48 protein-coding genes, 2 tRNA genes and 1 other RNA gene are annotated in these 57,671 nt (G+C 46.7%); 3 read left to right on the top strand and 48 right to left on the bottom strand.

Annotated features, from left to right (window positions below):
- Positions 1-87 precede the first annotated feature (87 nt).
- The 14 genes from ACE3K2_RS22690 to ACE3K2_RS22625 form a co-directional block, all read right to left on the bottom strand.
- Positions 88-1,875, bottom strand: a complete 1,788-nt coding sequence (locus tag ACE3K2_RS22690; RefSeq protein ID WP_421895334.1) for a response regulator — start codon at positions 1,873-1,875, stop codon at positions 88-90.
- Positions 1,872-4,019, bottom strand: a complete 2,148-nt coding sequence (locus ACE3K2_RS22685) for a cache domain-containing sensor histidine kinase (RefSeq protein ID WP_421895331.1) — start codon at positions 4,017-4,019, stop codon at positions 1,872-1,874. Before ACE3K2_RS22685 ends, ACE3K2_RS22690 begins: the two co-directional genes overlap by 4 nt.
- A 570-nt stretch (positions 4,020-4,589) precedes the next feature.
- Positions 4,590-4,952, bottom strand: a complete 363-nt coding sequence (locus ACE3K2_RS22680) for a hypothetical protein (RefSeq protein WP_421895328.1) — start codon at positions 4,950-4,952, stop codon at positions 4,590-4,592.
- Between the two features lie 107 nt (positions 4,953-5,059).
- Positions 5,060-5,767 carry a uracil-DNA glycosylase gene (locus tag ACE3K2_RS22675; RefSeq protein ID WP_421895325.1) on the bottom strand — a complete coding sequence of 236 codons (708 nt, stop codon included), beginning with the start codon at positions 5,765-5,767 and terminating at the stop codon, positions 5,060-5,062.
- 121 nt (positions 5,768-5,888) lie between these two features.
- Positions 5,889-6,253: a transfer-messenger RNA gene (gene ssrA / locus ACE3K2_RS22670) on the bottom strand.
- A gap of 586 nt (positions 6,254-6,839) precedes the next feature.
- Complete coding sequence (gene smpB / locus ACE3K2_RS22665) at positions 6,840-7,322, bottom strand: SsrA-binding protein SmpB (RefSeq protein ID WP_036674736.1); 483 nt, start codon at positions 7,320-7,322, stop codon at positions 6,840-6,842.
- A gap of 259 nt (positions 7,323-7,581) precedes the next feature.
- On the bottom strand, positions 7,582-10,380 hold the full coding sequence (gene rnr, locus ACE3K2_RS22660; RefSeq protein WP_421895321.1) for a ribonuclease R: 2,799 nt from the start codon (positions 10,378-10,380) through the stop codon (positions 7,582-7,584).
- A 565-nt stretch (positions 10,381-10,945) separates the two neighbouring features.
- Positions 10,946-11,179 (bottom strand): preprotein translocase subunit SecG, encoded by a 234-nt coding sequence (secG, locus tag ACE3K2_RS22655; protein WP_062837740.1) that lies wholly within the window; start codon positions 11,177-11,179, stop codon positions 10,946-10,948.
- Positions 11,180-11,391: 212 nt separating this feature from the next.
- Entirely contained in the window at positions 11,392-12,678 is a 1,287-nt protein-coding gene (gene eno / locus ACE3K2_RS22650; RefSeq protein ID WP_076291983.1) for a phosphopyruvate hydratase, read from the bottom strand.
- A 243-nt stretch (positions 12,679-12,921) separates the two neighbouring features.
- The gene (gpmI, locus tag ACE3K2_RS22645) at positions 12,922-14,466 is read right to left on the bottom strand and encodes a 2,3-bisphosphoglycerate-independent phosphoglycerate mutase (protein ID WP_339258246.1); all 1,545 of its coding nucleotides are present in this window, start codon (positions 14,464-14,466) and stop codon (positions 12,922-12,924) included.
- Between the two features lies 1 nt (position 14,467).
- Positions 14,468-15,220, bottom strand: coding sequence for a triose-phosphate isomerase (gene tpiA, locus ACE3K2_RS22640; RefSeq protein ID WP_076333467.1), 753 nt, complete (start codon positions 15,218-15,220; stop codon positions 14,468-14,470).
- A 36-nt stretch (positions 15,221-15,256) separates the two neighbouring features.
- Complete coding sequence (locus tag ACE3K2_RS22635) at positions 15,257-16,438, bottom strand: phosphoglycerate kinase (protein WP_310342101.1); 1,182 nt, start codon at positions 16,436-16,438, stop codon at positions 15,257-15,259.
- A gap of 151 nt (positions 16,439-16,589) precedes the next feature.
- Complete coding sequence (gap, locus tag ACE3K2_RS22630; protein WP_421895313.1) at positions 16,590-17,597, bottom strand: type I glyceraldehyde-3-phosphate dehydrogenase; 1,008 nt, start codon at positions 17,595-17,597, stop codon at positions 16,590-16,592.
- Positions 17,598-17,703: 106 nt separating this feature from the next.
- Positions 17,704-18,729, bottom strand: coding sequence for a sugar-binding transcriptional regulator (locus tag ACE3K2_RS22625; protein ID WP_421895311.1), 1,026 nt, complete (start codon positions 18,727-18,729; stop codon positions 17,704-17,706).
- Between the two features lie 427 nt (positions 18,730-19,156).
- Between ACE3K2_RS22625 and ACE3K2_RS22620 the strand changes: the two genes are divergently transcribed.
- Positions 19,157-19,231 (top strand) — tRNA-Arg (locus ACE3K2_RS22620).
- Positions 19,232-19,407: 176 nt separating this feature from the next.
- Positions 19,408-20,004 carry an ATP-dependent Clp endopeptidase proteolytic subunit ClpP gene (gene clpP / locus ACE3K2_RS22615; protein WP_017691245.1) on the top strand — a complete coding sequence of 199 codons (597 nt, stop codon included), beginning with the start codon at positions 19,408-19,410 and terminating at the stop codon, positions 20,002-20,004.
- 172 nt (positions 20,005-20,176) lie between these two features.
- Here the strand turns inward: clpP and ACE3K2_RS22610 are convergent, their stop codons facing one another.
- From ACE3K2_RS22610 to ACE3K2_RS22565, 10 genes are all read right to left on the bottom strand, one after another.
- Entirely contained in the window at positions 20,177-21,274 is a 1,098-nt protein-coding gene (locus ACE3K2_RS22610; RefSeq protein ID WP_421895308.1) for a stalk domain-containing protein, read from the bottom strand.
- Positions 21,275-21,660: 386 nt separating this feature from the next.
- Positions 21,661-22,413 carry an SIMPL domain-containing protein gene (locus tag ACE3K2_RS22605; protein WP_421895304.1) on the bottom strand — a complete coding sequence of 251 codons (753 nt, stop codon included), beginning with the start codon at positions 22,411-22,413 and terminating at the stop codon, positions 21,661-21,663.
- Positions 22,414-22,570: 157 nt separating this feature from the next.
- On the bottom strand, positions 22,571-22,840 hold the full coding sequence (locus tag ACE3K2_RS22600) for an HPr family phosphocarrier protein (protein ID WP_017691248.1): 270 nt from the start codon (positions 22,838-22,840) through the stop codon (positions 22,571-22,573).
- Between the two features lie 255 nt (positions 22,841-23,095).
- Complete coding sequence (gene whiA, locus ACE3K2_RS22595; RefSeq protein WP_421895300.1) at positions 23,096-24,034, bottom strand: DNA-binding protein WhiA; 939 nt, start codon at positions 24,032-24,034, stop codon at positions 23,096-23,098.
- Between the two features lie 6 nt (positions 24,035-24,040).
- Complete coding sequence (locus ACE3K2_RS22590) at positions 24,041-25,027, bottom strand: gluconeogenesis factor YvcK family protein (protein ID WP_017691250.1); 987 nt, start codon at positions 25,025-25,027, stop codon at positions 24,041-24,043.
- 13 nt (positions 25,028-25,040) lie between these two features.
- Entirely contained in the window at positions 25,041-25,940 is a 900-nt protein-coding gene (gene rapZ, locus ACE3K2_RS22585) for an RNase adapter RapZ (protein WP_047841457.1), read from the bottom strand.
- Positions 25,941-25,991: 51 nt separating this feature from the next.
- Positions 25,992-26,942, bottom strand: coding sequence for an ROK family glucokinase (locus ACE3K2_RS22580; RefSeq protein WP_062837749.1), 951 nt, complete (start codon positions 26,940-26,942; stop codon positions 25,992-25,994).
- Between the two features lie 459 nt (positions 26,943-27,401).
- Entirely contained in the window at positions 27,402-28,433 is a 1,032-nt protein-coding gene (locus ACE3K2_RS22575) for an AI-2E family transporter (RefSeq protein WP_421895556.1), read from the bottom strand.
- Positions 28,434-28,595: 162 nt separating this feature from the next.
- On the bottom strand, positions 28,596-29,555 hold the full coding sequence (gene trxB, locus ACE3K2_RS22570; RefSeq protein WP_091012024.1) for a thioredoxin-disulfide reductase: 960 nt from the start codon (positions 29,553-29,555) through the stop codon (positions 28,596-28,598).
- Between the two features lie 171 nt (positions 29,556-29,726).
- Positions 29,727-31,460 (bottom strand): tetratricopeptide repeat protein, encoded by a 1,734-nt coding sequence (locus tag ACE3K2_RS22565; protein ID WP_421895293.1) that lies wholly within the window; start codon positions 31,458-31,460, stop codon positions 29,727-29,729.
- Positions 31,461-31,824: 364 nt separating this feature from the next.
- Here ACE3K2_RS22565 and ACE3K2_RS22560 point away from each other — a divergent pair, with 364 nt between their 5' ends.
- The gene (locus tag ACE3K2_RS22560) at positions 31,825-32,274 is read left to right on the top strand and encodes a hypothetical protein (RefSeq protein WP_421895290.1); all 450 of its coding nucleotides are present in this window, start codon (positions 31,825-31,827) and stop codon (positions 32,272-32,274) included.
- 62 nt (positions 32,275-32,336) lie between these two features.
- On the opposite strand, the gene ACE3K2_RS22555 is transcribed toward ACE3K2_RS22560, so the two are convergent.
- From ACE3K2_RS22555 to ACE3K2_RS22440, 24 genes are all read right to left on the bottom strand, one after another.
- A complete protein-coding gene (locus ACE3K2_RS22555; RefSeq protein WP_421895287.1) occupies positions 32,337-34,088 on the bottom strand; it encodes a hypothetical protein in 1,752 nt (583 codons plus the stop codon).
- Positions 34,089-34,342: 254 nt separating this feature from the next.
- Complete coding sequence (locus ACE3K2_RS22550; protein WP_421895284.1) at positions 34,343-35,293, bottom strand: sugar phosphate isomerase/epimerase family protein; 951 nt, start codon at positions 35,291-35,293, stop codon at positions 34,343-34,345.
- Between the two features lie 49 nt (positions 35,294-35,342).
- Complete coding sequence (locus ACE3K2_RS22545; RefSeq protein WP_036616194.1) at positions 35,343-36,215, bottom strand: carbohydrate ABC transporter permease; 873 nt, start codon at positions 36,213-36,215, stop codon at positions 35,343-35,345.
- A gap of 70 nt (positions 36,216-36,285) precedes the next feature.
- A complete protein-coding gene (locus ACE3K2_RS22540) occupies positions 36,286-37,185 on the bottom strand; it encodes an ABC transporter permease (protein ID WP_215078265.1) in 900 nt (299 codons plus the stop codon).
- A 117-nt stretch (positions 37,186-37,302) separates the two neighbouring features.
- Positions 37,303-38,904 carry an extracellular solute-binding protein gene (locus ACE3K2_RS22535; protein ID WP_421895279.1) on the bottom strand — a complete coding sequence of 534 codons (1,602 nt, stop codon included), beginning with the start codon at positions 38,902-38,904 and terminating at the stop codon, positions 37,303-37,305.
- A 447-nt stretch (positions 38,905-39,351) separates the two neighbouring features.
- Positions 39,352-41,613 (bottom strand): helix-turn-helix domain-containing protein, encoded by a 2,262-nt coding sequence (locus tag ACE3K2_RS22530; protein ID WP_421895276.1) that lies wholly within the window; start codon positions 41,611-41,613, stop codon positions 39,352-39,354.
- 252 nt (positions 41,614-41,865) lie between these two features.
- A complete protein-coding gene (locus ACE3K2_RS22525) occupies positions 41,866-42,813 on the bottom strand; it encodes a ribose-phosphate pyrophosphokinase (RefSeq protein ID WP_338589873.1) in 948 nt (315 codons plus the stop codon).
- Positions 42,814-43,116: 303 nt separating this feature from the next.
- Complete coding sequence (hisJ, locus tag ACE3K2_RS22520) at positions 43,117-43,941, bottom strand: histidinol-phosphatase HisJ (protein ID WP_421895271.1); 825 nt, start codon at positions 43,939-43,941, stop codon at positions 43,117-43,119.
- A gap of 12 nt (positions 43,942-43,953) precedes the next feature.
- Positions 43,954-44,688, bottom strand: coding sequence for a bifunctional phosphoribosyl-AMP cyclohydrolase/phosphoribosyl-ATP diphosphatase HisIE (gene hisIE / locus ACE3K2_RS22515; RefSeq protein WP_421895268.1), 735 nt, complete (start codon positions 44,686-44,688; stop codon positions 43,954-43,956).
- A complete protein-coding gene (hisF, locus tag ACE3K2_RS22510) occupies positions 44,681-45,442 on the bottom strand; it encodes an imidazole glycerol phosphate synthase subunit HisF (protein WP_017691268.1) in 762 nt (253 codons plus the stop codon). The genes hisIE and hisF overlap by 8 nt, the downstream gene beginning before the upstream one ends.
- Before the next feature lie 30 nt (positions 45,443-45,472).
- Positions 45,473-46,207 carry a 1-(5-phosphoribosyl)-5-[(5-phosphoribosylamino)methylideneamino]imidazole-4-carboxamide isomerase gene (gene hisA, locus ACE3K2_RS22505; protein ID WP_047841450.1) on the bottom strand — a complete coding sequence of 245 codons (735 nt, stop codon included), beginning with the start codon at positions 46,205-46,207 and terminating at the stop codon, positions 45,473-45,475.
- A 61-nt stretch (positions 46,208-46,268) separates the two neighbouring features.
- Positions 46,269-46,895, bottom strand: coding sequence for an imidazole glycerol phosphate synthase subunit HisH (hisH, locus tag ACE3K2_RS22500; protein WP_421895263.1), 627 nt, complete (start codon positions 46,893-46,895; stop codon positions 46,269-46,271).
- Between the two features lie 3 nt (positions 46,896-46,898).
- Positions 46,899-47,528, bottom strand: coding sequence for an imidazoleglycerol-phosphate dehydratase HisB (gene hisB, locus ACE3K2_RS22495; protein ID WP_036674766.1), 630 nt, complete (start codon positions 47,526-47,528; stop codon positions 46,899-46,901).
- Entirely contained in the window at positions 47,521-48,825 is a 1,305-nt protein-coding gene (hisD, locus tag ACE3K2_RS22490; protein ID WP_421895259.1) for a histidinol dehydrogenase, read from the bottom strand. The genes hisB and hisD overlap by 8 nt, the downstream gene beginning before the upstream one ends.
- 168 nt (positions 48,826-48,993) lie before the next feature.
- Positions 48,994-49,653, bottom strand: a complete 660-nt coding sequence (hisG, locus tag ACE3K2_RS22485; protein ID WP_076333453.1) for an ATP phosphoribosyltransferase — start codon at positions 49,651-49,653, stop codon at positions 48,994-48,996.
- 1 nt (position 49,654) lies between these two features.
- Positions 49,655-50,854 (bottom strand): ATP phosphoribosyltransferase regulatory subunit, encoded by a 1,200-nt coding sequence (locus ACE3K2_RS22480; protein ID WP_421895255.1) that lies wholly within the window; start codon positions 50,852-50,854, stop codon positions 49,655-49,657.
- A gap of 108 nt (positions 50,855-50,962) precedes the next feature.
- Entirely contained in the window at positions 50,963-51,226 is a 264-nt protein-coding gene (locus ACE3K2_RS22475; protein WP_421895253.1) for a hypothetical protein, read from the bottom strand.
- 30 nt (positions 51,227-51,256) lie between these two features.
- Entirely contained in the window at positions 51,257-51,799 is a 543-nt protein-coding gene (locus ACE3K2_RS22470; RefSeq protein ID WP_421895250.1) for an acyltransferase, read from the bottom strand.
- A complete protein-coding gene (ppaX, locus tag ACE3K2_RS22465) occupies positions 51,796-52,452 on the bottom strand; it encodes a pyrophosphatase PpaX (protein ID WP_421895247.1) in 657 nt (218 codons plus the stop codon). The genes ACE3K2_RS22470 and ppaX overlap by 4 nt, the downstream gene beginning before the upstream one ends.
- 6 nt (positions 52,453-52,458) lie before the next feature.
- Positions 52,459-53,484: a prolipoprotein diacylglyceryl transferase gene (gene lgt / locus ACE3K2_RS22460; protein WP_421895244.1), complete on the bottom strand. Its 1,026-nt coding sequence runs from the start codon at positions 53,482-53,484 to the stop codon at positions 52,459-52,461.
- A 121-nt stretch (positions 53,485-53,605) separates the two neighbouring features.
- Entirely contained in the window at positions 53,606-54,544 is a 939-nt protein-coding gene (gene hprK / locus ACE3K2_RS22455) for an HPr(Ser) kinase/phosphatase (RefSeq protein ID WP_017691278.1), read from the bottom strand.
- Between the two features lie 421 nt (positions 54,545-54,965).
- Positions 54,966-56,090, bottom strand: a complete 1,125-nt coding sequence (locus tag ACE3K2_RS22450; RefSeq protein ID WP_124118337.1) for an ABC transporter ATP-binding protein — start codon at positions 56,088-56,090, stop codon at positions 54,966-54,968.
- A gap of 103 nt (positions 56,091-56,193) precedes the next feature.
- Positions 56,194-57,387: a PucR family transcriptional regulator gene (locus ACE3K2_RS22445; protein ID WP_421895239.1), complete on the bottom strand. Its 1,194-nt coding sequence runs from the start codon at positions 57,385-57,387 to the stop codon at positions 56,194-56,196.
- A 143-nt stretch (positions 57,388-57,530) separates the two neighbouring features.
- Positions 57,531-57,603 (bottom strand) — tRNA-Lys (locus ACE3K2_RS22440).
- Positions 57,604-57,671 lie beyond the last annotated feature (68 nt).

The raw sequence follows: 57,671 nt of genomic DNA, 5'->3' as shown, positions 1-57,671 counted from the left end.
ACATATGTGGAATTGGAAGTGGAAGTGCGTTTACGCTCAAACCCTCTCTGCACTCCCCCACACTCCCCATTTTTGCATTCTCGTTTTTCAGGTTTTTACATTCCGATACTCATTCATGGATCGGCCGATATGTTTTTTGAACAAAACGCTGAAATAGTGTGGGTCCGGGATGCCTACCTGCTCCCCAATCTCATATCCTTTCATATCCGTCTGTTTTAACAGCATTTCAGCCTTCTTCATGCGGAGTTGCGTCAGATATTCCACAAAAGTCTGTCCGATTTCTTTTTTCATCAGCCGCCCCAGATGGCCCGAACTTACGTAAAAAGCAGCCGCGGTGCTGGAAAGCCCTACTTCCGCATTGCCCATGTTCTCTTCAAGATAAGCCTTGACCCGGTCGATCAGATTATCTTCCTTGGCCTGTCGCTTGGCTTGTATGACATCCGATACGGTGCGGACATGTTGCTCCAGCATACTTTTTAGTTCGGGCAAATGATCTGCTGTGAAAATGGCCGCAACGGCCTCTTTGTTCAATGAGTGTTCTCCCTCAATCTGCTGCTCTATGGCAGCACGCTGGCACTCCGTAACCACATCCATGGCTGCCATCCGAAACTGTGAAACGTCCGAAAATGGTACAGACAGCATACGCTCCAACAACAATACGGCTTCTTCCCCCGCACCAATACTGACGTAAAACTGCAGTTGTTGGAGCAGCTGGGCATCCGAGTGGTAGGGCCTTTTCCCGCCTTCGATGATCAGATCCTCGAAGCAAATGACCTGATTTTTCCCCACAAACGCCTGATAATTGAGTGCACGACAAGCTTCCCGGTACCCCACACAGGCGTTTCCCCATCCTGATTGCCATTGCCCAATCCCTACGGTCACATCCACTTCGCACCCTTGGAGCTTAAGCGTATGTTGAAGTTCTTCCTGAAGCTGCTGTACCTGATTGGCAAATTCCGTATTCGCCCCAAGTGAGAGCACAACGATCCGATTATGCGGGTCCATGACGATAAGGGTGTGCGAATCCTCCGGATAAAAAGCCTGCACCTGCTTCATGCCTACCATTCGCAGCAGAATATATATTTCCTCAGCGGGTTGTGGATGGGCTTCTGTCTGATGCCAGCTTAAATCGGTTTGATCGTGTTGAGGCTCTCGTTGAACTTGGCTGAGTTGGTAGGGTTGACGGGCTTGATGAGCTCGTTGTGCTTGATGTGCTTGATGAGACGTCTCGGACAGCTGCTGATTTGCCTCTGGTACATCTATCTTCGCTTGTGGGACAGCAACCTGCACCTCCATTACTGCGATACGTAATCCTGGTTCACTAGACGAGATAGGAATGCCGAAGAATCTTGCCTTTTCTTGGAGTTCATCCTCAGGGATCACATCACTTAACCATTGATTCACAAATCGCTCCCTGAGATATGGCAAGCTCTGCTCCATTTCCTCCCGCAGCTTCATCAGTTCGTACTCGCGCCCAATCTCCTGCTCCATAGCCGCTCGCAGCTTCGCCGTAACCTGTAATAACTCCGAAGCACGAATGGGTTTCAAAATAAAATCGGATATGCCCAGCTTCACACTCTGACGAGCATATTCAAATTCATCATGTCCCGTCACAACGACGATTTTTATGTTCGGGTAACGCTCCATGAGAATGCCGCTCAGTTTAATGCCGTCCATCTTCGGCATGTATATGTCCGTGAACACGATGTCTGGACGCAACAGCTCCACTTGATCCAAAGCCTCTTCGGCATCGGAGGCCTCGCCAATAATGGTCATGCCTTGCTGCTCCCAATCAATACGCATGCGCAGCAGATTTCGGATGAGGTACTCGTCATCCACAATCAATACCTTTAATGGCTCCACAGTTAATTTCATGATTCATCGGCTCCCTTCGGGATCGTTATGATAATGGTTGTTCCTTTTCCAACCTCGCTCTGCATCTTGAGTCCATCTTCTCTTTCATAGAAAATGCGAAGCCGCTCCATCGTGCCCCATAAGCCAAAGCTTGGATTGTGTTTAGAATTATAGCTAGGATTAGAAGGTTTAGATGAACTAAAGGGGTTAGATGGGTTAGTTGAATTAGTTGAGTTAATTGAGTCAAAACAGTTAGAACGGTTTATTTCTTTGCGTTGAACCTGCTGCACTTCTTCCTCGGACATGCCGACTCCGTCGTCAGTGATCGTTAGAAGTACCCCCTCCTTGGATCGATGAGCTTGAATACTTATCATGCCTGGGCTACCTTTAGGTCGTATGCCATGATACAGCGAATTTTCTACCAACGGCTGGAGCACGAGCTTGGGAATCATTACTCGCTCACAGTCTGAATCGATATCGTATTGCACCTCAAACACACCGGGGTAGCGTACCTGCTGGATCGTCAGATAATTGCGTACAATCTCAACCTCCTCGTGCAGTGTAACCAGTTCACGGCCTTTGCTGACACTCAGGCGATAGTAACTTCCGAGCGCTTCTAACAGCTCACATACCTTATCGTTCATGCCCGACATCGCCAGGGAGGTGATGGAATCCAGTGTGTTGTATAGAAAATGGGGCTTGATCTGCGCCTGAAGTGTATTCAACTCTGCGCGGCGGATTATCTGTTGCTCCTGAATGATGCGTTTCAGCATCTGGTCAATCTGCTCAATCATCTGGTTGTATCCTCCATATAACTGTGCGAATTCGTAGCTGTTCAGCTCAACCGTCACTTTGCGAAAGTTGCCGCTGGGTGCCTTCTGCATGGAACGAAGCAGCTTGTGAATCGGTTTAATGACACTGCGTGAGATGATAAACGAACTGACGAAAAAGACAGTCCCGTTCACCGCCAGTAATATTAGCGCAAGCAGCACCATGGATTTATTACGGGTATCCGTAGCCTGGTATGGACTCACGCTGATGAATTTCCAACGATCATCACCAGCCGAACGATAGGTCACCGCATATTCCTGACCATGTGCATGTAAAGTAATAAATCCGGAGGGTTGCTCTTGAAATGCTTGTTTTAACTTGGCTTGATTGGCCTCTAACATCTCATACATGCCTCCCTGTCCAGAAGCCGCAGACATCAATGCGTCGGATACAGAAGGCACGGCCTTCTTTCCATTGGTTGCTGCGTTGGTTGCGATTACCCGCTGATGCTCATCCAGGATGGCCACCTGAAATGAATCTGGAGCAGACAGATTGGCATAGGCCTGAGCAATGGATTTGCCCTTGATGTTCATCACCAGGAACCCAAGCGGAGACGTATCATCCAGATCCCGAATAAGGCGAATAAACGAGACCACCTCTTGCCCATCCTTCTCCCCCGTCGCCGAGACTCCGCTGTCGTTGTTGCCACCATTCAGCCTGAGCAGATATCTTCCGTTGTGCTTTAGTGCCTGTTCGTACCACGGTGCTTCCTTCACATTTGCTTCCATAAACGTAGGCCACTCCTGTGTGCCAACCGAGAAGCGGTGCCCCGAATTATCGTAAATATAGACTGAATCAATAATTGGAACCGCTTGCATAAGATTGGTCAAATACGCGCTTAGCTTGGACTGTGTCTGTAAATTGGAGTACACGTTGCCCTGCCGCAGCAGGTTCTGCAAGTTGGGATCGGAGAAAATCATTTTGGAATAATTGTTCACGTTCCCGATCATCAGATTAACATTGGTCTCAATGGATGCGATTGTCTGCAGCGATGCTTCATTGATCTTTCGCTGCGCATCACTTTCCGAGATTCGATTCAAAACCAACGCACTAAACGCCACCGTTAGCAGAATAATGACAAAGTAGGCAAACGGAATTTTAAAAGCCAGCGTCTTGGGTTTGCGTCGAATAAACTCTTTGAAACGGGGAATCCAATTCTTCTTCATTGCACTAGAGGTTGCTCTCGTGTTTGCTTTCGTATTTTCGTTTGCTTCTGCATTGGTCTCGGCATCTGATCGGGCTGTTTCTTTTGCTGTTGCTTTCGCTTCAATCGTTGCCTCTTCTTCTGCTGCTTCTGCTGCCTCTGTTTTTGCATCCTTTGCTCTGTTTTGCACTGTAACCCTCCTTTGGTTCCGAGGTGTGATGGGTTTAACGCTTGGGATCGGATGACCTGTTGTGATACCCACCTCTATCTCGGATTTTATACAATTGTATATTATAGGACGGTGTGCGGAAGAGGCTCAATTCTTTTTTATCGCTTGAGGATGGCTAGATTGAGTGAAGTAGAATGAAATTTGAGGGCCTGATTGTTGTGAATGCAACGGGTAGAGGCCCCCGTAATTGGAGCCGCAAGAAACACTGTTTTATAAAATATTGGAGGTAGAGATAAAAAGTTGTGTCTTGTTCCGGGTGGGGAAGGAAGGGGGCGCGGATTATCTTGATACACAAAAGACGACGATAAGCATCTATTTTGATATGCGCTACTTTTGTGCAAAATTACGATATGTACGAGCATGCACAAATCTTACTATGGGGCGTGTGTTGATCGAGTGGTTAAGTTTGGAGAGTCCAATCATCATTTTCTCGTATAATGAAATTAAGTGGGGAAATTTTCGGAGGCAAAAACGCCCTCGGGCAGGACAAGTACAGAGTTCGTTATGGTAAACAGCCACAGCCACTCGTGATCAAAGCGAGAATTCGGTCACGCCTTTTTTGGAGGCATATTTCAGTGTATAGCTTCCTTCTATGCCATATGGCATCGTAGCGATTTGGATGCGGGTGTAATCGAGCCGACTCTCTCTCAGCACTTTTTTAATTAGCGCTATGCTCCGATCCTCGTCCCTTACCACACAGAAAATGTACATTACATATTCCTTCGGATCAGCCACGCGACTACCCAGATCACACCCATCCACCTCTCCCAACTCCGCCTGTGTCAGAGCCATTTCCAGATATTCCATCACCTTTTCCTTCAACCAATGATCTCGTTTGCTGCCCTGCGCACTCTTCAGTGGATATTGCACCACAAGCCAGTATTTTTCACTCATTCAGCTTCACCAACCAATCTTTATAGGATAGGGCATTACGTTATGCGTGAGCACTTGAACGATAAGAATGCATGTGTCAGCCTTACATTTCTCCTCTTCAAAATGGGCTAGATTATTGACCTTACTGCTTTTTGGAATTGTACTGCCCTTCCATTCGCGGGATGGGGAACATGATGATGTTTAATGAGATGGGAGCTTAACGTGTCAGCTGACTTTCTGCCAATAGCCACGATCCGAGCATCAGGATTCAGTTGCATCAGCTGTCTGGCGAATAACACACCATCCTCCAACTCTGCCAAAGTCGGTGTTCGATTCGTCATCCTGTTTTCAGAAGATTGATAAGGATGAAAAGGATAGATGTTCCAAAATATAAAGTCCGTCGGTTTCCACTTTGAACTGGATAACACTTCGCCCCATATAATAGATGCTGTCGGTTCTGCGAAACCATACAGCGCCTGACTCCGGTTAGGTTTGGCGATATTAGGCAGACTTGTTCGAACACCCGGCTCACCTGAAAAAATCATCTGGGTATTCACCAGCGGATGATTCCCCGTAACCATTCGCTCGGACGTCAAGGGTACGCCGGAGAACCTTGCCCCTTGATAACCCACAGCTTCCGCAATAAATATGTACCGAGCCTTGCACATTCTTGGTTCGAAATACCTGACCAAATGTTCCGACCGAATCTTCACCGCTTCGGGGCCGATATCATAACCCGCCACATAATCTCTCCAAGGATTAATCACATTTACTGGCGAGACATATGCTTGTATCCCTGCAACAAAATCGCGAATCTCTTGCTGCGTTTGGCTCATGCTTTTTTGCCTCCTTTGGGAGATTACTGAGTATATCGGGCTTGCATCAGCTTATTTTACAAAGATTATAGCATAAACAGAAAAACCACCAACCAGAACACTGGTTGATGGTTTTTGACTCTAATGGAGGCGAGGGGAGTCGAACCCCTGTCCGAAGATAACGGCACATAAGCTTCTACGGGTGTAGTCACAGTTTTGATGTCACCCGAGTATCGCCCCGTAACCGGCTATACGTTGGGTCAGCCTGATTGTCTTCTTCAGCACACCCCAGGCGGAGATGTGACGGCGTATCCCACTACTAGTTAGCCCCTATCCCTGTCACATGGGCGATGCAGGGTAGAAGCACGCACACAGTTTCTTAGGCTGCGAAAGCGTAGTTTGTTTGTTGTTTGCCGTTTAATAGGCTTTAGCGTTGATAAAGCGGACGCGTCCCCACTACCCGCTACCCATGCTCGAACTATCCCCGTCGAATCCATAAACGCCCCCTCAATGAAGAAGGGCTCCAGGATTAATCCGTGAATACGGAGCAAAGGTGCTGCACATCTTTTTCCTCCAAGGTAAAAAGATGCTTCTTTCAAACTCGGCATTCCTGTCTGCTACATAAGTAATCATAACACAGGACACATCACCGAAATAGTACAGATTGCTGGAAGACATTCCAGCAGGATGAGCACGTGTACAAAGTTATCCAATACAACAGGCTCAATCGTCTACATATTATACCGCGTCACCAATCGGAAGTAAAGTTAACCCAGATCGGATCACGAACAACGGCACCTAAGTATTTTACCCACGATTCGGGCAAACTACGCAAGAGCTAATCATTTTGATTCATCACTACGCCATATTCCATGCTCCTACTTACTTCTTTTACACATATCACAAAAATTCAGTTCATAGCACATTTCAACAACCTCATCTATTACCTTCGCTAATACAAATAAAAAGCCTCAATCTGCCCATTACAGGACAAACACTGAGACTCCTTAACTCGAACAGCAACCTTCCTAACTCCATCACGAAAAAACTAACTTATACACCTAAAATGGAGCTTCACACCCAGCGCTCCACTTTAACGTGCAACCTTCTGCTTCTCGCGCAGTACCCGTTGGATATCACGTTGTGCATCCCGCTTGGCTGCAGTCTCCCGTTTATCATACTGCTTCTTACCTTTACCCAGTCCAAGCAAGAGCTTTGCGTAACCGTTGCGGATATAGATTTTCAGCGGAACGATGCTGTACCCATCCTGTTTCGACAACCCGAGCAGCTTGTGAATCTGCACTTTATGCATCAACAACTTGCGTGTACGTGTCGGATCGAGCGGATTATTTCGGTTCCCTTGTTCAAAAGGACTAATATGCATATTGTGAATATGAATCTCACCGTTTCGAATCGTGGCAAATGCATCACCAATATTCGCACGGCCGTTACGAAGAGATTTGATCTCCGTTCCGGTAAGCACCATGCCCGCTTCATACGTATCTTCAATGAAGTAGTCATGGGAAGCCTTTTTATTCTGTGCGAGCACTTTACTCTGTCCATCATTCTTGCCCATGTCCTCACTCCTTCTCCGTAAAATAAGCCGGTACCATGCTTTATAGCAGCGCACCCAATGTTGCACCAAGGTACCACGTGCCAGACCTTAATTGTAGCAAGTACGGCTGTTAAAATCAAGAAAGAGGCGACCTCTGCCGCCCCTCCTCATTACACCACTTCCAGAGTGTGCGAAACAACGTACCGCGGAAAGTGACTATTCTCCCAACGCTTACCCTGAAGAAACGGATGGTAATCCATTTCTCCAAGTTACATTAGTTTTATTTTTTCTTTTTCCGTACAAAAGCTGCCGTGCCATTACCAGCTGCACCTTTGCTCTTCTTCCGCTTGCGTCGTGGTGCTCCGCCTTCCTGAGTGCCACCAGGTGTTGCAGCTTCTCCGATAAATACGCCGCTTGGCGAAGTGTTTTTACGTCCACTTCCGCCTTTGCCACCTTTACCAGAGCCCTTGCCGGACTTAAAGCTTCCTTCACCGCGACCGCTGCCGCTGTTCAGGCCACTTCCTTGTCCACCAGTTGAAACGCTATCCGAACCACCCGATGTAGAGCTATAACCACCTTTACCAGAGCCAAAACCAAAGCTCACCGCGCCTCTGCCACGGCCAGTTGATCCGCCAGCATCACCGGCACGACGCTCACCTTTTGGTTTGCCGCCGCCTTTACCTGTGTAGCCACCGGATGAGCCTGCGCCCGCCGCGCCTGCACTCGCTGCTCCACCGCGACCGCCACGTCCACCTTTGCTGCTCTCTTCCGCTGATCTGCCACCACGGTTGCCTCCTGCAGCGGATGATCCGCCTTTGCCACCACGTGAACCGCTGAATCCAGCTGGTCCACCCTTGGCTCCACCGCGTCCGCCGCCGCTACCAGGACGTCCACCTTTACCGCCACGTCCGCCACCGAAGCCGCCAGGACGTTCAGCGCGAGGTTTCATATCCACCATTTCAAAATCAATCGTATACTCTTCCATGCTTACACGTGCTACACGGATCTTCACTTCATCACCGATGCGGAAGACTTTTGAGGTGCGTTCACCAATCAGAGCCATATGTTGATCGTCAAAATGGTAATAGTCGTCCGTGAGCGCGCTCAGGCGAATCAGGCCTTCAACCGTGTTCTCCAGTTCAATGAACATACCGAAGCTGGTCACACTGCTAATCATGCCTTCGAACTCTTCGCCTACTTTATCGAGCATGTATTCGGCTTTTTTCATTTTCTCCGTATCCCGTTCAGCTTCAACCGCCACACGTTCACGTTCCGAAGACTGCTGCGCAATATCCGCCATGCGTGCTGCCAAATACTCTTGACGATTCTCCGGCAAAGCACCATTATTTTCAATGACTTCGCGAATCACCCGGTGAATGACGAGATCGGGATAACGACGAATTGGAGACGTAAAGTGACTATAGAATTCCGCCGCGAGGCCAAAGTGACCTGACATTTCAGAATCATACTTCGCCTGTTTCATGGAACGGAGCATCATCGTACTAATCACGGTTTGTTCTTTTGTTTCTTTGATATCCTCAAGCAGCGATTGAAGCGCCCGTGGATGAATCGCATTGCCACGTCCTTTGACCTGGTGTCCAAAATTCGCCGCAAAGGCGAGGAAATTTTGCAGTTTTTCCTGATCCGGGTCTTCGTGCACACGATAAATGAAAGGAACCTTTAACCAGTGGAAATGCTCTGCCACTGTTTCATTTGCTGCCAACATGAATTCCTCAATGATTTGCTCTGCAATGGAACGCTCGCGTTTTACGATATCGATCGGTTTGCATTCCGCATCCACAATGATTTTGGATTCTTCAAAATCAAAGTCAACCGCACCACGACGCATACGCATAGCACGCAGCTTCAGGGCAATCTCTTTCATCAGATGGAAATCATCTACCAGATCCTTATAACGCTCGAGCAATTCCGGCTCTTCACCTTCAAGGATTTTACGGACGTTGGAATACGTCATCCGCTCTTTGGTTTTGATTACACTTGTGAAAATGTCATGTTTTACAACCTTCATCTGGTCGTTGAACTCCATCTCACAAGACAGGGTTAGACGGTCTACCTGTGGGTTCAAACTGCAGATTCCGTTCGACAGACGCTGTGGCAACATCGGAATAACCCGGTCTACCAGATACACACTGCATCCACGGTTATAGGCTTCCTGATCGAGTTTGGAATTCTCCCGCACATAATAGCCGACATCGGCAATATGAACACCTAGACGGTAGTTCCCGTTAGGCAGTTTCTCTACATTTACAGCATCATCCAGATCCTTGGCATCTTCACCATCAATCGTGACAATGTTAAGTCCGCGCAGATCACGACGACCCTGTTGTACAATCTCTTCATCTGTGATGGAGTCCGGTGCTTTCTCCGCCTCTTCTACCACTTCATCCGGGAAAGTTTCAGGCAGCTGATGCTTGCGAATGACGGACAAAATATCAATACCCGGCTCATCCTTATGACCGAGAATCTCGATCACTTCACCCTCGGCTGCGGCACGGCCCTCCGGATAGCTGACGATTTTGGCAACAACCTTCTGTCCCTCAACCGCCCCAGCAAAGTTCGTACGCGGGATGAAAATATCGCGGTTAATCCGTTTGTCATCCGGAATAACGAAACCGTACACCTCATGGCTTTGGAACACACCGACAACTTGTGTCACCGCACGAGTAACAATACGGACGATCTCACCTTCCAGGCGACCGCCAGAAGGGCCTTGGGACGTAACTTTAACCAGTACCGTGTCACCATTCATCGCACTCTTCATATCATTGGCGTGAATGTACACATCCGGGTGCTCCCGATCCTCAGGAATGAGGAAAGCAAAACCTTTGGCGTGAGCCTGTAAACGTCCGCGAACCAAATCCATGCGCTCTGGCATGCCATAGCGATTGTTACGGGTCAGCAAAACTTTGCCGGATTCCTCCAGCGTATTCAGCATGATCAAAAAGGCTTTGAAATCAGCTGCGTCTTCGATAGCGAAGTGCTGTTCCAACTCCTGATAAGTCATCGGTTTATAAGCGGTTTCCCGCATGAAGTCGAGCAATTGTTGTTCTGTTATCATTAATATATTCACCTCGGGAAACATAAAAGTGTAATCGTATCTCATCTGTTTATGTATCGGAATTCTTACCTTTTTCATGCAATACATATCACTGTCTTAAAGAGTATAGTCGTGCATCCATACTATCTCATACCCTAGTATACACGAATTCAATCCAGCCCATCCGTACCTCGCAAAAAAACCACAGTTGCGGAGCGCTCCTCTAAAATCACGCTTTCACGTATCTCTACAGACATTTTATGCGATACACGTGCTGTACGCATCTGGAAAAGGACTACATCCGAAAATTTTCTGTACACATGACATTCATTATAGGGAGTGAGTTCGCGCGTAACGAATAAGCGAGGGACATTTCCATACATGATAGGGGTTGTGTTGCACGATTAAGGAAGGAAAACCGAACAGAAGTGAGAAGAAGACCGAAAATCATGGAGTCTATAGATTCGATTGTTGGAAAAGTTTGGACGCGTAAGAATTTATTAAAAAACCCCCGTTTCTCCACGAAACGAAGGTTCATCAATTAAGCCATTAGCTTAAGCTATTCATTGTAAAGAAGTTCCAATTCTTACTTGGAAACCACCGTAACAATAATAGACAAAATCATAAATCCTGCACCCAGTACCACCGTTGCACGTTGCAGGAAGAGATCCAATCCGCGCGCTTTCGTTTTACCGAAAAGATGTTCCGCACCACCGGAGATGGCACCCGCCAAACCAGCGCTTTTCCCGTGCTGCAGCAATACTACAGTGATTAGACCGATCGAGAAAACAACGAGCAGCAATTTCAAAGCAATATCCATTCTTTCCACCTCCTACCCATGTGGGCATAACATCTCACCATAAAAACAGTTACTTTAATTGTAACATAGCTATGGTTGTACTACAAGTAGTACAGTTCATACAATGCCCTAAATTTCACCATCTACGCGATCCTTACGTTATACCACTATTCCGTTTCAATAAAAAAGACAAGCCGGTTAACCGGCTTGCCCGTAAAAGCTGGATATCCAGCTTATTTTTTAAGGTTGTAGAATCCTTTAAGACCATTGTATTGAGCCAGTTCACCCAGTTGATCCTCAATGCGGAGCAATTGGTTGTACTTCGCGATACGGTCTGTACGGGAAGGAGCACCCGTTTTGATTTGACCAGCGTTTGTTGCAACAGCGATATCAGCGATTGTGCTGTCTTCGGACTCACCGGAACGGTGGGAGATTACAGCTGTGTATCCTGCACGTTTAGCCATTTCGATTGCATCAAATGTTTCAGTCAATGTACCGATTTGGTTAACTTTGATCAGGATGGAGTTACCGATACCTTCTTCGATACCTCTGCCCAGACGCTCAGTGTTTGTTACGAACAGGTCATCACCAACGAGTTGTACTTTGTCTCCCAATTTCTCAGTGAGCAATTTCCAACCATCCCAGTCATCTTCGGACATACCGTCTTCGATTGTGATGATTGGGTATTTCTCAACCCATGAAGCCAGAAGGTCAACATACTCAGCGGAAGTGTAAGATTTACCTTCGCCAGCAAGTGTGTACTTACCATCTTTGTAGAACTCAGTGGAAGCAACGTCCATACCCAGGAATACGTCAACGCCTGGTTTGTAACCCGCTTTTTCAATAGCTTCGATGATTGTAGTGATTGCTTCTTCGTTTGAACCAAGGTTCGGTGCGAAACCACCTTCGTCACCTACAGCTGTGTTCAGGCCTTTTGAGCTCAATACGGATTTCAGGTTGTGGAAGATCTCTGCACCTACGCGAAGAGCTTCTTTGAAGCTTGGTGCTCCAACTGGAAGAACCATGAACTCTTGAACGTCGATGTTGTTGTCAGCATGCTCACCACCGTTGATGATGTTCATCATTGGAACTGGCAATGCTTTAGCGTTGAATCCGCCCAGGTATACGTACAATGGCAGGTCCAGAGCGTCAGCAGCTGCGCGAGCTACTGCCATGGATACAGCCAAGATTGCGTTAGCACCCAGTTTACCTTTGTTTGGCGTACCATCCAAAGTGATCATCAATTTGTCGATACCCAGTTGATCCAATGCATCCATACCGATAACTTCTGGAGCGATTGTTTCGTTTACGTTTTTAACAGCTTGCAGAACGCCTTTACCGAGGTAACGGGATTTGTCGCCATCGCGAAGCTCAACTGCTTCATGGGCACCAGTGGATGCACCGGATGGAACGATTGCGCGTCCGATTGCGCCGGACTCCAGATATACTTCAACTTCTACTGTAGGGTTACCGCGGGAGTCGAGGACTTCGCGAGCGTACACGTCAGAAATAATAGTCATTTGTGATAATCTCCTTTAAATTTGAATTTATTAAAAATTAGGACCACTTGTGTTTCCCCTTATCCACTACGTCAGCAGAATCGTCTTCCGATCGCTGTTATCCCCGGATTCCTTTGAACTTATTTTTATAAGTTGGAATCCTCTGATAAAGGCGAACGCTAACGCTTCTTCGGACGATTTCTGCTGCCTCCGTTCAGGGGCAAACGCCAAACTTCCCAATTTCATATATGGTGGCTGTGCAACTTATTTACGGGTAGCGATGACGGATGTACCTGTCATTTCTTCCGGTTTAGGCAATTGCATCAGGTCAAGAATTGTTGGTGCGATATCGGCCAAAATTCCGCCTTCACGCAATGTTACATTGGCATCCGTAACGATGAATGGAACCGGGTTTGTTGTATGAGCTGTGAACGGACGTCCTTGCTCATCAAACACCATATCCGCGTTACCATGATCCGCCGTGATCAGTACAACGCCGCCTTTGGCAAGTACTGCATCCACAACACGGCCCATGCACTCATCTGTTACTTCAACCGCTTTGATGGTAGGCTCCAGCATACCGGAGTGTCCAACCATATCAGGGTTAGCAAAGTTCAGAATGATGGCGTCATGTTTGTCTGCTTCGATCTCGCGAACACATGCGTCAGCCACTTCATACGCGCTCATCTCTGGTTGCAAATCATACGTTGCAACTTTTGGTGAGTTGATCAGTACGCGAGTTTCGCCCGGAAGCTCCACATCACGACCGCCGCTGAAGAAGAAGGTAACGTGCGGGTATTTCTCAGTTTCTGCAATACGCAGTTGTTTTTTATTGTTTTGTACCAGAACTTCACCCAGGGTGTTGTCGAGGTTCTTCGGCGAATAAGCCACATAACCTTCCACCGTCTCACTGAACAAAGTCAAACATACAAAGTGCAAGCCCACAGGGAACTTCGGACCACGATCGAAACCGCGGAAATCCTGGTTCGTGAATACTTGCGACAACTGGATCGCACGGTCAGGACGGAAGTTGAGGAAGATAACGGAATCGCCGCTCTCTACCAAACCTACCGGCTCACCATCCGCTTTGACGATAACCGTTGGTTCAACGAATTCATCAAATACGGATTTCTCATACGATTCTTCAACCGCTTTGAGTGGGTCAGTGTATTTTGGTCCATCTCCATAAACGATGGCGCGGTATGATTTCTCAACCCGTTCCCAACGTTTGTCACGGTCCATCGCGTAATAGCGACCTTGAACCGTTGCGATTTGTCCTACACCAACTTCTTCAATCTTGGCGATCAGCTTCTGCATGAAGTCTTTACCACTGTCTGGCATAACATCACGGCCATCCATGAAGGCATGAATATATACATCATTCATTTCTTCTTTTTTGGCCAGATCCAACATAGCAAACAGGTGGTCGATGTGACTATGTACGCCGCCATCGGACAACAAACCGTAGAGATGAAGCTTTTTACCGCTTTGTTTCGCTTCGCGAACCGCTTTGACAAGTGTTTCATTGTCATAGAACTCGCCGTCACGAATGGATTTGGAGATACGGGTCAAATCCTGGTATACGATCCGGCCGGCACCAATGTTCAGGTGACCAACCTCGGAATTTCCCATTTGCCCTTCTGGCAAACCTACAGCTTCACCGCAAGCAGTCAGCGTTGTATGTGGGAATTGGCTCATAAAACGGTCGTAGTTCGGTTTCTTTGCTTGCGCTACCGCGTTGCCTTCTACCGTGTTACGCAGACCAAAGCCATCCATGATGATCAGTGCTACAGGTTTTGGAGCTGTCATCTTACTTCGCCCCCTCAACAAGCGCGATGAACGAAGCCGGCTGCAAGCTGGCACCGCCAACAAGCGCGCCGTCGATGTCGCTTTGTCCGAGGTATTCTGTTACGTTCTCCGGTTTAACACTGCCGCCGTATTGAATACGAACTGCATTCGCAACCGTCTCGTTATACAGATCCTTCACCAGTGTACGGATGTAAGCAATAACTTCATTCGCATCTTGGGAAGTGGAGGATTTGCCTGTACCAATCGCCCAGATTGGCTCATAAGCGATAACGACTTGTGCCGCTTGCTCTGCGGACAGACCTTCAAAAGCAGCGACCGTTTGCACTTTACATACGTCTTTTGTTTGGTTTGCTTCGCGCTCTTCAAGCGTCTCACCAAGACAGAAGATTGGAGTCAATCCGTGACGGAATGCTGCATGCAATTTTTTATTGACAGTCTCATCGGTTTCCGCAAAATATTGACGGCGCTCCGAGTGACCAATAATGACATAATCCACACCCAGGTCTTTCAGCATTACACCGCTGATTTCACCTGTGAATGCACCGTTGTCTTCAAAATGAAGATTTTGTGCACCAATTTTGATGTTTGTGCCTTTAACGGCTTCTACCAGGGATGGCAGATTCGTAAACGGTGCGCAGATTACAGTCTCCACGCCTTCAACTTCCGCTTTTCCTTTAACTTCCTGAATGAAGTCATTGGATTCGGAAACCGTTTTGAACATTTTCCAGTTACCTGCGATAATCGGTGTTCTCATGGGTTTCAACTCCTTCATGCTATAGACTACTAAAACTTACTTGTCGTTCAATGCCACTACGCCTGGAAGTACTTTACCTTCCATGAACTCGAGCGATGCACCGCCACCTGTAGAGATGTGGTTCATTTTGTCAGCCAATTTGAACTTCTCAGCTGCTGCTGCGGAGTCACCGCCACCAATTACAGTGTAAGCTTCTGTCTCAGCGCAAGCTTCCGCTACTGCACGAGTACCGTGGGAGAACGGCTCGATTTCAAATACGCCCATTGGTCCGTTCCAAACAACCAATTTGGAGTTTTTGATTACGTCAGCATAGATCTCACGTGTTTTAGGACCGATGTCGATACCTTCCCAATCTGCTGGGATGCCATCGATGTCAACGATTTGTGTGTTGGCTTTTGCACTGAAATCGTCAGAAACTACGATATCTACCGGCAGGTAGAAGTTTTTGCCCAGTTTTTTCGCTTTTTCGATGAAACCGAGAGCAACATCAAGTTTGGATTCATCCAACAAGGATTGTCCAATTTCATGTCCTTGTGCTTTGAAGAACGTGTAAGTCAGACCGCCACCGATGATCACGTTGTCTGCAATGTTCAGCAGGTTGTCGATTACATCGATTTTGTCCTTAACTTTGGATCCGCCGATGATTGCTGTGAAAGGACGCTCTGGGTTGGAGATGGCTTTACCCAAAACTTCAAGTTCTTTCTCCATCAACAAACCGGACACTGCTGGAAGCAAGTGAGCGATTCCTTCAGTCGAAGCGTGTGCTCTGTGAGCCGCGCCAAACGCATCGTTTACGAAAACGTCAGCCAGTTCAGCAAATTGTTTTGCCAGTTCCGGATCGTTTTTCTCTTCGCCTGCGTGGAAACGAACGTTTTCAAGCAACAACACGTCGCCATTGTTCAGTTCAGCGATTTGAGCTTTAACAGCGTCACCAACAGAATCGTCAGCTTTAACTACTGTTTTACCCAACAATTCAGACAAACGCTCAGCTGCTGGAGTCAAACGCAAGGATTCAACCACTTCGCCGTTAGGACGACCCATGTGGCTTGCCAAAATGACTTTAGCGCCTTTTTCAATCAAGAAGTTGATTGTAGGAAGCGTTGCACGAATACGTTTGTCATCTGTAATTTTACCATCTTCGAGCGGCACATTGAAATCTACACGGACAAAAGCCCGTTTTCCTGTCAATTCGATATCGCGTACACTTTTTTTGTTCATCTGTATTTCCTCCGCACCCATGTATTTGGTGGACCCATCAAGGGCTGAAATCCCTTGTCAATCCTGGTGTTTTTGAGAAATTTGCAAAATATTGATATATAAAGAGCGGAAACAATATAGCATCTGTTTCCGCTCTATGTTATTGCAGATATTACTTAATCATTTTTGCAAAGTGCTCCAAAGTGCGAACCAATTGTGCAGTGTAGGACATTTCATTGTCATACCAAGCTACAGTTTTAACCAATTGTTGGTCGCCAACAGTCAGAACTTTAGTTTGAGTTGCATCAAACAGGGAACCGAAAGTGATACCTTGGATGTCGGAAGATACGATTTCGTCTTCAGTGTATCCGAAAGTTTGTGGATCGGAAGCTTCTTTCATTACTGCGTTAACTTCTTCAGCAGTAACTTTTTTACCCAGAACTGTTACGAGCTCAGTCAGGGAACCAGTAGCTACTGGTACACGTTGAGCCGCACCATCCAATTTGCCTTGCAGTTCTGGAATTACCAGACCGATTGCTTTAGCAGCACCAGTTGTGTTAGGGATGATGTTTTCAGCTGCTGCGCGAGCACGACGGAAGTCACCTTTAGGGTGTGGAGCATCCAACGTGTTTTGGTCGCCAGTGTAAGCGTGAATTGTAGTCATCAAACCTTGAACGATTCCGAATTTGTCTTGCAGTGTTTTTGCCATAGGTGCCAGGCAGTTTGTTGTGCAAGATGCGCCGGAGATTACAGTTTCAGTACCGTCGAGGATTTCATGGTTTACGTTGTAAACGATGGTTTTCATGTCGCCAGTAGCTGGTGCGGAGATAACAACTTTCTTAGCTCCACCTTTCAAGTGTTTCTCAGCTGCTTCTTTTGTTGTGAAGAAACCAGTACATTCCAGAACGATATCTACGCCCAGGTCGCCCCAAGGAAGTTCTTCCGGGTTACGGTTAGCCAATACTTTAACTTCTTTGCCGTTCACTTTGAAGAAGCCATCGTGTACTTCAACTTCGCCATCAAAGCGACCTTGAGTTGTATCATATTTGAGCAAATGAGCCAGCATTTTAGCGTCAGTCAAGTCGTTGATTGCTACTACTTCAATGCCCTCTACATTTTGAATACGGCGGAATGCCAAGCGTCCAATACGTCCAAAACCGTTAATACCTACTTTAATCATGAGTAAGTTCCTCCCAAGTTTTGATTAATTTTTTTATGAAACTTATATATTCAAGACAGACGGTAAAGTCCGTCAAGACAACAATGGTTGTATTGCAAAGTAAACCCTATTCCATTTCAGCAACGATGACTTCGGCAGCAGCCTCATCAATAATCAGAATATCTTCCTGACCAAATCGCAACACGGAATGTATAGCAGCAGCTTTGCTTTTGCCACCTGCGATTCCAATCACGACATCGGTTCGTTCAATATCCTGAAGTCGCATACCCAGTGTAAGCATGGTATGTACCACCTTACCCTGATCATTAAAGTAATAACCGAAAGATTCAGACACGGCTCCTTGCTCCTGAAGCTCTTCAATAATCTCCGTCGCAAGTTTACGTCTTGTCGCCATCTCCACGGCATCACCAATGCCATGAATAACAATGCGCGATTGCCGAATCAGCTGCAGAATCTCCTGAACACTGGGGTCCTGGATTAATGATTCATAGGCATGATCACTTAGCAAATCCGGTACATGCAGGAGTTTGTATTGCGCTCCTACCCGTTTTGCCATTGTGGATGCAATCGTATTTGCCTGAATTTCAAGGCTTTCTCCAAGTCCACCACGTGCTGGTACGAACCAGACACCTTTAAGCGATGTTGGCGGAGTCAGTTGCTCTGCGACTTCGGCCGTTGTTGATCCGCCAGTTACGGCGACAACGTCGTTGTCACTCATGATATTGCCGAGAGCCTTCGCTCCGGCTCTGCCCAGTTCCCTTTTAGCAAACGGAGAAACGTCCGAATCACCAGGAACCACAACTACCTTTTGCAGACCGTAGGCTTGCTTGATGCGCTCTTCCAGCTCGGATAATCCAAACAACTCTTTGGCTACGGGCTCTAACTGCTGCAGCAAATCATACCCTGCCTCGCTGATCTTCATTCCTGCACTGTCAATTTCAATAAGTCCCTGAGCCTTTAACAGATCGGTCTCAGCCCTCAGAACCCGCTCGGTCATCTGCATGGAATTAGCTAACGTTCTCCGTCCGATCACATCCGATAACATGATCTGTTGCAGAATCGTATACCTCTTTTTCAAGATATCCATGAGATCAGGCAGAAGCTGCTTTTGTACTTCTAAAATCGTTCGCATGCTTTCCACTCCCGCAAGTTCTCGTTCCAAGCTCTCTTTCGTGGCCCTAAAACGTCCCGGGTTAACTTTTTAAGTCCCACGTCTATTCTACCTAAAACTGACGTGACATGCAAGTGTTTCAACGTGTTATTTCGACACGCATTCAGCGTTTGTACGCGCCTATTTTCACAATCCTGGACTTCCATGATCAAGGACTAGCTCACGCATACCATATATAGAAGAAACGAAAGAATTCAATCTACATATCGCTCAGAAACGCATTTCATACGGCATGTCCAAAACCTCTAATAGCATTTACTTAAATGCACTCTTTATCCACTCTTCTTCATCATGATCATTTTTAGGTTAATCCAAACCAATACACATAACGAACTGCTTGCAATTAAATATTTCATGAGCTATAATCATTATTGCTGTCACATAATGTGCGCCCGTGGTCCAATGGATATGACGTAGGCCTCCGAAGCCTGAGATCCAAGTTCGATTCTTGGCGGGCGCGCCATTTTATTTAACAGCTCATAACCCTTTTAACCAATGAAACCGGATAGGTTTCTTTTTTTTGAAAGTTAGTTTGACTTTCTTTGACTTTTTGTTTGGAATTGTTTATTATGTGGGTAATACGGTAACAGTTTAATTATAAACACCAATAAACATTTACATTCCAAGGAGGTTTTTCACGTGAGTTTTATTCCAATGGTCGTTGAACAGAGCAACCGGGGTGAGCGCGCCTATGATATCTACTCCAGATTGCTGAAGGATCGTATTATTTTCCTTGGTAGCGATGTTAATGACGTAGTGGCTAATGCCATTATGGCACAGATGTTGTTCCTGGCTGCGGAAGATCCGGAGAAAGACATTCACTTATACATCAACAGCCCAGGCGGATCCATTACAGCCGGTATGGCGATTTACGATACAATGCAATTCATCAAACCGGATGTATCTACCATCTGTGTAGGCATGGCCGCTTCCATGGGTGCATTCTTGTTGAATGCCGGTGCAAAAGGGAAACGTTTTGCGTTGCCTAACAGTGAGATCATGATTCACCAACCACTTGGTGGTGCTCAGGGTCAAGCTTCCGATATCGAAATTCGTGCTCGCCGCATCCTGAAAATGCGTGATACCTTGAACCGCATCATCTCTGAGCGTTCAGGTCAACCGCTGGAGCGGATTGAGAAAGATACAGATCGCGACTACTTCATGAGTGCTGCTGAAGCTGCCGATTACGGTATCATTGATAAAGTTATTGAAAACGTAGGTTCACAAGGTATCTAAGTGTGACGTAGACCACGCTCTACGCGTTGACATACGAACACCTAACGTAATCAGCAACACCTCATTGTGTTGTTTATACGAGAAGAAGCCCTCATCATGATTATGATGAGGGCTTCTTTTTCATTTTATAAGAAAAATTACTTAAGAGTGCATAATAGTGATTCGTGATTCGTTATTTGGTTCCAGTTACATCACTAAATGGTTCTGTGCCTTTAGGGAGAATCTCTTTATACGTAAATGGCATTTCCGGGAAGCCCTCTGCGTACGCCGTATACTCATACAGCTGGAAGAACACAACCACACCCGTTGGTGTCACATAGAAATCCTGATCTTTGTTTAGCCCTTTATATCCATCGAGGTATCCACCGCGGGCTTTCAGTTGCTCGCCCACTTTTTTACCCAACGTCTCACGCATGGTTTTATTATTTTGAAGCACATCATCTAACGTAAGCTCCTTGCCTGTATCCAATGCAAAGGTATGGCCCGTACGGGTTGTCATCCCATGTGCGCCAGCATAATCCTCATATCGTTGTGTAATGAGTCCCAGCACGCCTTTTTCGTTGTATGTCACTACATATGAGCTCTCAAATGCATATGGACGGTTGGCTGTTGCACCGCCGAATTCAGATGTCTGTTTTTTGAAAGCAGCAACCGCAGTATCCACTTCATCTTTCAGCACTTTGTTGATCGCCGCTTCTGCCTCTTTGCTAGCCAGACCGCTTACTTGCGGATATTTTACATCTACTTCAGCATTTTTCACAGTAACATTAACTGTTGCCGCTTTAATTTTCACGCTATTTTGTTTCACCTTGCTAAGTGTCAACGTTTTGGTTTTGCCATCCCAATTCCCTTGTACACCCAAATAATCTCTCATCGCAGAAAATGGGATATACAATCGACCCTGAATCAATTTTGCTTCGACCTGAGGGTAATAACCGTTAATATAAACGTTTGGCTGTCCATCCATCAGGCTAACGGTCATCGCATTGTTTGCTGCTGTTACCGTATATGATTTGGTTTTCGCATCATATTTCAGGGTTCCACCTGCCACATCTTTAACTGCCGTAAGAGAGACCCAAGTTGAGCCACCTTGAAGAAGTCCTTTTTGAGTCAGTGTTTTCCCACCCGATTTCAGCGTTACCTCCGCCGGGGTTGTCACTTTCGAGGATACAGAAGCCGCTTGTACTGAGCTATCCTGCCATACTGCACCGCTCCCCACAATAATTCCCGCTGCAAGCAACGCACTTGTCCATTTTTTCCATGATGTCATATATAAAACTCCTCTCTGAATTCACAATTAGGTATCATTGCGTATGTAACCCTGACCTGATCGCATATCTCATACGCTCACCTCTTTATTATAATTAACCCAATTTCGGAAAGGTTTACAGCTCGAGTTACAATGTTGATGAATATCAGGCAGAAAATATAACGGGATATGACCTTTTTGTCACGAACAACTATACAAAAAAGATACAATATACAGCATTATATTTAGCTTCAAAGGGGTATCCTCCTGTCCAACTTCATCAAAGTTTGCTTTTCCAACAAAAAAAGACTCTGTCCGCAGGACAAAGTCTTTGTCATCATTTCGTTGTACCCTCCAAGCGACCCTTAAAAAGGGTTACTTGAGCTTACAATCTGGTTCCATCTCGTTTATTTCATTTCATACGTGATATTCAGGATTGTGCTTACTTTAACTTGACCCGTTTCAATCTCAGTGCCACCTGCTGCATCTTGTGCTTTGGACATCAAAGACTCACTTGCATAGAACACAGGTACATTTGCATCGCCTTGGCTTACGGAAAGAACAGCACCCAGTTGACGTTTAACTGCTTTTGCGATGGCGCCAGCTTTTACATCTGCATTGGCAACAGCCTTCTCAATCACTTGAGATTCATAAGTTTCCGGATTTTCTACAGTAAAGCGCACGTTCTCAATATTGTTCGCACCCGCACCTGAAGCAGCATCAAGCAGTTCGCCGATCTTGTCCATCTGACGATACGTGACTGTCAGTGTATGATGCGCTGTGTATCCTTTAATTTGTTGTCCGTCTTTTTCGCTATACGTATAGTTGGGTTGTACAGAGAACTGACTGGTTTGAATGTCGTCTGCACTGATTTTCCACGTATTCTTCAGCAAGTTGGATACTTTTTGAACCTTGGCAGCATTCGCTTTTTGAGCAGATGCAGCTGTCTCTGCAGTACTGTTCACACCAATGGACAGATAAGCAATATCAGGCTTCACCTGAATCTCACCTTTACCCACGACATTAATCACATTCTGTTGTACGCCTTGAACCTCTGCAGCATAAGCATAGTTCCCTGGCGCAACCCAAGCGGTTCCTCCTACAAGCAACGTACTTGCCACCAGCACTGCACCAAACGGTTTCATCCATTGTTTACCCATCACGATAGCCTCCTTATGTGTTAACATCTCAAACTTTAATCGATTTGATACCTTAACAGACGGGACAAATTCCATAATGTTGCACTTGACGATAGCAAATACCTCAATAACGCAAAAAAGCCCCTTTCGGGACTTCTTCATTGGATTGAATCATATCTTATTGGTTTTCAAGCTCTTCCTTGCTTACCAGACTAACTAAAGCGTTTACAGCCTGTTCGGCATCCGCGCCTTCTGCACTAATCTGGATTTCCGTACCTGTGCTAATCGCAAGGCTCATGATCCCCATGATACTTTTTGCATTAACTTTCTTGTCGTCCTTCTCGACGAACACTTCAGACGAGTACTTATTCGCTTCTTGAACGAACAGTGCCGCAGGTCTGGCATGGAGACCCGTTTTCAAACGGACAACTACCGGGTGCTTTGTCATGGAAACTTACCCCCTATTATGAAATCTGGACATTAAATACACAATTATATTTATACAACATTATACCATTAACCCGTGCAGGACACTAGAAGAAAAAACTCAGGGTGCTTGGAAGGACATTATCTTGCCCTATTTCATCTTTTGCAGAGCGCATCCAATGAACTAAGTGAGTCTCCCAGGTCCTTAACGGCTGACTTTTCCGACTGTTTCTGTTCAGCAGAAACAGCCGATCTTGTTAATTTACCCTACTCCGTCTTAACCATAACGTTCTGTACGCACTTTCTCAGCCAATTCATCAATTTTGCGAAGCCGATGGTTCACTCCCGACTTGCTAACTGTACCTTTAAGGAGTTCGCCCACTTCCTTCAGATTGATATCCGGATGAGCCAGTCGAACCTCTGCCACTTCGCGGAGTTTCTCAGGCAGTGATTCCAGACCAACTTCCTTTTGCAACAAACGGATATTATCAATTTGTCTTACCGCGGCACCAATGGTTTTATTCAGGTTGGCAGTCTCACAATTGACAATCCGGTTAACGGAGTTACGCATGTCTCGCATAATCCGTACATCTTCGAACTTGAACAAGGCCTGATGAGCACCAATGATGCTGAGTAGCTCAATGATTTTCTCGCCTTCCTTAATGTATAGGATGAATCCTTTTTTCCGTTCTATACACCGGGCATTCAGATGAAATTCATTGGCCAGGTCAACCAGTGCCTGACAGTGCTCCTCATACATGGAGGCAATCTCCAGATGGTACGAAGAACCTTCCGGATTATTAACCGATCCACCGGCCAGAAACGCACCGCGAAGATAGGCCCGTTTACAACAGTTCTGTTGAAACAACTCCGGATTAATGCCTGGCGTAAACAGAAAACCTTCCGATACAATATGAAGACCATTGAGAATCTCCTGTACCATAGTTGGAATACGAACAATATACACATTGTTCTTTTTCAGCCGCATTTTTTTGCGGACCAATAATTCCGTATGCACTTGAAAATGCTTTTTAAGCAGAGAGTATGCCCGTCTAGCAATGGCGGCATTCTCCGTCGAAATATCCAAGATCACTTTTTTATTCGATAACTGCACTGCACCAAGCATACGGATGAGGGCTGAAAGTTCCGCCTTTTCGCAGCACGGTTCGCTCTCGATCATGGTTAACTCTTTTTTGGTCTGTGCTGCAAACGACATGGGACTTCACCTCTTCCGTAACATCCAATTTTGTACCAGTTGGTAGATGTGATGACTTAACTTGTCGGCATCATGACGCAGATAGGTCTTGAACAGAACAAGGGTATCTGCAACCACCTGATAACCGGCACTTTCGAGTACATTCATATCCAGTACAACTGGTTTTGCTCCTTTTTCCGCATACTTATTCTGCACTTGCAGCGGAATGTCACCATTATTGACGATAACATAGTCGAAGAGCTGATGACCTATATGCTCGTGTACCGCCTTAAGGTGGTCACTTACCGTATAGTTATCCGTTTCGCCCGGCTGTGTCATCACATTACAGATAAACATCTTCACTGCATCAGCCTCTACCACAGCTTCTGCAAGCTTAGGTACAAGCAGATTGGGAAGGATGCTTGTATAGAGGCTGCCTGGCCCGATCAGAATGGCGTCAGCTTGACGAATGGCCTCTACTGCCTCTGGCAACGGCTCCACGTGATCCGGTTCAAGGAAAACACGTTTGATGCGTCCGCCTGCCTCAGGAATCTTGGACTCACCTGTTATAATTGTCCCATCTTCCATCTCGGCATGCAACACAACGGCCTGGCCTGCGGCTGGCAATACCTCACCTCGAACGGCAAACACGCGGCTAAGCTCCCGCACTGCGGTCACAAAGTCGCCCGAAATATCCGTCATTGCAGCCAAAATCAAATTCCCCAAGCTGTGGCCTGCAAGCCCCGCGCCTGTATTGAAACGGTACTTCAACATATCTGAAAGCAATGGTTCTACATCAGCCAGTGCCGTAAGCACGTTGCGAATGTCGCCTGGAGGCGGCATTTGTAGCTCATTGCGCAGGATGCCTGAACTTCCACCGTCATCTGCAACCGTGACGATGGCCGTGATATCCAGCGGCTTCTCTTTCAAACCGCGCAACATCACGGATAATCCGGTTCCGCCGCCCATTACAACTATTCTCGGACGTTCTCTTCGTGGTCCGGCCTCTTTCATCCCTTCACCCTCTTCAATGACGGTCCCGGTCAGCGTCGCGATGGCTCACGGTGACAGCTTCTGTCTCGCTGCTTCCCAACATCTTGCCCAAATATTCCGATATTGCTACCGAACGATGCTTGCCTCCGGTACAGCCGATTCCAATAATAACCTGGCTTTTGCCTTCCTTCCGGTATTGCGGAATCAGGAAATGCAGCATATCCAGCAGCTTGGTCAGAAACGCCTGTGTCTCTGGCCACTTCATAACATATTCGTACACATCACTATTCTGTCCCGTATTCGGTCGCAAATGCTCAATATAATGCGGATTCGGTAAAAAACGTACATCAAACACCAGATCAGCATCAATCGGAATGCCATACTTAAATCCGAAAGACGTAATATTCACCGACAACATTTGGCTTTCCAGATGAGAAAAGCGGGATATGATGCGTTCTTTCAGTTGGGCAGGCTTCATTGTACTTGTATTCAGTACTTGAGTAGCGGAGTTTTTGAGTTCCTCCAACATCTTGCGTTCCAGTCGGATGCCGTCCAGCGGCATGCCCTCAGGAGCCAGCGGGTGTCTGCGCCTGCTTTCTTTGTACCGCTGAACAAGTACAGAATCTGTAGCATCCAGGAATAAAATTTCGCAATGAATGGTAAAATGATCTTTAATATAGTTCAAAGACTCGGACAGAGCCGTAAAGAATTCACGCCCGCGCAGATCGATAACCAATGCTACCTTACCAATCTTGCCGTTTGACTGTTCAATTAGTTCTGCAAATTTTGGAATCAATACCGGTGGCAGATTATCCACACAGAAGAAACCCAGATCCTCCAGGCTTTGTACTGCAATGGTTTTACCTGCCCCGGACATGCCCGTAATGATAATGAGCGTGGCGCCTGTGCCTGGTGAGCCTTCACCTTCAAGCATAAATGTCCCCTCCTTATCATATTGCTGTCTTCATATATTGTTACGAGGTTACTAGGAACGCAAGAGAAGACCTGCAGCACCCACAATACCTGCATTATTACCAAGTGTAGCTTCCAGAATCTGAACCCCTTCTTGCAGCGGTTCCGGTGTCAACTTAGCAAATACGGTACGTATTTCATCGAACAAGAAGTTACCCGCTTTGGATACGCCACCACCAATGATGAACATCTCCGGGTTAATGACAGCAGCTACAGTAGCCATGGACTTGCCCAGGTAGAAGGCCGCACGGTTTACAATGCGCTGTGCCACTTCATCGCCTGCCTTGGCAGCATCAAATACTTCTTTGGCTGCAATCTTGTCAACAAGTGCCAGCGACGTATGATCCCCGCGTTCTACCGCATCTTTCGCCATACGGATAATACCCGTTGCAGACGATACTGTTTCTACACATCCCATTTTACCACAGCCACACTTGATGGCCTCCAGATCAGGTACAACACTGATATGACCCAGCTCACCGGCCATACCAGAGAAGCCTTGATAGATGTTTCCATTCAAGATCAAGCCTCCGCCAACGCCTGTGCCGAGTGTATAACATACGCAATTGTCTACGCCTTTGCCGGCACCTGCCCATACTTCACCCAGTGCAGCCACGTTTGCATCGTTATCTATTTTGATTGGCTTGCCCAGACGTTCTTCCAGAATCGAACGAATGGCTACATTCCGAAATCCGATGTTAGGGGCATGAACGATAATTCCCTCGCGTACATTCGTGAAACCGGCCACTCCAGCACCTACACCCTCAAGCTGTTCCCAACTGTAAGGTGATTCGGCTACGATATGTCGGACATACTTCTCGATGTTGGCGATGACCGTGTCTACGCCCTTATCCACTTCAGTCGGTCCTTCATACGTATGCATTAGCTGACCTTGTTCATCGCATATACCGACTTTGATTGCTGTTCCGCCGAGATCGACCCCAACGTAGATTTTCTCAGACATGCTGCAAGCCACCTTTATCTATCTAAAATAGTTTAAGTCCTACGTACCAACTATAATTGAAGGATACGCCTGGGTCAAGACGATAAGACCTCGGATACACCATGCTCCGTTAGGGTTGTGAACCACATCACATAGCATTTTTGAATACGTATACAATCTTTTACCTTCATTTATAAACGCACGCTTCATTCCTTCCTCCATAACAGAGGAAGCCTCAACTCATGATATTGCATCATCACTCGTTCCATTCATAAAAGATGATCTTCGTCCCTTCATAAGGGTGACTCGTCTCACTCACACCGCCACCTGTCATTGTCGTACAGAAAGCTATCTAATGACGCTATCTAATGACGATATGGACAACAAAAAGCGCCTTCCATAGGTTGGAAGGCACCTTACTTTTCACAAATATCTGAAGTTGTTCAATTGGATTGAACTCAGTCATTCTTCAGCTAAACGTCACAACTTCGATTCCACACGTACCGGCTCTTCTGTCTTCTCCATCTTGTTCACATCCAGAATATCAAGCAGGAAGACAAAGATCGGAATACCAATGATCAGTCCCCAGATCCCCAGGAAGTGTTGCGACAGGATCAGTACGATAAAGGTGTAGAACATGGGCAATTTGGTCTTATGTGCCATCAGTTTTGGATTCAGGAAGTACGTCTCCAAGGCATGAATCACAATAATCATGATAATCACAATAATGCTTAATTTCAGTCCACCCATCTGATACCCAATCAGACAGAGCGGTACAAGTGAGATGATCACTCCCGCAACGGGAACCAGACTGAGCAGGAACACCAGAATGGTCAGCGCGAACAGATACGGGAAACCCAGAATCCATAAGCCCAGTATCGTCAGCACCGTATTGAACACCGCAATAAGAAGCTGTGCCTCAATGACTTTACCAAAAGAAGACACGAATTTGTCTCCCAGATAAGCTACTTCATTATAGAACCATCCAATTTTACTTGTTTTGAACTTGGATGTGAACTTAGATATCTCCTGCTTCTGCAACAAGAAGAACAGACTCAGAATGATAACGAGCAGAATAAACTCCAACCATTTGCTCAAAGCGAAAATATATTTCAATGCATCATTGGTGTAATTTTTAATATCGAAAGATTGAAGATAACCTGCAATTTTGGATGCAAAATTATCACCGTCTGCACTATCCAGAAATTTCATGATTTCGTTTGTCAACTGAACGACCTGATCCACGATCCGTGGTGAATATCTGGATATTCCAAGCACGATCACCGCAATAACGATCATATAGAGCAGGATGACCACAACTTTATAATTGATCGGGAACAATCGATTCAAACCACCTGTAATGAAATGCTGTAACCTGTTCATGACATACGTCACCAGGAACAACAGCAGAATCATGTGCAGCATACTCCCCATACTGAACAAAATTAAACAGAATAAGAGCAGGATCAAAAACCGTCTCACTGTCGCATTCTGTAACCAATCTTTTATCATTTCCCCCAAAATCTTCACCTCACAGCTAATATGCCCCATATGTATACGAACTCATGCCCACTGTAGTTTCAAAAAAAGAGAAGCCTTCCGGCTTCTCTCAATACATGAGACTTCCCGTTGTCTCTTATTCCTAACATATGCCTAACTACATGCGCGAAATGCTTATTTATCCAACGTTTCGCTCCAGTCATGCACAATGCTTCCTTCAAGGAACTTCTCACAATCCATCGCGGCCATACATCCAGATCCTGCAGCTGTAATGGCTTGACGATACTTCGTATCCTGCACATCACCACAGGCAAATACACCAGGTATATTGGTCTCCGTCGTTCCTGGTTTAACCACAACATAGCCATGTTCGTCCAGTGTGATCGCATTACCCAGAAATCCGGTATTTGGCGTGTGACCAATGGCAACGAATACACCATCTGCTTCAAGCAACTCTTCCTGCCCCGTCTCGTTGTTGCGCACCTTCAGTCCTTTGACACCCAAAGCTTCAGGTACGACCTCGAGAGGAGTACGGTTCAGCGCCCACTTCACCTTTTCATTGCTGCGAGCCCGATCCTGCATAATCTTGGATGCACGCAATTCATCGCGGCGGTGAACCAATGTCACGTCTGTTGCAAAACGAGTCAGGAAACTCGCTTCCTCCATCGCGGAGTCACCACCACCCACGACCACGATTTTTTTGCCTCGGAAGAAGAAACCGTCACATGTCGCACATGTACTTACACCACGTCCCACATTTTCCTGTTCACCCGGAATACCGAGATAACGAGCGGATGCACCTGTGGAGATAATGATCGATTCAGCTTCCAGCTCACCGATTCCTCCAACTTTGACCTTGAAGGGCGGTTTGCTGAAATCCACTTCTTCCACCCAGCCATTTTTGAATTCGGCTCCAAAACGTTCCGCTTGCTTACGCATGTTGTCCATCAATTCCGGACCCATGATACCTTGCGGGAAACCGGGGAAATTCTCAACTTCCGTTGTCGTCGTCAATTGACCACCCGGCTGAAGACCTTCGATAACCAGTGGTTTCAGATTAGCACGAGCCAGATATATCGCTGCTGTCAGACCCGCAGGTCCCGTTCCGATCACAATCGTTCTGTATTTAGACATATAGATACAGCCTCCTTAATTAAGGTGAGAAAGTGTTGTACTAGCGATGAACTTGCCAAGATGATATCCTACAGGCGTTTACGAGGCCCATTCGTTAAGTTTACCCGTTTTCCCGGTTATTGTATCCTTCACCTCATGATGTCTTTCTGAAAACAAGGGAGGGCCAATTTTTTATACAAGTGGCGGATTGCTGTTACACACCGAATGAATCTGTTTAGCATACTTGCTAACCGTTGATGCCGATATCCCATACCGCTCAGCAATGCTTTGATAGGTAACGGGCCGACTGTGATTCTTCGCTGCCAAATATTCAAGTCCTGCAGCCCAACCCTCAATCTGTTTCGTACCTGGAACCTCCGGATGTACCCGGGATACATAATCCGTCCAGAGCCGTTCCATCTCTTGCTGTAACTCAGCCTTCGCTTCAGACATCTGTAACGCACGATCAACAACAGCCTGCCAATGGGAGGTTGACCCAGTGTCCGATTGCTCTGATATGGATTGAACTTTCCCAATGGAATTCAAGGCTACAGGAGAAAAGGGACGAACCACCTGAGTATTCTGTTCACCGTGTTCAGCCGATTTTAATCCGTCCAGCACAACTTGTGCAGCATCAAGCAGATCCTGATCTTCCCCCGGCTCTTCAATAAAGGATTGCAGAGCCTGCTGCACCTCATAATCTCCAATCATTCCAAGCGCATGAATAACTTGCAGCTTCGTTGCCCGATCACCATGCCGCAAAGCCCAGAAGAACGATGAACGAATCAGTGGATCATTTTTCATTTCTTCAGGTATGCCGTTACCATAGTTCTCCCACTGTCTGAACTGCTCGTCGAATGGCAGATGATAGTGATAACTTAGCTTCTCCGGCTCTTGTTCGCCTTGTTTTACAGCCTCAAGACCTGACAGATAGTACCGGGATACTTCCGAACCCGGATCAAGCTTGGACACATGATGCCACAGACGTTCAGCAGCATCATAACGTTCTGTATTATAAGCCGCCACTGCTGCATAATGAGCAAGTGCCGGATCAGCAGCTGTCTCTTCGTCCTTGAGCAAACGCCGGAAGTGAATATAAGCCGTATCATGCTGGCCCAGAATTCCCATCGTTGTCGCCAGTTTGTAGACTTGTTCGTGCTGGAACGGCACGATGACCCGCAATTTTTTGATCAGAAGCAGCACTTGATCAGCCCGGTTCTCATTTTGATGGAAAATGGCCAGATTACAGAGTGCATGCAGATTACCTGGTTCCTGCTCAAGCACTTCGGCAATGGTCTCTTTTGCTTTGGCAAACAGACCCATATAATAGTAGGCGAGTGCCAGATTGTTACGGGCAGCCAAGTAATCAGGATAATCAGAAGACATGCCTTCGAGCAATTCAGCAGCCTGTGCAAATTTCCCTTCTTCCAGCAGTTCCCGTGCCTGATCGTGCTCCACTACACCTTTGCGTGATTTGATTCGATTCAGTTTGGTCGGACGATCCAGCTCATAATACAGAAGCTCCATCATCTCTTCGGCTTCCGTCATGAACTGACCCTGGGTGTCCTCCTCCAGATAGGTAACAAGTGCTTGCTCGGCTTCCTTAAACCGATCCATATTTGCATAATTGTTCGCCATATAGAAATAACATTCCGTCATCGACGGATCTACCACTTCCAGCACGTTAGCCAGAATGGCGTTGGAGGCTTCGTAATCCCCCTTCTCCGATAATATACCCGCCATATTACAATGATTTACCGGATTTTCCGGTTCGTATTCAACAGCTTTGCGAAAATATTTTAATGCCTTGTCAACATGATTACGGTCCAGCGAGCGGACAGCTCTTTCAAAAAAGAAAGAAGCATCCAAGTGAATCGGTATAATATTGGCAAGGTGTCCCTCAGCCCGCACTAGCTTGCCCTTCATCTTCCAAGGCACCTCCTCTTTGCATTTCATTCATACTCTTCAGTATACCACATCTTAAGGCCCACTTCTCAATATGTAGTTTCATGTCGTTTATGAAAAAAATGCAAAAGAAGATGATATTCCATTTTGCGGAAACCTATCATCTTTGGGCGTTGTTTATTCTATGGAAACCTGTCTTTATCTAGAGACTCCTACACACGCTTTCCGCAGGATCTCTTTGCAGTATTGCATTAGTCCATTCTTGTCGTTTACGGGACCGTCTTAACTGAATTGGGGTAGGTTATGATAAGATGAATGTATATTATGGAATTATTACCCTTATTATCCTAGGCACATCATTATTGTTTTAAGGAGATGTATATTGATGATCTCAAAAATAAAACCACTTGTATTCATCTTAATATGCTTGTTTGCTCTTATTGGATGTTCCAAAGATATAGAAAACAAAGAAAATAACTTCACATTAGATGAAGTGCTGAAAGTGCTCGAGTCTCAGGAACTGAATTTAGTGTCCTTTGGGATAACCGGATATCCTTTGAAATTAAATGATGTTGTACCTGAAGTGTACTCAATTGAGGCGCCAGGGAAAGAAGATCCGTATAACCCTGAATTTATACATTTTTATATTTTCAATTCTGAAAAGGATCGCATGATTGGGACAAAAGAATTCAATAAGCACATAGAACGTGCTCAATTCACAACGTTCCCTTTTCTATATGAGAAAGGTAATGTTCTTATCGTTTACTGGAGCAAAACCAAAGATAATCCTCTGTTCACTAAACCGATCGAAACTGCGCTAAGGCAGCTGGAATAAAAGAAGACCGAGCCCAAGGGTTCGGTCTTTTAGCAGTTATGGTTTAAAGGGATTGAATGGATTTAGATCTTCAGCGCCATCGAAGGCGAAAGTGTAATATGAATCGTTTTATCAAACGGTGTCATGAAATTGACCAGCACAACCTTGCACTTGTCCGGCAGTTTTGCCTCACGAACCGTTGCCGCCAGATGCCCGAGTTCGCCCCCGGTGATCTCCAGCCAGTCTTCTCCGCAGGTATAACGTAAGTTACCGCTTTTCCACAAAAAGTGACCCTCACTCGTTTCAATCGCATCCTCACAGGTAAGCTCACCTTCACTTCCAAACACAAAGGACAATTGCATCATCGTATCTTCTGGTTCATTCCCCGTGAGATGCATTGTCCAGCCATTTTCCGTATGCAGAACTTCTGCCCCTACACGGAATGTCTGCTCATGAGTAAGTTGACGACTCTGATGCGGTAACAAGTACCACGGACTTATCGCTGATGCAGCAGATTCCGGCAGGAGTTCCGTAGGAATCGGGCCGTAGTACCCTTTCTTCTGTTCACCTGTCAGGTGATATCCCTCGTGCAGCTTGGTCATGTTTTGCATGGGTACATATCCTGGATTAAAATAAGAAGCCAGTTGCACAGCAAGCAGACGTACCTTGCCATGTCGGAGTGCAAAGAAAGGCGGCACTTCTGTCATCACCGTCACGCTAGTAGCGCCATCTCGAATTCGGGCTACAGGAGCACCAAAGTCCGTATGCATCCGACTGTGAGAGATTCGTCCATGATGTCCTGCCGACTCCATCTGTCCCACATATTGCTCACGTACAAAGTGTTCATTCAGCATCAACTCATAATTTTCCGGGAGCGAGTCCTTCGTACCACTGGTTTGTTGAAGATCAGGTTCCAGCAACAGTCTAACGAGAGCGTTGACCGAGCATACACCCGGGTCCGTTAATGTACTATCTGCCCATGCTGCCATGCCCGCAAAAATGGAGTCACCATCGATCTTCGCCAAGATCGCATAGGGTAGATAATAAGATGACAAGTCATGGATACTCCCCAGATCCTGCCGACCAGAATAATCCGTAACAATTTCACCCGTAGGATGCACCAGATACACCATCATACGTAGATTTAGACGCACCGGCTCCAGCAACTCTGGACGCTTGAGCAGACGTGCCGCATGAATGAGCATAATGTCGCTTACCGCATTATAGATTCCGTTGCTTCGTTCGGTCCACTCCCCATCGGGTGTAATATCCATGCCTTCCGCCAGCCATTGCTCTGCGCGCTGCACAGCTTCCTCCACACCAAAAATGTCATGCAAGAAACCGAGCGCCGCGCATAGCACCCAGCGATGGTTAGGCGTGTGACAGCCTCCTGTAAGCATGGTTGGAATTGTCCGTTCCAGAAATAGCTTCATATTGTTCAATACAGGTTGCAGCGGCTCCCATTGCTGCTGAAGAAGAAGCTGATACAACTGTGAGTACCCCACAACAACAAATGCGGTATCGGGAGGGGAATGGTAATTGGTCCAGCCTGGCGATATTGAACCATCTTCATGCTGGAAGCGAAGTACATATTCCGTAGCTAACAGCAGTCGATTTAACAACGCCTCATCCCGGTAATAGATGGAGTCCGGATTGGAGATCGCAGCCCCCCAGTAACACATATCCGTGGGCGTTCCAGTCGTGTGGTTGACCCAGGCAACACCTGTGTAGGGATCGATGGTCCCTCCATAATAACGGCTTTCCGGGTCAAGCATCTGCCGGGATATGCCTCTTTCTACCGCTCTGTCATTACTGTCCACCAGTTGTTTGTACATGTGCAGTCCCTCCATACCAATGCATTCTCCCGATGTGCGGAGTATGTTGCTTCAGCGCCTTCAATTCAGAACGGAAGCTTACTCATACCGCCCGTAGGTGAGTTCATTTTTTCTCGTCAGTATATACCATATACCGCCAAAAGTCGCTAGAAAATACGTGCTTGTTTTACTACATATTTAGGGGTGCTCGTCACTGAGGAAACAATCATTGAACACATGCTGTGAACACCCGGCTGCTTCTCACATCACTGTGCCTAATCTGTCACTCCAAGCTTCTTCATAAGCAAGTCATGACTCTCGTGGATCTCTTCTGCCTTACAGGCAGACTTCAACTCATACACCTTCACCTGTGCCCGGCGAATCATCGGCAGATAGGCATCATAGAAGTTCATATCCTTACTGTGTACATACGGGCACCAGTGATCAGAAAGACCAAGTGTCTCATGGATATGAACCCCTACAATATCATCCATCAGGCCCTGCATTTCTCCCACACTGTCATATAGGCCCATTCGGTCCATCATGATGGCATGACCCGTATCGTACCAGATGCCAACCGGAGCCCCTTTGAGAGCCGTAATGATGGTCTTGGCTTCGGCAAGGGTAGGGATCTGTTGTGGTCTGGATCTCGTCTCAATGCCAAAACGAACATCCAGACCTTTGGCTGCCGCCCGATTGCACACTTCATCCAGACTGGCGATAATTTTCTCCACATACCCTGAACTGAGAGCTTCCCGCCGCTCCATCAGCTCAGCCCATTTGCTGCGATACTTCGGTGAATCCGGACCTTCCTCGTTATAGATCTTTCCAAGGTCTTTGCTGATATCCTCAGGAAAAGGTACCTCTCCGGGGTGCACAACAACAGCTTCTCCCCCATAACGCTGGGCATATTCAGCCGACTCTACCAGCAATTCGATCGCCCGCTTACGTTTCACTTCATCTTCGAAGCCAAGTAAGATGGAATCCGTACCATAATCGGGATCAGGGTCATGTGGAAAGGTGTTGTGGACACTAGAAATGCCGATCTCCCCACGCTCAATCATGGGCTCGATCGTCGTGAGCATCTCCTTCGTCACATTATAATTGAGCTCCACCCGACGAAAGCCGAGATCCGCAATCTCCCGAATCATATCTTCCCCGACATCATGTTTTCGGATATTCCAGCATGTCGAGAATGAGTATTCTCCCTTATCTATGTGCTGCATCTGTTTTCCTTCTCCTCCCTTTGGCTAGGCTTTTTATATCTGCCTTAACTCAACCTTTTACGGCGCCAAGCATTGCACCACTGACAAAATACTTTTGCAGCCACGGATAGACGAGTAGAATCGGAACGGTTGCAAAAATAACGGTCGCAGCCTTGAGACTCTCTGGAGTTAATGGTGTACGGTTAGCACCCTCCATCTGAGTAAGCTCGCTGACCATATTGTTCTGTACCATTTGGAATAACTTCAGTTGAAGCGGGTACAGCTTCGGATCATTAATATACATCAGGGAATCCTGGAACCCATTCCAGCGTCCAACCGCATAGAATAGCGCTAACGTAGCCAGTACAGGCATGGATAATGGCAGTATGATTTTGAAGAGCGTGTGTACATGTGAGCTGCCGTCAATCTCAGCCGATTCTTCCAGACTTTCAGGAATACCTCTGAAAAATGAGATCAGGATAATCAGATTAAATGGACTGACCAGTCCAGGCAGAATCAGTGCCCACACTGAATTAAGCAAGTTCAGGTCACGAATGAGCAAATACTCAGGAATGATCCCGCCACTGAAGAACATCGTAATGATGATGACATACATGAAGAGCTTGCGCCCTTTCAATTTTTTCTTGGTTAACGGGTATGCAGCTGCCAGTGTGAACACCATGCACAGGACAGTAGTAGCAATGGTCAGAACAGTCGTGTATCCCAGTGAATAGATCATAGACTGATCAGAGAACACCTGAATATACGCATCCCAATTGAATTCTTTAGGGAATATGGTTACTTCACCTGACGTAATCGCACGGTTAGAGCTGAATGATATCGCGATTGTATGCAGAAATGGAGCCAGACAGAATATAACAAACAAGGTGATAAAGGAGATATTAACGATATCGAAAATCCGGTTTGAGGTGCGTTCACTCATATGCGCACAGCTCCTTTACTGATGGTCTATACAAACAAGCCGATTGGCGTCTCTTGCGTTCATCTACAACCTACAAAATACCTTCACCGGTTGTTTTCTTCGAAATATAGTTGGAGCCTAGTACGAATACAAGTCCTACTACGGCCTGGAACAGTCCAACGACAGTTGCCAGCGTGTATTGTCCTGATTCAAGACCAACTCTGTATACAAAGGTACTGAGTACATCGGAATATTCACGCACGGCCGTATTACCAATGATATAAGGCCGATCAAAACCGATGCTGACCATATGTCCAAGATTAAGAATGAGCAGGGTCACAATGGTTGGTTTGATACTTGGCAATGTAATATGCCAGATTCTCTTCAGCCGCGATGCTCCATCGATCTCAGCTGCTTCAAATAATTCCTTGTTGACGCCGGTTAATGCGGCCAGATATAGAATGGTTCCCCATCCGGCACTTTGCCAGACACCTGTGAACAGGTACGTCACAAGCCATGGATTTTTTTCTGTCAAAAATGGTATTGAATTTAAGCCCATACTCTCCAGTACACCGTTAACCATACCGGATTGATTACCGAACAATTGGTATACAATTCCCCCGATGATTACCCATGAGATAAAGTGAGGAATGTACAGAATGGTCTGTGATATTTTTTTAAACCATTTGAATCGAACTTCATAGAGCATGATCGCCAAAATAATAGGAGCTGGAAATGAAACGACCAAATCCAGAAAATTCAGCATAAAGGTGTTGCGCAATGTGGTGTAGAAGTCCCGCATTCCAAACACTTCACGAAATGCATCAAAACCGATCCACTCACTGCCACTGATTCCCTGGAACAGGTTAAAGTCCTTAAAGGCGATCTGTACACCGTACATCGGTCCATAACGAAAGATTAAAAAGTAGATAATGGGAAGTGAAATTAGCGCGTACAATTGCCAATATCTCTTCAAGTATGTGGTGGTCAAGTCGGTTTCCTCCTATCAACTAAGAAACGGCTGTGCCGCCAAGCCGGCGGCACACGTCCCTTCCAAAGTTATACGGTAACATGCTTATCTGTCTTTGATCATGAAGTGTAGAACTACTTAGTTTGCAGGAAGTGCCTGAACCGCTTCTTCAAGTTCTTTTTTCAGTTCAGTACCACCAAGCGACATGAAATCAGCCATTTCTTTCTCATACACCGCATCGAAATCTGCTGGCTTAGCCATCGCTGTTTTTACGATAATGACGTTTAATTTATCTTTGAGCGCTGTGCTGTACTTCATCTCTGCTTCAATCGGTTTATCAAAGATAATCGGTCCCACTGTATCGGTGTTGGCAATATCAATGGATTGTTTCAGGAGCTCCTGGTTATTCTGCGGGAAGCCCAGAATCCATGCTTTTTCATTCGTTGCCTGATCACCAATGTTTTTACCGTTGGAGATAATGGCTGTATCCCCTGCATTGAACAGGCGATCCTGCGCTTCTTGAGATGCATCTTCCTTCACCACCGGAATGCCGTCTACCAGATCATAGTTCTCGCCTTCCACACCACTGTAGATATCAATCAGATTGTTGTCAGATGCCATCCAGTCGAGATATTTGATCGCTTCGACAGAACGTTTGCTGCTCTTCGGAATCATAATGTACATACCATTTGTTCCGTAGCGTGACTTGATGTGTTTGTTGTCAGCATTAGGGTTAGTGTATACATCAACCGGCAACACTTCGCTGCCACTCACATTTTTACGCAAATTATCCAGTGTACCATCCCCGTAGAACATGGCATCCACATCTTCAGACCAGTAACCTACGTTACCGTTTTGAATGTCTTTACCTAACTGCGTTTTGTCTTCATCCAAACTGAAATCTTTGCTGATCAAACCTTCGTTGTACAGTTTGTTCAGGAACTGCATCGATTCTTTGAATCCTTCATGCAGCGGCAACTCATACCGTTGACCATAAGTCAGGTCGCCACTAACCGGCTTAATGAATGAGTAGATGAGCGTTTCGAATTGAGCCGGTGCAAGAGCCATACCCATTGGGATGTTTTTGCTTCCAAGACCGCCAGGATCTTTATCCTTGAACGCTTTTAAAGTTGTATATAATTCATCTGTAGTTTTCGGTGCTGGCAATCCCAGCTTATCGAGCCAATCCTGACGAATGTAAGAGCTGTATCTGCCTGTGATAGCACGTTTACCCGGAACAGCAAACTGTTGTCCTTCCACTTGCCCGAACTTCAGAGTATCTTCGCCCAGGAACTTCTTCAGGTTTGGACCGTACTGATCAATCAACTCTCCAACATCAGTCAATCCACCTTGTTGGGCATACCGATAAAACACGCTTGAGTCATAAACAAAGACAATATCAGGGACATCTGTATTACTAGCCATCAGGACGTTCAGCTTGGTAACTTCCTCAGAACGCTGAACGGGTACAAACTGTACATCAATATTGTTGGGATCACCGAACTTCTCTTGAATCATTTTAGATAGATAGTTGTTCGTAATTGTGTACGGTGAAGGACTGTTACCACGGTCGAAAATCTCCACCTTTAAGGTAACGCGCTCGCCATTTCCTGATGTTCCGCCTTCAGCTGTTTCTTCTGATGCTGATGAGCATCCCGCAAGTAAAGAAACGCCCATTACCATCGTAAGCGCCAAACCCATCCATTTCTTCAGACTCCCTTTGGTTGCTTTTCTTGTCATTTTGTCATCCCCTTTGGCTTTGCGTGAATGTTTAAAGCTTGCCCAGAGTATTTCACATTTTTCCGTTATCCTGCAATAAACCACTTTCGGAAGCGCTTTCAAACGGATTATGGTTTATATGCTAAGCCCATTTTCGCAGACTGATTATTTTCCCAAAGCGGCGCTACCCTAGGCTTTGAAGGCTCTTGAGGCCTCACAACTCGGGAATGCCTGTCCCCATTCGGATAAACTATTTTCACACACTGCCTATATTCGTAAACAGAGAAAAAACAGGAATATACGCCTGCTATCCTGCGAAAACAGTTGCATCGATCTCGGGCAGCAGAGAACGGCTCAACGAAAACAGGGCGAACCTCTGCAAGCCTGCTCTCCTCATGGAAAGTGACTGCATGAAATTCACCCTATGTTATCCTGATGTACAGATCTCAGAATATGATCATCATTGCGTTACTCTTCGGGTTCTCGATGTTCACGTTTCAATCGACGATAATCTCCTGGTGTAATACCCGTTATCCGTTTAAATACACGTCCTAATGTAATTCCATTCGCATACCCAACCTTCAGGGCAATATCCTGCAAAGAGTAATCGGTATTGAGCAGAAGCTGCTCCGTCTCCTTCATGCGAAGCTCTGTTACAAAATCAACAAACTTCATATTGAATTCTGTCTTGAACAAATAACTCGCATGTTTGCCCGTAATCTGGAATCGGTCGCTCAGATGTTTCAATGAAAGATCCGGATTGGCAAACTGTTCTTCGATATAATTTTTCATTTCGTTGACCATGGCTTTATAACTCTTGGTTTCCGTTACGGCCACATACGTTCTGAACAAGTCTGTCAGACCATCAAACAAAAGAGTTTTCACATCCGTAAGCGTCTCTGCCTCTTCTACAGCACTTAACCATCTGTTGATGTTTTCTTCGGACAGCTCTTCCTGAAGCCCTTCCGACATCATGGCTACCTCTCGGCTGAGCATCTGCAGCATGGCCTGAATCAGAGAACGAATCTCGTCATCCGGCAGTTTGTTCTGTTCAAATGCTGTAAAGATCTCCTCCAACTGTTCCCGCCACTGTCCACTCGACATTCGGAACCGCTTAACAAAGTCCGCAATCATCTGCAGATAGGTATAGGTATCCAGCAAAGGATGCTGCGGTTCACCGCAGTCGGCTTGTCCAACATCTCCATTCATCAACAGTTTGCGTTGCATTACCGCTTCTGCGGCCGCATAGGAATCTCGTATTGCACCAATTCCCTGAGCAATAGGTCCAATACCGAAACTTAAGGAAATGCGTAGATTTTGTTCTACCCAGGATTTGCATTCCTCGGCTACAACACGAATCTGCCCAGACATGTCCAGGTTACTATCACTCTGTTCTTTGAACACAAACAGGATTGCAATTCGATCTACACTAATCCATTCCGTCCAGCATTGTACTCCCGTATTACGTGACAGCTCTTGCAAAACGTTCATCAAGGCAAACTTCAGCGTATTTTGCTCACCTCTTGTGTACCTCTCCTGAAATCCCTTTTCATAACGGTTAATCTCTCCAACAACAACCACAAAGCGTGATGATTCATGCACGTCATTCAGTGGAGAGAACTCTCTTAATTGCTCTTCTGCATTTTCGATGTGCTCCCCATGCAACAGGGCAATGAACAACTTGCTGCGCTGCATGAGTACATTTTCCCTGCTTTTCTTATCATAATCCATCATATGATTAATCAGATTCTCAAGCACACCATCAATCATCTTCATCTCATCCGTCCGAGCACCCGAGTGTTCAAACGCCCGAATCTGATGAGACTCAATCCGGTTCATGATGATCTGAATGGGTTTATAGTTACGGCGAGTAATGTACACGATATACACAATCGCACAGATGACAGTCACAATAGCAATGATTACCCATACATAAGACACGACAGATACCCAGCCAAATAAGTTACCGGCTTTAATTCCACTGGATATGGTCCAGCCCAGTCTTTCTAGCGGTAGCCTATTCAGCTCCTGACCGTCTATCGAGCCCTCTTGGTCCGAGTGTGCATTATACACAACCTTACCGTCCCGATCCGTAATCGTCAGGAATGAGAGCTGACCATTAACCATACTATCTACACTCTGTTCAATGCTGCTCATCTTGATATTAATGACCAATGTACCCTGAGAGCCAAAAGGCAAAGGCATGTCCTTGTTCACGGTTAATACGCGAATAGGAGTACGTTGAACAGACTCCGTATCGAATTCCCGGACCGGCTGCCAGCCTGAACCAATAGAACCGGTACCCATCTGATCAATCCATGCCTTATCCAAGAAGCTTTCCGCTTCTCTGGAACCACTTACAGTCAAAACATGTTTATTTCGCTTGTCATATAGATAGATGGATTGAATCCATGAGGACGAATTGGTTAGCTCTCGTAAGTTCTGCGCAATTGCATACACTGTGTCCGAGCTGGTCTGGTTTGTGTTATTAAAATAGAGTCTGTATGCCTGCTGACTCTGTACTGTCTCCAGGATGGATAGTTCAATATCCCTGATTGTGCGATCCACCGTGTCTATCATATAACTGGAGGAGATCCGGTCTGCTTTTTTTGTTTCCTCTTTAGAGATGTCATTGATGAAAACAAACGCGATGAAAATGAGTATGGTCACCGTAAGAAAAAAAATTGGGAAGTACGAGAACAATAACCGGTAGTACCAATTACGAGACAATAGACCCCACTCCTCACTCCACGATGCCAATGTTCTCAGCCGTGGTTCTACTGTTCAGCATCCATCTCACCTTAGGGGCTGAATACTATATGATAACGCTATCATAACTGATTTTATGTTATTATAGCACAAGCCTCTGACCAGCAAAGCAAGAATTGAATTCAAAGAGCCAAAACAAAAAAACCGTGCTGAGCAGACAACAACTCAGACACGGAACAGTTCATCTGGCAGCACCGTTATATTCTCGATGCTCTAAATGCCAGAATCCTTAAACAATGTGGCCATGGAACCACCATCCACAATAATGCGTATGGCGCGGGCCAGCATTGGCGCAACAGGTAACACTTTGAAGCATTCAGGGTGGTCATCTGGCAGTGCAATCGAGTCCGTAACTACCACCTCTTCAATTGACGGGTGATTCAACTTACTTACTGCCCCATCCGAGAACAATCCGTGTGTCGCACATACATATACATTTTTAGATCCACGTTCCTTCAACCCTTCCACAACATTCAGAATGGTTGTTCCGGTGTCGATCAGATCCTCAATAATAATAGGTGTCCGTCCTTCTACATCACCAATGACATGGGTGATCACCGATTCATTATGGCTTGGACGTTTCTTGATCATAATGGCAAATGGAGAATCCAGGCGGTTCGCCAGCTTCTCTGCCATCGAGGCTCGCCCCGCATCCGGGGAGACTACAACAGGGTTCTCAATCCCTTTGCTTAACAGATAATCACTGATCAGGTCCAGTGATGTCATATGATCAACCGGAATATTGAAGAACCCCTGAATGGCCGCTGCGTGCAGGTCGATTGTTACCACTCGATTGGCACCAGCCGTAGTTAATACATCTGCTACCATCTTGGCTGAGATCGGCTCCCGTGGAGCGGATTTGCGCTCCTGACGAGCATACCCATAATACGGAACAATAATGTTCACCGTGCGCGCAGAAGCTCTTTTCGCGGCATCAATCATCACAAGCAGCTCAACAAACAGCTCATTGATCGGATGAGACAACGACTGTACCAGAAACACATCACAATTACGGATTGTTTCTTCATAATGAACGTATATTTCTCCGCTCTTGAACCTGGACAGCTTGATCTTGCCCAGTTGTACTCCCAGCTTGTCACATACCTGTTCTGCCAGCTTAGGGTTCGATGAACCGGAAAAAATACGTAACGAATGCTGCATAATGCCCTCCCGAGGGTTGAAATCCCTATATAATCCCTTATCTAAAAGTAAGTGTTCAAAAAGACCGGTTTTCAGTACCGAGAAGATGGGATAAAGCTAGAAATGGAGTAGCGGAGCGTAGGAGGGAACTACGTGAGCAACCACAATGTTTCCAGAGGAAACATACTTCGTAAGCATCCACCTATTTCGGCTGAATTCCATATTCGATGCTGATGATGCCTTTAGGCATCCTGCGTAATCAAAAGCGGACTTTTTGAACTACCTTTAAAAGGTTATTTCCTACCCTCATTATACTCTACTGGCTTATACATTTAAAGGAATGAACGAGCGATGTCGGCCTTCAAAAACAGCAACTTCGGTACAGCCCAACTCATGTAAAAGTGCTTCAGCTTCAGGCAAATAATCACCCAACTTCAGTGGGTCATGTGCATCAGAACCCATGGTTAACGGAATGCCCAATCGAATGGCTTCCGTCAACATTCTGCGACTAGGGAACATCTCGGCACAAGGCTTCGATAACCCTGAAGCATTCAGCTCCATGGCGCAGCCACTTTTGGCAATAGCCTGCAGCGCTGCGTTCTCCAGTGAGATACGTTCATCTGTCTGCTCCGCTGAAGGAACAAAGCCAAATCGTTTAATGACATCCGTATGGCCCATAATATCGTACATGCCCGTCGCAGCTGCCTTGCTTACGGCATCATAGTACTGACGATATACTTCAAGGATGTCTTTGCCGTCCCAGTGATGGGTCTGGCGGAAATCCGTAATGTCCCATTCCCCGAGGAAATGAACAGAGCCAATCACATAATCCCATGGATAACGCTCAATGATCGCACGGATCTCTGTTTCCCAGCCTTCAATATAGTCACCTTCCAGACCAACACGTACGTCAATCTGCCCACGGTAACGTTCTTTCAGGGAGAAACACTCCTCTACGTAACGCGGCAGTTCATCCATAGGCATCGCCATTTCCGGATAATATTGAGCCGGATCGACATGCAACAAGGGCATGTGATCGGATAATCCAATCTGGGATAGTCCGATCTCCACACCACGTTGCACGTACTCTTCCAGTTTGCCAACGGCATGTCCACACCGCTCATGGTGTGTATGATAGTCTATACGCACGTAACTCGCCTCCTAATCGCGGCGAGGCCGTTCATGACGACGGCTCAACTCTGACATAATGTCGTCGAGCGGCAGCTTGCGCTCTTGTAACAGGACGAGCAGGTGATACATCAGGTCACTGACTTCCAGACGAAGCTCGTCATTATCTTTATTTTTGGCGGCGATGATCGTTTCGGATGCTTCTTCACCAATTTTTTTCAGTATTTTATCTACACCTTTATCAAACAGATACGTTGTATATGCACCCTCTGGGCGTTCACGTTCACGCTCTGCAATCACGGATTCCAGTTCAGCCAATACCTCAAAGCGACTTTCGGAGCCGGAACTTGCCGAAGCAGATGCCGCACCCGCTTCATCCGAAGCCTTGTCTGTCGAGTTCTCTGGCAAGCCAATAATCTCATTATGGAAACATGTTACCGCACCTGTATGGCAAGCAGGACCATTCGGTTTGACCTCAACCAACAAGGTATCACCGTCACAATCATATTTCAGGGAAGTAATCGTCTGCACATTGCCAGATGTTGCCCCTTTATGCCACAGCTCTTGACGCGAGCGTGACCAGAACCAGGTTTCACCGGATTCCAGCGACAACTTCAGAGATTCGCGATTCATATAAGCCATCATCAAAACTTCCCGAGTATCCACATCCTGCACAATGGCAGGGACCAAACCGTCACTCCAACGAATGTGTTCCACAACCTGTTCCAAGGACAACTGTTCCTTGATTTCATCGCTCACTTTAGTCACGGATCTCCACCCCTTGTTCTCTCAAATGTTGTTTTAACGCCGGTACGGCGATTTCTTTGTAATGGAAAATCGTTGCGGCCAGACCTGCATCCGCTTTGCCTGTGGTGAATACATCATAGAAATGAGATTCCTTGCCCGCACCGCCCGATGCGATGACTGGTATACGCACAGATTCGGATACTGCTGCCGTCAGCTTCAGATCGAAACCGTCTTTTGTTCCGTCCGCGTCCATACTGGTTAGCAGAATCTCTCCCGCGCCCAAGCTCTCAGCCTGTTTAACCCATTCCAATGCCTTGATGCCGGAGGGTTTCCGTCCACCATGTGTATAGACCTCCCACTCGCCCCAAGCTTCGTTATACTTGGCATCGATCGCTACCACGATGCACTGCGAGCCAAAGCGACGTGCACCATCGGCAATCAACTGCGGATTAAGCACCGCGGCTGTATTCACAGCAATTTTATCTGCTCCTGCACGGAGAATCCGCTTCATGTCCTCCACCTTGGAGATGCCACCGCCTACCGTAAAAGGGATAGCGATCTCGCCAGCCGTCTGCCGCACGACTTCTTCCATCGTTTCGCGACCTTCTACCGAAGCGGAAATATCGAGAAATACCAGTTCGTCCGCGCCCTCGCGGTCATATAGTGCCGCCAGCTCTACCGGATCACCCGCATCGCGGAGATTGACGAAGTTGACGCCTTTGACGACCCGGCCGTCCTTCACGTCCAGACAGGGGATGATTCTTTTTGCCAGCATGCTACCTCTTCCTCTCTATCCGAATATCCCTTACTTATTTACCGCACGTACCGCTTCAGACAGATCGATGCTTCCCGTATACAGTGCTTTACCCACGATGGCTCCACCAACACCATCATCCGCATGACGACTCAGACGAAGCAGATCATCCATGACACTCACACCGCCGGAAGCAATAACCGTCCGTCCGCTTGCCTTGGCTAGAGACACAATCGCTTCCACATTAGGACCCTGCATCATGCCATCACGGGAAATATCCGTAAAGATAAAGGTTTCTGCCCCATACGCCGCCAATTCCTTCGCGAGTACCTCTGCCTGTACTTCGGATGTTTCAAGCCATCCGCGGGTTGCCACGTAACCATTACGAGCGTCGATACCGATTGCCACTTTGTCGCCATAACGTCCCAGTACTTCCTCTGTAAAAGCACGATCCTCAATGGCTGCTGTTCCAATAATCAGCCGGCTAACACCAAGACCCAGCAAACGCTCTACATCCGCTACTGTACGAAGTCCGCCACCCACCTGAACAGGTACGTTCACAGCCGAGGCAATGCGTCCGATCAGCTCATCGTTAACAGGATGACCTGCTTTGGCACCATCCAGATCCACCAGATGCACGTATGTACCGCCTTGTTTCTCCCAGGATAGAGCCACTTGAACCGGGTCATCGTTGTACACGGTCTCCTGATTATAATCTCCCTGCACCAGTCTTACACATTTGCCGTCCCGGATATCAATCGCCGGATATAGGATAAAAGATGACATACAAGGCCTCCTGATTATGAATTAGATTTGTACGCTTTCTATAGTTAAGAAGAGATGATGTTTACCTTTGTACAGGCGCTCCTGTCAGAGCCAGAAAGTTGCCGAGCAGGTTCATGCCAAGCTCTCCACTTTTCTCCGGGTGGAATTGCATCCCGAAGTTGGACCCTCGGCCTACAATGGCTGTCACCGGATGTCCGTAATCCGTTACCGCCAGCAGATCGTCCCTGTTTTCAGTAAGCGCATGATAGGAATGGACAAAATAGACGTGGCCTGCCTCAAGCCCCGTAAATAGCGGGTTTTCCGCGTGTAGGAACTCCAAACGGTTCCATCCCATATGTGGAACCTTCAGTTCCCCTGGTGCGAATCGCACCACTTTACCTGGCAAAATATCCAGTCCCTCATGTTCGCCATGCTCTTCACTTGAGCTGAACAACAATTGCATCCCCAGACAGATCCCGAGCAGTGGCTTGGACCCTGCAGCGGCTTCTTTCACCACCGTATCCAGCCCACTCTCCCGCAAATGAACCATCGCATCACCAAAAGCACCTACGCCTGGCAGAATGACACCATCTGCGCCAAGAATCTCCTCCCGGTCACCCGTGACCAGCGCCTCGTAGCCAAGACGTTCGACCGCTTTGCCGACGCTGTGCAGGTTACCCATACCGTAATCGACAATTGCAATCGCCATCGTCTACAGCACTCCCTTCGTGGAAGGCACACCCGTTACACGTGGATCAATCATCGTAGCTTCATCCAGTGCACGTCCCAATGCCTTAAAGATTGCTTCAATCATGTGGTGGGTGTTCTGACCATAGTGCACAATGACATGCAACGTAATCCGAGCTTCCAACGCCAATTTCCACAGGAATTCATGTACCAGTTCCGTGGAGAAACTGCCTACCTGTTGGGAAGGGTATTCTGCACGGTATTCAAAGTGAGGGCGGTTGCTCACGTCAATAATAACCTGAGCGAGTGCCTCGTCCATCGGTACAAAAACACTGGCGTAACGCTTAATACCGCGTTTGTCACCCAACGCTTCTCGCAACGTCTGTCCCAGACAGATTCCGATATCTTCAACCGTGTGATGATCATCGATATCGATATCTCCACGGGCCTGCACGTTCAGGTCGAATTGTCCATGCTTCGTGAACAGATCCAGCATATGGTTCAGGAAAGGTACATCCGTTTCAATCGTGGATTGTCCTGTTCCATCTACATTAAAGGCCAATTGGATATTGGTCTCGTTCGTTTTGCGATCAACCTCTGCTTGGCGCACTGCACCTTTGTTTTCAAGTTCCACACCATTATTTTGCTTATCCATTGTCCGATTCCGCCTTTCCTTCCTGTTCTAACCGTACAGCGATTGCACGGGCATGCCCTTCAAGACCCTCATGGCGGGCCAACTCTATAATAGCCGCTCCGTTCTGCAGCAGCGCTTCTTTACTATAATAGATCAGACTCGATTTTTTGATAAAATCATCCACATCCACTGGCGAACTGAATCGCGCAGTTCCATTCGTCGGAATAATGTGATTGGGTCCAGCAAAGTAATCCCCTACCGGCTCCGAGCTGTATGGGCCGAGGAAGATCGCTCCGGCATTCTCGATCCGGCCAGCGTAAGCCATTGGCTCCTGCACCATGATCTCCAGATGCTCCGGTGCGAGCCGGTTTACCACGTCGATTCCATCATCGATAGAATCGACTACAATAATTGCGCCGTACTGCTCTACCGAAGCAGCAGCGATATCCCGCCGCGGCAGCACTTCAAGCTGCCGCTGTACTTCGGCCTGCACGGCTTCCGCCAGCGTGGCCGAATTCGTGACAAGAATGGCCGATGCCATCTCGTCATGTTCCGCCTGTGACAACAGGTCGGCGGCGACATACACCGGATTCGCCGTATCATCGGCGAGCACCACAATCTCACTCGGCCCGGCGATACTGTCGATATCGACCGCACCGTACACCTCGCGCTTCGCGAGCGCCACGTAAATATTGCCCGGTCCACAGATCTTGTCGACCGGGGCAATGCTCTCCGTGCCGTAAGCGAGGGCGGCGATAGCTTGAGCGCCGCCAACCCGGTACATCTCGCTCACGCCTGCTTCCGCAGCAGCAACAAGAATGTACGGGTTAATGCCTTCGCCACCGTTCGTAGACGGCGGCGTCACGAGAACAATCTCCGGCACGCCTGCCACCTGTGCCGGAATCACATTCATCAGCACAGACGATGGATACGCTGCTTTGCCGCCAGGTACATAGACGCCGACCCGCTTCAGCGGTCGGATGACCTGGCCCAGCAGGCTGCCGTCCGGCTGCCAATCCATCCACGAGTTGCGTTTCTGTTTCTCGTGAAACGCACGAATGTTGGCGGCGGCTTGCCGAATTGCCGTCACAAAGGATGGCTCCACGGCTGCATAAGCCGCCTGCAGCTCTTCCTGCGGTACGCGCAATTCCGCGGCCGTCAGCTTCGTGCGGTCCAGCTGCTCCGTGTAACGCAGCAGTGCCGCATCACCCTCACGGCGAATGTCGCTGACAATACGCCGTACCGTTTCATTTTGCTCCGGCGTGCCGTACTCCACTTCCCGCTTCAGATCAAACTCCCGTGCAGGTACAATTTTCATGTGTACAACCTCCTTATCCCCTGTAATGCCTGCTTTTAATGGCTGATTCGATTCTGCTTTTTCTCGTTTCTTACTTCTATTGTTTCTTGATCTATCGTTTCATTCTTTTGTTATTCCATTTGTATATTTCCCGTTCCTTGCTACCTTGCAGTCCTTGCTTATCTGTAGTTATCCCCGAAAGCTTCCAGCCGATATCTCATTCGATGCCGGTATAACCTGCTGAAGTGCATCACACAAAGCCTGAATTCGTGCATTTTTCATCCGATAACTTACCCGATTGGCGATAAGACGGCTGGTGATGTCCAGAATGCCAGTCATCTCCACCAAGCCGTTCTCGCGCAGTGTCTGACCCGTCTCCACCAGATCGACGATCCGGTCTGCCAGGCCGATTAGGGGTGCAAGCTCAATGGAACCATTTAGCTTGATTACCTCAACCTGTTGCCCCTGTTCCCGGAAATACTGTGAAGCAATCCTCGGGTACTTCGTTGCAACACGTTGCTGAATGCCTGGCTTCCAGTCGGGAAGGCCAATCACAGACATACGACACTGGGCAATTCCCAGATTCAACAGTTCGTACACGTCCCGATTTTCCTCCAGCAGCACGTCTTTGCCAACAATTCCGATATCAGCAACACCGTACTCCACATACGTTGGAACATCTACTGGCTTCGCCATTATGAATTCCATTCCCGCTTCCGGTACTTCAATGACCAATCTGCGTGTATCATCCACGTCTTCTGGAATATCCAGCCCCGCTTCACGGAACAACTTGGAGGCTTTTTTATAGATTCGGCCCTTCGGCATGGCCACCTTCAGAATATCCGACATCTCAGCGTCCTCCTTCATCAGATCCGTAAGTAATCACCTGTTCAGCTTGAACGGTTGTTGCTCCAGCAGATACAGCACTTGCCCCAGCCCCGTCTTCAGGAAGAAGGAGTGTCACTACATTTTGTCCCATACTGCGTAATCTTGCCGCTTCGGTTAGTGCCTCGGCCCGACGTTTCGGGCTATATTGGATAAGTATCGGTTTTTTCTCTTCAATGGTAATGCCGTGTACGCCATCAATAATCCGGTTGGTTTTCAGTGCAAACCCTGTAGCTGGCAACGAACGCCCGAATTGTTGTAACAGGTTGTCGTAGCGCCCGCCGCTACATACCGGAGACCCCAGTTCTGCTGCATATCCTTCAAACGTCATGCCCGTATAATAGGAGAAATCACCGATCATCGTAAGATCAATCAGCACATGTTCGGATACACCGTACGCTTCCAACACTTCGAATACCGCACACAGATGTGCAATCGACTGCGCTGCTTCAGCACTTGAACTTAGCTCTACCGCATGTGTGCATACTTCCTTGCCACCGCGCAAGCGCAGGATCGCTTCAAGCTGTTCTTTCAACTTAGGCTCCAGATTTAATGCTTCAATGGACTGGCGATAGCCGACATAATCACGTCCGAGCAGCCCTTCCTTCAATTGCTCCTGCTCCGCAGTTTGGCCTGGAATTACTTCTTCCAATAATCCGTTCAGGAATCCCATATGACCCATCGCTATTTTAAAAGAAGACACACCCGCTGCCTGCAAAGAGGCAATCGCTAACGCAACAACTTCTGCATCCGCCTCAGGTGAGTCATCTCCAACAAGCTCCACGCCCGTCTGGAAAAATTCAGCTTCACGCCCAGCTTCCTCTTCAATGGAACGAAATACGTTTGCATGATAGGACAGACGCAGCGGCAACTGCTCATCTTTGAGCATGGATGAAACGACGCGTGCAATCGGAGCTGTTAGGTCCGATCTTAACACCAGCGTGGTTCCCCGGCTGTTCAGCAATTTAAACAATTTGCGATCTGATGTAGAGCTTGCTACACCTACCGTGTCGTAGTATTCAATCGTTGGTGTGATGATCTGACGGTAACCCCAGCGTTCCATACATTCCAATACATTCCGCTCAATCGTCCGTAGCTTCGATACTACATGTGGTGTATAGTCGCGAAATCCGGTCGGTTTTTCAAATCCTTTTGGTTTGGACATTGGTATTATTCACCCCGAGTCAGTAATTTGAGAGTGGTACTCGTTCTATTTCAACAGGATTTATGTAGTGTAAATCCCCATGCTATCTTATAACCCTGAATCACTGTATTACTGCAAAAAGCCTTCAACTATTGATTTAGTTCGACCTTTATCACGTTTCATTTCTTCAAACGCTTTCACATGGTAAAGTGCTAACAAACTAAAGGATATGGGATATGATAACATGAAATCTGCACTACCGTCAACAATACCAAAGCTTGATTGCCCTTGTAACGACATATCGTCTGATATACACACCCTTACCCTCACCAATCGGTATTTATATACGAAAAAAGCTGCCATAAGCAGCTTTTTACTACGAATCATCTTCATTGATTCATCTTCATTCATTACTCTATTGACTTAATGCACACTCCCCTGAGAAGAATCATCCGTGTTAAAAACAGTGTCTTCCTTAGAGTCTGCCGCACGGGATAAATCACGCAGTGGATTGCCTCCAACAAAAGCTCCTGGTGCAACATCCTTATGTACGACAGCTCCAGCAGCTACAACGGCTCCATCCCCTATGGTTACACCAGGCAGAATCGTTGTATTGGCGCCAATCAGTACATTTTCCCCGATAATCACTTCACCGAGCCTGTACTCCTTAATGAGATACTCATGAGCGAGAATCGTTGTGTTGTAACCGATAACCGAGTTTTCGCCGACCGTTATTTTCTCCGGAAAAAACACATCCACCATCACCATCAGGCCAAAGGCCGTGTGTTTTCCCACCTTCATACCGAGCATTCGGCGGTAAATCCAGTTCTTCACGGATAGGATCGGGCAGTAACGTGACAACTGGATCCAGATAAAATTACGAACGCCCTTCCACGGACTCACTGTCTTGTAGATATGCCAAAGTGCATTCTGGTCCTCTACCGGATAGCGGGTTACTTTTCTCATGAACGTCCCATTTCAATACCAATGAGTTTTAACAAGTCTCTCATATCATGCAGCATATGATCGGGCCCATATCCGTTCAGGATTGTTTCCCCTTTAAGTGACCATGCAACCCCCGCCGAGAGTGCGCCCGCATTTTGAGCTGATTGGATGTCCACGGGACTGTCACCTACCATCAGCGTTTTAGCCGGATCTGAACCCAGTTCCGTCATGGCTTTCAGTACAGGCTCAGCGTGTGGCTTCGGATTCGTCACATCCGTCACGGTTACAATCGTCTTCATGTATTTCAGCAGGTCAAAACGCTCCAGTACCTTTAATGTAGATGGACGAATTTTGGTTGTGACCACCCCCATCACAATGCCCGCCTGATGCAGCGCCTCTACTACCTCAATAACGTGTGGAAAAGGTCTAACCATCGCTTCATGATGGATATCATTATAGGCGCGGTAACCTTTCACGTACTCGGAGACTTCCTCCTGTCCAGAGAAGGTACGCATCTGCTGCTCCAGTGTGCCACCCATATGCGGAATGATCTGTTCCCGTGTCCATGGAGCTGAATGCTCCCATCCCCCCATGACATGCTGGAATGAGCTGATAATCAGCTCATTGGTATCAATAATGGTTCCATCCAGATCAAACAATACCGTGTCAATCATGTTGCATTACTCCTTTTTATCATCAACTTGCTTCGGATCATCTTTGGCTGGAGGTGTTAACTTGCTCTCTTTGCCAGCAGCGGTTCCCGTATGTTCCATATCATCTGAGATAACTTTGGACGATACAATCGGATCACTATAACGAACATCTGCTTTACCTGTCACTCTTCTCACCACAATGAATACAACAGCAACAATAATAATGCCAATAGCGAGCAGTTGCGAGATTCTTACGTTGCCATAAGCAGGATCCAGATAGCCTTGTTCGAAGCCCATTGCAGTCATTGGAGACCACAGCCCGTTCACTAATGAAGCAACCCATTGTGGAGCCTGGAAGCCAAGACTGTCCGTACGCAAAGCTTCAATGAAGAAACGACCGATAGAGTACCAAATGAAATAAGACATGAACAGTTCACCTGAACGCAGAAACCTCTGACGACGCAGAATCAGCAGCAAGATCAGACCCGCGAGACTCCATATCGATTCATACAAAAAAGCAGGATGGTGGAATACGCCTTCAACGTTCATTTGATTCACAATAAAGTCCGGCAGATGAAGCTTGTCTCTCAAAAATGATTCTTCCACAGGACCGCCGTACGCTTCCTGATTCACAAAGTTCCCCCAGCGTCCGATCATCTGTCCAACGATCAGTCCAGGCGCACAGATATCGGCCATACGCCAGAAGTTATACCCTTTACGACGGAAGAAAATAACTGCACAGATGATTGCACCAATAAGGGCACCATAGATGGCAATACCGCCATTCCATATTTTAAAGACATCCCAGAAATTATCCTTATAATCTTCCCACTTAAATGCGACATAGTAGATGCGGGCACCAATGATGGCAGAAGGTACACCCAGCAGGACCATGTCCATGAACACTTCCTGTGGAATATTGTAGCGTTTGCCCTCGCGGATCACGAGCAGGAGTCCTATAAGTGCCGCGGCACCAAGAATAAGCCCGTACCAGTGAACCTTTAACGCTCCAATAGAGAACGCAATCGGGTTCAACAGTAATAATGTATCCATTCATTCACACTCCTATTTATTCGATCAATCGCACGCATGACGAATGGTTGGCATGCCCTGCGCCTTAAGAGAAGCAGTACATGTCAACCATTTATCTTCATTACCTTGTATACAATATTTCTTAATCCATGTCTTCCATATCTTCCGAGATGGTTGCGGTCAGCTTGTTTGTGAATTGCAGTGCAGCATTAAGACCCATCTGTTTCAGACGATAGTTCATACCGGCCACTTCAATAATAACCGCCAAGTTCCGTCCCGGACGAACAGGAATCGTAACAAGAGGTACGTCCGTATCAATGATGCGTGTAGTCTCTTCATCCAGACCCAGACGATCATATTGTTTATCCTGTTGCCATGCCTCCAGACGAACAACCAGGGTAATCCGTTTGTTATTCCGAACCGCACCGGCTCCGAACAATGTCATAACGTTGATAATACCGACACCTCGAATTTCGAGCAAGTGGCGGATCAATTCAGGTGCAGTACCGTGCAGCTGAAAATCTGACGTTTGGCGGATCTCTACCGCATCATCGGCAATCAGTCGGTGACCACGTTTCACCAGTTCAAGTGCTGTTTCACTCTTACCAATACCGCTGCTACCTGTGATCAGCATACCTACGCCATAGACATCACATAATACACCGTGAATGGTGGCTGTTGGTGCGAGTTTCTTTTCCAGGAATCCTGTGATCCGGCTGGATAGAATCGTTGTAGCCATGTTGCTGCGAAGTACAGCCAGATTCTGCTCTTCACTGATATCAATTAGCTCCTGCGGAACCTCCAGTCCACGCGTGACAACGATACAAGGCGTCTCTTCCGTACAAAGACGTTGCATACGATCACGCCGTTCTTGCTCGGGTAACATTGCAAAAAAGGCTAACTCCGTTCTTCCAAGTAACTGTACCCGTTCTTGTGGATGGTATTCAAAATAACCGGCCATTTCCAGACCAGGACGGTTCAGATCATCTACCGTAATGACTCTTTTTAATCCGTGAGATCCAGAAACAACCTCCAACTGAAACTGCTGCACCAATTCAGATACTTTCACTTTTTTCGCCATTTGTCTCTTCCTTTCAGCATTCGCTGTACCTCTATGTACATCAGATCGTGTATCAGTTATTTCCATTATTAGCGCATTCACAACATAGGGTACGGACGGCATACCCTTCCAACAGTCGATTCTCTCAAATATATGAAGACAGACCTTCAAATAATCTTAAATGAATTCCGGGATGAATGCAATCGCAGCAGCCCACAACTATTAGTAAGAAAAGTCTTCTGATCGAAGCCCCATTTAGAATTATCATTCGTAGTCTATCGGCTGTTTTTCTTGCGATTATTAATCCTTAACCCCATCGAAAACTTGTAAATCCAATAATCTTAAAAAAAGCCCCTTCCAGCAATAACGGAAGGGGCTCTCATTACAATGTATAATTGCGTTAACTGTCAGGTTCCTTCGTCACCGAGGAATCCCAGTAATATTAGTCTTGAAGAAGTACGTTCACTTCAGTCTCTTTGTCAAAGATATGAACCTTGTTCATGTCGATGGCCATTTTAACTGTGGAACCATCACGAGTGTTAGAACGTCCGTCTACACGTGCGATTGTTGTATCGTTACCAACACCGCTCAAGTAGAGTAGCATTTCGTGACCCAGGTTCTCTGTAACATCTACGTGTGTAGAGAATACGGAGTTCGGGGATGCTTCCAGGAATACTGGCTCTTCGTGAATGTCTTCTGGACGAACACCCAGAATTACTTCTTTGCCAATGTATCCTCTAGATTTCAACACTTGTGCTTTACCTTGCGGGATTTCAACGTCCACGCCTGGAGCAATAAAGTGAAGGTTAGCACCTTGTTCAGCCAGTTTACCCGAGATAAAGTTCATTGTCGGGGAACCGATGAAACCAGCTACGAACAGGTTAGCCGGCAGGTTATACAACTCTTCCGGAGAAGCTGCTTGTTGGATGATACCATCCTTCATAACAACGATCCGATCACCCATCGTCATCGCTTCGATCTGGTCATGCGTTACGTAGATAACCGTTGTTTCCAAACGTTTCGCAAGTTTAGTGATCTCAGCACGCATTTGACCACGCAGTTTGGCATCCAAGTTGGAGAGAGGCTCATCCATCAAGAAGACTTGTGGATCACGGACAATCGCACGTCCCAAAGCGACACGCTGACGTTGACCACCGGACAATGCCTTAGGTTTACGCTCAAGCAAATGCTCGATATCCAGGATTTTAGCTGCTTCACGTACACGTTTGTCGATCTCATCTTTTTTGACCTTACGCAATTTCAAACCAAATGCCATGTTTTGATATACGCTCATATGCGGATACAAGGCATAGGATTGGAATACCATCGCGATATCGCGGTCTTTAGGTGCAACATCATTAACGACACGGTCACCGATATAGAGTTTACCTTCAGAAATTTCCTCAAGGCCTGCGATCATACGCAGTGTTGTTGATTTACCACAACCGGACGGGCCTACCAATACCAGAAATTCTTTATCTTTAATGTCCAGGTTAATGTCAACTACAGTTGCTTTATCAGAACCCGGGTATTTTTTGAAAATATGCTCTAAACGTACTCCAGCCATGATTGTTGCCTCCTCAGAGATCATTTTGTAATCGAATACAATTTGTATTTTTATATTACCCTATCTGCATGAGGTTTGACTATTCGCAAACTGCACAAAAATATCAATGCTTTTTCGTCACTTTGTACATAAGCAACAAAAACTGCACTAGAACAGCACTTTCGAAGTGCCTTACATCGTAACCAATCTCCTGTTTGATCTTGTCCAGACGATAAACCAACGTATTACGATGAATGAAAAGCCGTTTGGCTGTCTCGCTTACATTACAGTCCAGGCTAAAAAAGGTCTCCAGCGTGGCAAGGGTCTCACTGTCATTGAAGATTAACGTATCTTTGCCTGTTTCCTGTATAAAACGTATACGTTGATCATCTGGAATACTCGCTACCAACCGCTCCAGATGCAAATCCCATGGGAGATGAATATGCTGCGTAACATGGAATGCTCTACCCAAGTGAACACTTTCTTTAAGAAGAGCCGTGACCGATACGAGTTGTTGTGCGGGAATGCATGGCAGGGATGCAGACAGATGGAATACCCCAGCCCACTCACTGGCAACCAATTCATGCAACCCCAGACAAAAAGCGTTCAGGGAATCCTTTTTGGCTTCCGTTGTATCTTCCTCGGCTTCTTCTGTAACAATTTCTTTATCACCCATAAAAATCCACTCTTGCTCCCCTAAAGGAATCAATACAATCTCCTCGCCAAAGTAACTCTCAAGCAACTTGTTGAGGTCCTTGGACCGTAAACGATGTGCATCCGGTGTATCCCCTTGCAGCAAAAACAGAATCTTCTCAGCGTTCAATCCTGCAGACACCACAAAGCGATCAGGAACCGCCTCAGATTCCTTCTTGGTTGGTTCTTCGATCTGCTCTTTAAGCCAGAGACCCAATTCAGTCAAATACTGCTCTCTATCATTCTCATATACAACAGGCTGTGTCTCATCGGGTAGTCCCGTGTTAGTGCGAATCAAAAGCTCAATAAATCTCCGTCTCTCCACAGTGATAGATCTTGCAGCGCATCCCCAACATACTACGGTCTCTTCTTTCTCATTCATCCGAACCTTAAAAAATATACGCTCTCCCGTATTCAAACTGATCACATCGGATGACCTTGGAGATGTAGATTGTTCAAATAACTCCTGACTCTCACCTTCATCACCAAAGGTCACTGAATTTTCATGAAGACCCATCAGATTAGCAACGGACTGCGTCCATTCTTCTATTGTAATTTCATATTCGTCCAAAGTTGTGCCTATAATGACTTCAATTTGCTGTTTTAGATCAGGTATGAACTTCATATAATGAACGTCACCACTCTGCATGTTTTCTATTAGTTTATCATATCTTGCACAGCATTAATAAATATCCATATTCCGTTAAAATTACATAACAAAAAAGAGCAACTAATCAAATTAATGATTAATTACTCTTTTCTTAAAGATGAGTCATGAAGGGCTCGAACCTTCGACACCCTGATTAAAAGTCAGGTGCTCTACCAACTGAGCTAATGACTCATAGAAAACTGGTGGAGGATGATGGATTCGAACCACCGAACCCGTACGGGAGCAGATTTACAGTCTGA

This window comes from Paenibacillus sp. (genome assembly GCF_048976745.1).
Classification (GTDB): Bacteria; Bacillota; Bacilli; order Paenibacillales; family Paenibacillaceae; genus Paenibacillus.
The sequence above is the reverse complement of the archived record's forward strand: the minus strand, read 5'-3'. Positions and strand labels throughout refer to the sequence as shown.

What these genes read in the sequence shown, in the direction of transcription:
- hisB (WP_036674766.1), bottom strand. Translation starts at nt 47,528, where the DNA reads ATGGATAAGCAAAATAATGGTGTGGAACTTGAAAACAAAGGTGCAGTG.
- rnr (WP_421895321.1), bottom strand. Translation starts at nt 10,380, where the DNA reads ATGATAACAGAACAACAATTGCTCGACTTCATGCGGGAAACCGCTTAT.
- hisG (WP_076333453.1), bottom strand. Translation starts at nt 49,653, where the DNA reads ATGTCGGATATTCTGAAGGTGGCCATGCCGAAGGGCCGAATCTATAAA.
- gpmI (WP_339258246.1), bottom strand. Translation starts at nt 14,466, where the DNA reads ATGACAGCTCCAAAACCTGTAGCACTGATCATCATGGATGGCTTTGGT.
- hisA (WP_047841450.1), bottom strand. Translation starts at nt 46,207, where the DNA reads ATGTCATCTTTTATCCTATATCCGGCGATTGATATCCGGGACGGCAAA.
- lgt (WP_421895244.1), bottom strand. Translation starts at nt 53,484, where the DNA reads ATGGATACATTATTACTGTTGAACCCGATTGCGTTCTCTATTGGAGCG.
- ACE3K2_RS22560 (WP_421895290.1), top strand. Translation starts at nt 31,825, where the DNA reads ATGATCTCAAAAATAAAACCACTTGTATTCATCTTAATATGCTTGTTT.
- ACE3K2_RS22605 (WP_421895304.1), bottom strand. Translation starts at nt 22,413, where the DNA reads ATGGGTAAACAATGGATGAAACCGTTTGGTGCAGTGCTGGTGGCAAGT.
- ACE3K2_RS22675 (WP_421895325.1), bottom strand. Translation starts at nt 5,767, where the DNA reads ATGAGCCAAACGCAGCAAGAGATTCGCGATTTTGTTGCAGGGATACAA.
- ACE3K2_RS22450 (WP_124118337.1), bottom strand. Translation starts at nt 56,090, where the DNA reads ATGGCTGGAGTACGTTTAGAGCATATTTTCAAAAAATACCCGGGTTCT.
- ACE3K2_RS22550 (WP_421895284.1), bottom strand. Translation starts at nt 35,293, where the DNA reads ATGCAGCACATAGATAAGGGAGAATACTCATTCTCGACATGCTGGAAT.
- ACE3K2_RS22445 (WP_421895239.1), bottom strand. Translation starts at nt 57,387, where the DNA reads ATGAAGTTCATACCTGATCTAAAACAGCAAATTGAAGTCATTATAGGC.
- ACE3K2_RS22690 (WP_421895334.1), bottom strand. Translation starts at nt 1,875, where the DNA reads ATGAAATTAACTGTGGAGCCATTAAAGGTATTGATTGTGGATGACGAG.
- eno (WP_076291983.1), bottom strand. Translation starts at nt 12,678, where the DNA reads ATGACTATTATTTCTGACGTGTACGCTCGCGAAGTCCTCGACTCCCGC.
- ACE3K2_RS22480 (WP_421895255.1), bottom strand. Translation starts at nt 50,854, where the DNA reads ATGTCCAAACCAAAAGGATTTGAAAAACCGACCGGATTTCGCGACTAT.
- smpB (WP_036674736.1), bottom strand. Translation starts at nt 7,322, where the DNA reads ATGGGCAAGAATGATGGACAGAGTAAAGTGCTCGCACAGAATAAAAAG.
- ACE3K2_RS22555 (WP_421895287.1), bottom strand. Translation starts at nt 34,088, where the DNA reads ATGTACAAACAACTGGTGGACAGTAATGACAGAGCGGTAGAAAGAGGC.
- rapZ (WP_047841457.1), bottom strand. Translation starts at nt 25,940, where the DNA reads ATGCTTGAAGGTGAAGGCTCACCAGGCACAGGCGCCACGCTCATTATC.
- hisH (WP_421895263.1), bottom strand. Translation starts at nt 46,895, where the DNA reads ATGGCGATTGCAATTGTCGATTACGGTATGGGTAACCTGCACAGCGTC.
- secG (WP_062837740.1), bottom strand. Translation starts at nt 11,179, where the DNA reads ATGGATATTGCTTTGAAATTGCTGCTCGTTGTTTTCTCGATCGGTCTA.
- ACE3K2_RS22575 (WP_421895556.1), bottom strand. Translation starts at nt 28,433, where the DNA reads ATGATAAAAGATTGGTTACAGAATGCGACAGTGAGACGGTTTTTGATC.
- ACE3K2_RS22590 (WP_017691250.1), bottom strand. Translation starts at nt 25,027, where the DNA reads ATGAAAGAGGCCGGACCACGAAGAGAACGTCCGAGAATAGTTGTAATG.
- ACE3K2_RS22580 (WP_062837749.1), bottom strand. Translation starts at nt 26,942, where the DNA reads ATGTCTGAGAAAATCTACGTTGGGGTCGATCTCGGCGGAACAGCAATC.
- ACE3K2_RS22565 (WP_421895293.1), bottom strand. Translation starts at nt 31,460, where the DNA reads ATGAAGGGCAAGCTAGTGCGGGCTGAGGGACACCTTGCCAATATTATA.
- ACE3K2_RS22475 (WP_421895253.1), bottom strand. Translation starts at nt 51,226, where the DNA reads ATGAAGATGATTCGTAGTAAAAAGCTGCTTATGGCAGCTTTTTTCGTA.
- ACE3K2_RS22600 (WP_017691248.1), bottom strand. Translation starts at nt 22,840, where the DNA reads ATGACAAAGCACCCGGTAGTTGTCCGTTTGAAAACGGGTCTCCATGCC.
- ACE3K2_RS22635 (WP_310342101.1), bottom strand. Translation starts at nt 16,438, where the DNA reads ATGAACAAAAAAAGTGTACGCGATATCGAATTGACAGGAAAACGGGCT.
- hisF (WP_017691268.1), bottom strand. Translation starts at nt 45,442, where the DNA reads ATGCTGGCAAAAAGAATCATCCCCTGTCTGGACGTGAAGGACGGCCGG.
- ACE3K2_RS22545 (WP_036616194.1), bottom strand. Translation starts at nt 36,215, where the DNA reads ATGAGTGAACGCACCTCAAACCGGATTTTCGATATCGTTAATATCTCC.
- ACE3K2_RS22625 (WP_421895311.1), bottom strand. Translation starts at nt 18,729, where the DNA reads ATGCGAACGATTTTAGAAGTACAAAAGCAGCTTCTGCCTGATCTCATG.
- tpiA (WP_076333467.1), bottom strand. Translation starts at nt 15,220, where the DNA reads ATGAGAACACCGATTATCGCAGGTAACTGGAAAATGTTCAAAACGGTT.
- whiA (WP_421895300.1), bottom strand. Translation starts at nt 24,034, where the DNA reads ATGTCGTTTGCAGCACAGACCAAAAAAGAGTTAACCATGATCGAGAGC.
- ACE3K2_RS22470 (WP_421895250.1), bottom strand. Translation starts at nt 51,799, where the DNA reads ATGAGAAAAGTAACCCGCTATCCGGTAGAGGACCAGAATGCACTTTGG.
- ACE3K2_RS22680 (WP_421895328.1), bottom strand. Translation starts at nt 4,952, where the DNA reads ATGAGTGAAAAATACTGGCTTGTGGTGCAATATCCACTGAAGAGTGCG.
- hprK (WP_017691278.1), bottom strand. Translation starts at nt 54,544, where the DNA reads ATGGCGAAAAAAGTGAAAGTATCTGAATTGGTGCAGCAGTTTCAGTTG.
- ACE3K2_RS22525 (WP_338589873.1), bottom strand. Translation starts at nt 42,813, where the DNA reads ATGCAGCATTCGTTACGTATTTTTTCCGGTTCATCGAACCCTAAGCTG.
- ppaX (WP_421895247.1), bottom strand. Translation starts at nt 52,452, where the DNA reads ATGATTGACACGGTATTGTTTGATCTGGATGGAACCATTATTGATACC.
- hisD (WP_421895259.1), bottom strand. Translation starts at nt 48,825, where the DNA reads ATGAAAATTGTACCTGCACGGGAGTTTGATCTGAAGCGGGAAGTGGAG.
- gap (WP_421895313.1), bottom strand. Translation starts at nt 17,597, where the DNA reads ATGATTAAAGTAGGTATTAACGGTTTTGGACGTATTGGACGCTTGGCA.
- ACE3K2_RS22610 (WP_421895308.1), bottom strand. Translation starts at nt 21,274, where the DNA reads ATGACATCATGGAAAAAATGGACAAGTGCGTTGCTTGCAGCGGGAATT.
- trxB (WP_091012024.1), bottom strand. Translation starts at nt 29,555, where the DNA reads ATGTCTAAATACAGAACGATTGTGATCGGAACGGGACCTGCGGGTCTG.
- ACE3K2_RS22535 (WP_421895279.1), bottom strand. Translation starts at nt 38,904, where the DNA reads ATGACAAGAAAAGCAACCAAAGGGAGTCTGAAGAAATGGATGGGTTTG.